The organism is Kitasatospora sp. NPDC001309, from assembly GCF_042896295.1.
In the GTDB taxonomy this organism is placed as follows: Bacteria; Actinomycetota; Actinomycetes; order Streptomycetales; family Streptomycetaceae; genus Kitasatospora.
Window position 1 is genome coordinate 1 of sequence record NZ_JBIAXC010000030.1, and the last position, 55290, is coordinate 55290.

Consider the following 55290-nt stretch of genomic DNA (forward strand, 5'->3'; position numbering starts at 1 on the left):
CGACCCCCGGCCCTACGTCTGGACCAAAACCGCTGACCAGATCCTCGAATCCCTCGCTGGATACATCCGACGGATCAAGGACTCAGGACACTAGAGGGATGTTCGGGTCTGGATCGTCGGGGGAGCTGATCTGGGGCGGACGGGTGCTTCGCTTGTGGAAGCAGAGTCACCTAAATCGCTTTGTTGAAAAATCCACTCCGGGATTGCCGTGCGAGGTCCCTCGCCGCTGGCGTATTTGCTACCGAGAGGCAGCCCCGACGTGTGGAATGCCCCGCGTCGGGGCCGCCTCTTGATTCTGTCGAACTACCAGTTTCTGCTGCCTAGTTGTTCAGATCGAACACTGCCGTGACCGGTGCGTGGTCGGACCAGCGCTCGGCGTGGGTGGCGGCGCGTTCGACGTAGGCCTCGACGCACTTCTTAGCGAGGATTCCAGTAGCGATAATTAGGTCAATCCTCCAGCCGGAGTCGTTGTCGAAGGCGCGGCCGCGGTAGGACCACCAGGAGTAGGGGCCGGTGCGGTCGGGGTGGAGGGCGCGGACGACGTCGACGTAGCCGGCCTCGTCGTAGACGCGGGAGAGCCAGGCGCGTTCCTCGGGGAGGAAGCCGGCGGACTTCTGGTTGGCCTTCCAGTTCTTGAGGTCCTCGGGGCGGTGGGCGATGTTCCAGTCGCCGCAGACCACGACCTCGCGGCCGTCGGCGGCGGCGCGGGCGCGCAGGGCGGTGAGGTGGACGAGGAACTCCGCCATGAAGCGTTCCTTCTCCTCCTGGCGTTCGGTGCCGACCTCGCCGGAGGGCAGGTAGAGGCTGGCGACGGTGAGGCCCGGGAGGTCGATTTCCACGTACCTGCCCGAATTGTCGAACTCCTCCGAGCCGAATCCGATCACGCTGCGCTGCGGCTCCTTGCGGGAGAGGATCGCGACGCCGGCCCGGCCCTTGGCGACCGACGGGGCCCAGATCGCGTGCCAGCCGTCCAGGTCGCGCAGTTCGACGGGCAGTTGCCCGGGTTCGGAGCGCACCTCCTGGAGGCAGATCACGTCCGCCTCCGTTCCGGCGAGCCACTCGACGAAGCCCTTCTTGGCCGCCGCACGGATTCCGTTCACGTTCACACTCGTCACCACGATCACCCGGGCAGCCTACCCATTGGGCGCCCACGCACCGAAGCGTGACGCGCTGCCGCGGGCCGGTCGGGGGCGGTCGCGGACCGGTCCGGGCAGGCTGTCGTGAACGTGGCATGAATGTTCGCGACGGTCCCATCAAGCCCTGCCATTGGTCTTGACCATCTCCGGAGGGAGCACCTAGGGTCACTTACTGCAAGGACCTTTAATAAAGAAGGACGGATAAAGGCCCGCTCTCCCACCTGCCGCAACAGCGGGCAGCGGGCCCGGGATCCGCCCTCCTTGTCGTACGGCGGACAAGACCAGGTGGAGGACACGGTGGGGACGACAGGACAGCTTTCGGCGGTGCCGGAACCGAAGTACTGGCACCTGCGCACGGTGCTGCTCCGGGCCATCGACTCGGAGTTCTCCACCGGCCAGGTCCTCCCGAACGAGCGCGAGCTCGCCGCCCGCTTCGGCGTGGCCCGTGCCACCCTGCGCCAGGCCCTCGACCAGCTGGAGCTGGAGGGCCGCCTGGTCCGCCGCCGGGGTATCGGCACGCTGATCGCCGCCCCACGGGTCGGCGTCCCGGTGAACCGGCAGGAGGAGGGCTGGCCCGGTGTCGGCCGCAGCCAGTCCTGGCGCACGGTGGACTGCACCACCGCCCCCGCCCCGGCGCAGCTGGCCAAGAACCTCGGCATCGCCGAGGGTGCCACCGTGCACACCGTCCGCCGGGTCCGCCTGGTCGAGGGCCGCGCGATGGCCACCGAGTCGCTGCACGTCCCCACCTCCGCCCTGCCGCACCTGCCCGGCTTCCGCGCCGAGAGCGACCGCGCCCGTTCGGTGCTGCGCCAGCTGGAGCGGCTCGAGGTCGACGGCGAGTCCCGGGCCGTGGAGCTCGGTGTCGCCGAGGCCGACGAGGCCGCGCTGCTGGAGCGCCCGCCGGGCACCCCGGTGCTGGTCATGACCACCCAGTACGCCGCCGCCGGCCGCCTGGTGGCCCTCGCCGTCGCCACCTACCGTGCGGACACCTGCAAGCTGACCTTCGGCGAGACCGGCCTGGTCGAGGTCACCCCGGTCGGCGCGACCCCCGAGGTCCGCACCGCCTCCTGAACCACTCTCCGACAACCCTCAGACCGCGACCCGGCCGCCGAACTGGCGCCCGGGTCGCGGCCGTTGGGGCTGATTGGGCCTAGGGCGTGTCTCCTTGATGTCCCGAAGGCACGGGGTGCTTGCTGGCCTCGGCTTCCGGCCGAGGCTACGGGCAACTCCCGCCATCAGTGCGGGCTGAATGCGCTTGCGGAACGGTCATTCGCAGACGCTCAACCGAGAATGGCCGCCCGGACCGGCAGGTCGGCTGTGAACCGGGCTAGTCTCGCTCGCGCACCTCGGCGGCCGCTACGCCAGCTCCAGAGGCAGATCCCTCTCAGGGCGCTCAAACAACGAGTACACCAGCGATAATGCGAACAGGCCCGGTCCCCGAGTACCCCCCACGTCGTCTCGGGCAGATGCCCCCGCGGATCGACTGGCAACAGGTCCACCCGGCCGTCCGGCCACCCGCGAAGCCCAGCGGGACTGATCCATCTCGGAGCCGGTCAGCCGAACGCCCCCTGGGCCAGCCCGGGAAACCGGCCACCCCGCCCTTTTGTCGCGGCTCGGTCAACCTGTCCGGACACGATCCGGCGCTCGCAGAACTCTCAAAGCTCGCACATCTGATCGTCTCTGCTGGCCAGGTATCGTCGCGGGCGTCGCACCCGATCGCTGCGGGCAGCCTGTCGGCCGGTCATAGTCCTGCCCGGGGCAGGCCCCGATCGTGTCGGTCCCCGGGGCCGGCCCCTCGCGCGGTGGCCTTCGGCGGCGTGGCTGCAGGCTACGAGAAGATGACCGAGCGGATCCTGAAGAGGGGGCCAAGCTTCTTGCCCGGGTTCATCACGTAGTAGACGTCGCCGTTGCAGTCGGTGTCCAGGAAGACCGTGGCGGTGGCGTTGGTGAAGTTCCGCGGGGAGGTGGCCGGTTCGAGGTCGGTGGCCCCGTCCAGGTTGAGGCACACGCCGCTCACGGGGTCGGGCAGTAGTCCCTCCTGGCCGCCCAGCAGGCCGTACTTGTAGAGGAAGTCACCGGTGGCGGCGTTGGCGGAGCCGGGGACGGCGAGGAGGAGGGTGAGGGCGCCGAGGGCGGCGACACCGGCGTTGCGAAGGCGCATGGGAACGTCCTGTCCGGAAGGGGGCTCGCTGCCCGGGCCCGGGCAGCGAACAAACAATTCCCCTGGCGCATCCGCCCAACCAGCATGCCACCCGTTCGGCTCAATGAACGGCATGACTCGAATATCTGATTCAACTCCTCTGCATGACCGAGCATCAGCAACCGCTCTCAGCCACGGCATCCCAGACCCACCCGCTGGACAAGTCACAAGGCGAACCCCGGCCGCGAGGAGCACCGGGCTGGCTCCAGGTCACCTGCGGAGCCATATCAGCACGGCGGCGACGTGGAGCGCGGCCTGGTAGACAACGCCGAGTTTGTCAGTTCGCATCGCCAGGCCGCGCCACTGCTTCAAGCGGGCGATGCACCGTTCGACCGTGTTCCGTCCCCTGTAGGCCTCGCGGTCGAAACCTGGTGGGCGGCCTCCCTGCGAGCCGCGCCGCAGCCGGTGGCGGACCTGGTCCACCGGCTGTGGGACAACCGCCCGAATGTGCCGTTCACGCAGGTGGGAGCGGATCGCGCGAGCAGAGTAGGCGCGATCCGCGATCACGGTGTCAGGTCTGGTCCGAGGGCGTCCCCCGCCGAGGCGCGGCACCCGGATCGCGGCCATGACGGCTGTGAACGCCGGGGCATCGCCAGCCTGCCCCGCCGTCACCACCATGGCGAGCGGCCGGGCCTGGGCATCGCTGGCCAGATGGACCTTCGTGCTCAGCCCGCCGCGTGAACGTCCGAGCGCGTGGTCGGCCGGCTCGCCACGGCCGTGATCCCCTTTGCGTGCGCCAGCCGCGTGTTGGTGGGCCCGGCAGACGGTGGAGTCCACCGAGACGGTCCAGCTGATCTCGTCTTCAGCATCCGCGGCGGCCAGCACGGTGTGAAAGATCCGCTGCCACGTGCCGTCGAGCGCCCAACGCAGCAGCCTCTTGTGCGCGGTCTGGAAGGGACCGAGCTCCTCCGGTAGGTCCCTCCAAGGCGAACCAGTCCTGTACTTCCAGGCGATGGCCTAAAGGACACGGCGGTGATCGGCCCACCGACGGCCACGAACCGGATCGGCCGGCATCAACGGCTCGATCCGGCCCCACATCGCATCGCTAACTACCAACCGAGCGGACACATCCGATCAACAGCTCAGCCCATCAACGAGACACGCTCTAGGCCGATCACCGGCGGGCCGACGGTGACGAGCGGGGAGGCGGGGTGGATGAACCCGGCGCTGGAGTCGTGGGCGAGGGGTGAGCACTACGCCGGCCCCTGAGCGCCGACCCTCATGCCCGTAACGCGGCCGTCAGACCCGGGGCGGGTCCACCGCGAAGAGCTGGTCCTCGACGTGGTCGAGGGCGACCCGCAGGGCGCCCATCGAGACGACCTCCGAGCCGAGGGCGGCCAGGGCCACCTCGGGGGCGCGGAGGGTGAATTGGGCGAGGCGTTCGCGCAGGGGTTCCAGGACGCCGTCGAGGCCCGCGGCCCAGCCGCCGATCACGACCAGCTGGGGGTCGATGGCGAGGACCAGGGCGGCGACGCCCTGGACCAGTCTGGTGAGGAAGCGGTCCATGGCGACCTTGGCGACCTCGTCGCCCTCGCGGGCGAGCCGCAGGACGCGGGCGACGGCGGCCTCGTCCAGGGGGTTGAGGGGCTTGCCGGTGGTGGAGAGGAGCTTCTCGGGGGTGACCTCCTGGCCGAGCAGGTGGAGGGCGCCGATCTCGCCGGCGGCGCCGCCGTAGCCGCGGTGGAGCTTGCCGTTGATGAGGGAGCCGGCGCCGGGGCTGAGGCCGGCCATCACGAAGACCACGTCGTCGGCGCCGACGGCGGCGCCCTGCCAGTGTTCGGCGATGGCGGCGAGGTTGGCGTCGTTCTCGATCAGGACGGGGCAGCGGAAGGAGCGCCGGAGCCGGGCGCCGAGGTCGAGGCCGGTCCAGCCGGGCATGGCGGTGCCGAGTTGGACGGTGCCCTCGCGGTCGACGATGCCGGGGGTGCCGATGCCGACGGACCACAGGTTGTCGCGCGAGATGCCCGCCTTGCGGAGGACCTCGGCGACGGCGGTGCGGACGGCGGTGAGCCGTTCCTCGGCGTCGAGGGTCTCGTCGACGGGCTTGAAGTGACTGCCCGCCACTTCGCCGGTGAGGTCGGCGAGGATGACCCGGATGTCGTGGACGCCGATCTCGATGCCGAGGATGTGTCCGGCCTCGGCCCGGAAGCGGAACCAGCGGGCGGGGCGGCCGCGGCGGCCGGTGCCGGACTGGCCGTCCTCCCGGGGTTGTTCGACCTCGGCGACCAGGCCGGTGTCGACGAGGCCCTCGATGACGCCCTCGACGGTGGGCCGGGAGAGCCCGGTCTCGCCGACGAGTTGGGTGAGGGTCACGGAGTGGCCGGTCCGCAGCGCCCGTAGCGTGACCGCGGCGTTGATCCGCCGCAGCAGCGAGGAGTCTCCTCCGGTGAGCCGATCCGCCAATGCGATGCCCTTCGCCGTTCGCGCGACTGCCCTGGCGCGCGGTGTCGAGTCCGCGGAGCCCACCGAACGGCCCGCGGGGGTCTGCCCCCCGGAACACGGAACACGGAACGCGGAACGGGCGGCGCACGGCCGCCCGTACGGAGGCCCGGAGGACAAGCCGGAGCCTACCGGGGGAGCGCCCCGGGCGGCGAGGATTCCCGCAGCTCACCTGGGCTTCGGTATCGAAATGGTACGGATCGGGTGGCGGTACGTGACCCGTGCTTCACCGGTCGGCCACGGACGGTCCGTGCCCGGGTCCGTGTCCGGGTCACTGCCTCGGTCCCCGCCCCGGGCGCCGGCCCCGTACGGACCAGCGGGAGCGCACGGACAGCAGCGAGCCGACGCTCAGCCAGGAGCAGGCCGAGAACGCGCTGACCACGGACCCGGCCGAGCCGATGGACAGCACGCTGCCGACGGAGCCGATGGAGAGCACGGACCCGACGGATCCGATCGACAGCAGCGAGCCGATGGAACCGATGGAGCCGATCGAGCCGAGGGAGGCCCGGGAGCGGATCGAGCGCACGGAGGCGGAAACGGACACCGAAGCGGGAGCGGAAACCGAAGCGGAGACGGAAGCGGCCATGCGCCCGATCGTAACGGCGCCCGCGTCAGTCGACCCGGGCGACGAACAGTCCCTGCCCGAGCAGCCCCATCGGGTGCCCGGCCTCCGGGAGGGTGAGGACGGTGGGGCAGCCGGCGGCGGTGAGGGCGGACTGCCAGTGCTCGGCCGGGTGGGCGGTGAGGCCGCGCGGGTCGCCGGTGATCAGCAGGTCGAGCTGTTCGGCGACGGGGGCGAGCAGCAGCAGCCGGCCGCCGGGGGCGAGCAGGTCGACGAGGGCCGGGACCTCCTCCTCGGGCCGTCCGGCGGCGGAGGCGACGACGATGTCGTAGCGCCCGCCGTCGGGGGCGAGGTGGTGGTCGGCGTTCTGCCGGGGGCGGGCGGCGAGGGCGCGGGCGACGGCGGTCTCGGTGCCGTCGCGGTCGAGTTCGAGGACGCGCAGCGGCCGCGGCCCGTGGTGGGCCTCGGCGGTGGCGCGGACGAGGGCGCCGAGGGCGGTGCCGAGGTAGCCGCGGGCGGCGGCCCAGCGGACGGGGGCGGCGGCGGGGCGGGGGGCCTCGTCGCCGGTGAGGAGGCCGGGCAGGCGCAGGGCGCCGCGTCTGACCCGGTCGAGGACGGCGGCGCTGCCGAGGCCGTCGGCCCAGGTGTCGGCGGCGGGCCGCCAGGCCTCCCGGACCGCGGCGGGGCCGAGTTCGGGGGCGCCGTGGTAGAGCGGGCCCTGGGCGCCGCCGTCCCGGTGGGCGATCAGGCCGTGTCGGGCGAGGGCGTCGAGCCAGCGGCCGACCCGGGGGCGCTGGGCGGGGGTGACGAGGGCGGTGGCGAGGAGTTCGGCCTCGGAGCGCGCCGGGGCCTGGGCGGCGTCGGGACCCGGCCCCGGGTCGGTCCCCGGGACGGTCCCCGGCGCGGGTTCGGTGAGGATCCCGGTCTGCTGGAGGGTGTGCAGCAGGGTGGTGAGCACGGCCCGGTCGAGGTGGGCGCCGAAGGTGCTGACCTGCTCGGCGGTGACGCCGATGCTGTGCTTCCAGGCGGCGGCCGTGGCGGTCCGGGCGTCGGCGCGCAGGCGGCGGTCGGCGGCCTCGGCCTGGCTGTGCGGGGCGCGGACGTGGGCGAGGACGGCCCCGAGGGCGTCGACGGCGGCGTAGACGTCGTCCTGCCGGGGTTCGGGGCCGACGTGGAGGACGAGCCGGAGCGCGCCGAGGTCGTGGTCGGCGAGGCCGGGGTGCCGGCTGAGCTGCCAGAGCAGGGCGGAGGGCAGGCTGAGGTGGGTGGTGCCGCCGGCGGCGAGGGCGGTGAGCTGCTCCTCGGGGGGCAGGGCCGGGTCGGGGCAGTGCACGGTGCCGCCGGCCAGCAGGGTGGCGAGGGCGAGTTCGACGGCGAGGTCGGTGACCGGGTGCAGCACGGTGTGCCGGATGGGCGCCGGGCCGAGGACGCCGGCCCAGTGCCGGAGCCGTTCCTCGGCGGCGCGGGCGGTGGAGGGCGGCAGGGCGGCGTGCGCGGCGACGCGTTCGGCGAGGGCCCGGGGCAGGCCGCCGGGCGGGGATACGCCGAGCAGCAGGCCGATGCCGCTGATCGCGCGTCCGTCGGCGACGACGGCGGGCCGGTCGCCGAGCTCGCGCAGCGCGCTGACCAGCGCAGGGGTCGAGGCCAAGGTGATCACTCCGGGGTGCGGGGGAGAAGCCGCACCACTGAACCATGGGTGCGGCCCGATGGGTGGGGCCCCCGGGTAATAGTTCCGTAATGATTTTCATATCAGCCAATCAAGCGACGGGGGTGAACCCGGTACGAACGCACCGGAACTGCACATTCCGGGAGCGCCGTGCGATCCCTTGACAGGTGGTTCGGGTGCTGGATTACTTGGCCTGGGCTTGTCCTGACCGAACGATCGGTAGGGCTCCCAGTCCCGTCCGACCTGCGAAGGAGCGACGATGACCGGCCGTGCGTCCGACCCCGACCGACGCCTGGGGGAGCCGATTCCGCCAGCGCTCCTGGATGCCGGCGAGCGGATGGGCGTCGACGAACTGCGCGCCCACCAGCTCGACCGGCTCCGGGTCACCCTGCGGCACGCCTACGAGCACGTCGAGCTCTACCGCCGCAAGTTCGACGCCGCCGGGGTCCACCCCGAGGACTGCCGAACCCTCGACGACCTCGCCCGCTTCCCGTTCACCACCAAGGCCGACCTGCGCGAGGGCTACCCCTTCGGGATGTTCGCCGTCCCGATGGAGCAGGTCCGCCGGATCCACGCCTCCAGCGGCACCACCGGACGCCCGACCGTGGTCGGCTACACCGAGAACGACCTCTCCGTGTGGGCCGACGTGGTGGCCCGCTCGATCCGCGCGGCCGGCGGCCGGCCCGGGCACAAGGTGCACATCGCGTACGGCTACGGGCTGTTCACCGGCGGACTGGGCGCGCACTACGGCGCCGAGCGGGCCGGCTGCACCGTCATCCCGGCCTCCGGCGGGATGACCGCCCGGCAGGTCCAGCTGATCCAGGACTTCCGCCCCGAGATCATCATGGTCACCCCGTCCTACCTGCTCACCCTGCTGGACGAGTTCGACCGGCAGGGCTTGGACCCGCGCGGCAGCTCGCTGCGGGTGGGCATCTTCGGGGCCGAGCCCTGGACGGAGGAGATGCGGCGCGAGATCGAGGAGCGGCTCGACCTGCACGCCGTCGACATCTACGGCATCTCCGAGGTGATGGGCCCCGGGATCGCCCAGGAGTGCGTGGAGACCAAGGACGGCCTGCACATCTGGGAGGACCACTTCCTCCCGGAGGTGGTGGACCCGCTCGGCGACGAGGTGCTCCCGCAGGGGGAGAGCGGCGAACTGGTCCTCACCTCGCTCACCAAGGAGGCGCTGCCGATCGTCCGCTACCGCACCCGCGACCTCACCCGGCTGCTGCCCGGCACCGCACGGCCGGCCTTCCGGCGGATGGAGCGGGTCACCGGGCGCAGCGACGACATGATCATCCTGCGCGGGGTGAACCTCTTCCCGACCCAGATCGAGGAGATCCTGCTGCGCACCCCGGGCGTCGCCCCGCACTTCCAGCTGCGGCTGACCAGGCAGGGGCGGCTGGACCACCTGACCGTCCGGGTGGAGGCCCGCCCGGAGGCGGCGGCCGGGCTGCGGGAGGCGGCGCGGGCGGAGATCGTCCGGGCGGTCAAGGACGGCGTGGGCGTGACGGTCTCGGTCGAGGTGGTGGACCCGTACACGCTGGAGCGCTCGGTCGGGAAGATCAAGCGGGTGGTCGACGAGCGGGGGTGAAGGGCCGCGGCGTCCTGCGGGGGCGGGGGCCTGCGGGGGGCAGGGGTCTGCGGGGAGGCCGGAGGCGCACGGCTGTCCGGGGGGTGATGCCGTGCGCCTCCGACGTCTACAGCAATGTAGACGCTCAGTGGGCGGAGAGTCCAGCCGCCGCCCGACGGTGCGCCCGCGCGGCGAGCGCCAGCGACACCGCCATCAGCACCGCCAGGGCGAGGCTGACCGGGCCGGTGCCCAGGCCGATGCCGCCGCGGTCGGCGCCCACGCCCAGCCAGTCCGCGAAGGAGGCGCCCAGCGGACGGGTCAGCACGTACGCCCACCAGAAACCGGCCACCGGGCCCACCCAGCCGGACCGGGCCGCCACCGCCGGGATCGCGATCAGCAGCGCGAAGCCCAGCCCGGCCACCAGGTAGCCGAGGTGCAGGGTGGCCGCCGTCAGGTCGCCCAGCGCGGTGCCCAGGGCGAAGGTCACCAGCACGGCCGACCAGTAGAACAGCTCCCGGCGCAGCCCGGTCACCCGGTCGATCGCCAGCGAGCCCTCCACCCGGTGCCAGAGCAGGAACAGCACCGCCAGCGCCACCGCCAGCGAGCCGGCCGACAGCGCGTACGGGACGCCGAGCGCGACGTGCGCCACGTCGGCGACCATCGTGCCGAACACGCTGACCAGGACGACCACCGCCCAGTACAGCCCGGGCACGCAGCGCCGGGTCCGCAGCTGCACCAGCAGGGCCACGGCGAGCAGCAGCCCGGCGGCGGCCACCGCCAGGACCGGGTCGAAGGTCTTGGCGAGGAAGTCGGAGAGCGTCTCGCCCATGCCGGTGGTCAGCACCTTCACCAGCCAGAACCAGCCGTCCACGGCGGGCACCTTGTTGGCGTCGGAGCGCGGGGGCCGGCCCGGGGCGGGGCGGTCGGGGGCGGGGCGGGTCGTCGAGGTGTGGGCCATGTCAGCCCTCGGCGCCGTCGGCGGTGTTGCCGGTGGCGCCGGCGTTCCCGGCGGCGGCGTTCCCGACGGTGGTGTTGGAGGTCAGCTCACCGCTGGTGCCGTCCACCGTCACCAGGTGGCGCACGCCGTCCTGGCCGACGACCGACACGGCCCAGGCGGCCCCGCCGCCCTGCTCGGTGATCCGGCGCAGCGACTCGGCGCGGCCGCCCGGCACGGCGGCCTGGGCCTTGTCCAGGGCGGTGGAGGCGCCGACCGAGGGCAGCGGGGCGGGCGCCTGGCCCTGCGCCCGGCCCTGGCCCTGCTGCTGGCCCTCGCCGCCGCGCTGCTGCCCGTGCCGGTGTCCCTGCTCCTGCCCGCGGCCGCGCTCCTGCTCCTGCCCGCGTCCGGCGCCGTGCCCGCCGCCGTGCCCGCCGCCGTGCCCGTCCCCGCGTCCGGCGCCGTCCTCGGCCGAGGCCGCCTCGCGGTGCCCGCGGCCACCCTCTCCGTGTCCTTCGTGGGCCGCCACCGCGACGGCCAGCCCGCCCGCGCCGAGCAGCGCCACCGTCACCACCCCGGCGGCCAGCCGGCGCTCCTTGCCGCCCGCCCAGGCGCGCAGCCGCTGCGCGCGACGGCGCCGGGGCGACAGCGGCGGCAGTTCGGGGACCTCCGGCTCCTCACCGGACGACGGGGTGAAGGACGACTGGGGATCGGTCATCGGGCGTGCTCCTTGCCTGGGAAGTGCGGCGCTGCGCTCCGCGCCCGGCGATCATGGCGGACCGCACCTGAACCCACGCTTAAGCCGCCGCAAGATCACTCACGGCCGCCTGGCACCCTGAACGGATGCACATACTCGTCGTGGAGGACGAACAGCGGATGGCCACCGCGCTGCGGCGCGGCCTGGAGGCCGACGGCCACACCGTGGACACCGCCCACAACGGCCCCGAGGGCCTCGCCCTCGCCGAGCGCCACCCCTACGACGTGATCGTCCTCGACATCATGCTGCCCGGCCTCAACGGCTACCGGGTCTGCGCCCGGCTGCGCGAGGCCGGCTGCCGGGCCGGGATCCTGATGCTCACCGCCAAGGACGGCGAGTGGGACGAGGCCGAGGCCCTGGACACCGGCGCCGACGACTACCTCGCCAAACCGTTCTCCTTCGTCGTCCTGCTCGCCCGGCTGCGCGCACTGCACCGCCGGATCGACCAGCAGCGCCCCCGGCTGCACACCCTCGGCGACCTGGTCCTGGACGCCAACGCCCGCACCTGCACCCGGGCCGGCACCCCGACCCACCTGACCGCCCGGGAGTTCGCGATCCTGGAGCACCTGGCCGCCCGGGCCGGCACGGTGGTCTCCAAGCGCGAGATCCTCGACCAGGTCTGGGACGCCCACCACGACGCCGACCCGAGCATCGTCGAGGTGCACGTCCACGCCCTGCGGCGCAAGATCGACGCGCCCTTCGGCCGGGCCGCCCTGCAGACCATGCGCGGCGCCGGCTACCGGCTCGACCCGGCCGGCGGCTGAGGTGCGCCGCTCCCGCCGCCCCGGACCGCGGCAGGTCCCCTCCGTGCTCCGACGGTTGCGCCGACTGCCGTCCGTGCTCAGCCGGTTGCGCCGTCTGCCCTCCGTGCTCCGCCGGTTCGTCCCGAGGACGGTGCGCGCCCGGGCCACCGCGGCCGCCGGTACGGTGCTGGCCGCGGCCCTCGTCCTGGCCGGGGCCGGACTGCTCGCCGCCGTCCGCGCCGACCTGGTCGCCTCCGCCACCTCCGCCACCCGGCAGCAGGCCGACTCGGTCGCCCAACTCGCCGCCCAGGGGCGGCTGGCACCCGTCCTGCACGCCGCCCACGGCACCGACTTCCTCCAGGTCGTCGACGCCCGCGGCAGCGTCCTCGCAGCCAGCCCCAGCCTGGCCGGCCGCCCGGCGCTGTCCGTCGCCGGGCGTACCGGCTCGCACACCACCGACGACGTCGACCCGCTGTACGAGCACCACCGCCAGCGGCTCGCCGCCGTCACCGCCGACACCCCGACCGGCCCGGTCACCGTGTACGCGGGCGCCTCGCTGCGCGCCGCCGACGAGGCCATGGACATCACCCAGGCCGGTCTGGCCGTCGCCTGCCCGCTGCTGCTGCTCACCGGGGTGGTGGTCACCTGGAAGGTCACCGGGCAGGCGCTGCGGCCGGTGGAGGCGATCCGCGCCGAGGTCGACGCCATCACCGGCCAGGACCTGCACCGCCGCGTCCCCGAACCGGGCACCGCCGACGAGATCGCCCGGCTCGCCGCCACCATGAACGCGATGCTCGACCGGCTGGAGGCCTCCGGCCGACGCCAGCGCGAGTTCATCGCCGACGCCTCGCACGAACTGCGCAGCCCGCTCGCCGTGCTGCGCACCCAGCTGGAGGTCGCCGACACCCACCCGGACCCGGCGGTCCGCGCCGAGCTGGTGCACGGCGCGCTGGAGGACACCGACCGGCTGCAGAACCTCGCCACCGACCTGCTGCTGCTCGCCCGCCTCGACGCCGGCGGCACCGACGACCTGCCGCGCCGGCGGACCGACCTCACCGAGCTGGTCGCCACCACCGTGCTGGCCCGCCCGCCCGGCCCGCACCGCCGCACCACCGACCTCGCCCCCGGGGTCGCCGTCGACGGCATCCCGCTCTGGCTGGGCAGGCTGCTCACCAACCTGCTGGACAATGCCGAGCGGCACGCCGCCACCACCGTGCACGTCCGGCTGGCCGCCGACCCCGGGCGCGGCCTCGCCCTGCTGGACGTCGAGGACGACGGGCCCGGCATCCCGCCCGCCGACCGGGAGCGGGTCTTCGAACGCTTCACCCGCCTCGACGACGCCCGCTCCCGCGACCACGGCGGCAGCGGCCTGGGCCTGCCGATCGCCCGCGACATCGCCCGCCACCACCGGGGCACCCTCACCGTCACCCCGACCGAGGCCGGTGCCCGGCTCACCGCCGCGCTGCCGCTGGCGGGGGAGTAGCGACCGCACCGGGCGCCGACGAGCTGCGACCCGACGGGCGGCGGTCCGACGAGCTGCGGTCCGCTGAGCCGCGGCCCGACGACCGCGGGCACGCCCGTTTGGCGCACCTGGGTCGTGGAGGCGCTGATGGCTTCCCAGACTCGGAGGGCAGGGGGGCGGATTCAATCGGAGAGGCTTCCCGATGAGCATCAGGCTCCGCCGCGTCCTCGCGGTGACCGCAGTGGTTTCCCTCGGCCTCGGCGCGGCGTCCTGCGGCAGCGCCAAGCAGTCCTCGTCGGGCGGCGGATCGTCGGGCTCGGCCGCCGCGAGCGGCGGCGGGACGGCCGCGGTCGGTGCGGTGCGGATCGGCCTGCTGCTGCCGGAGACCAAGACCACCCGCTACGAGCAGTTCGACCGCCCGCTGATCGAGAAGAAGATCAAGGAACTGGCGCCGGACGCGCAGATCGACTACTACAACGCCAACCAGGACGCGACCCTCCAGCAGACCCAGGTGGACACCGCCCTCACCAAGGGCGACAAGGTGCTGATCCTGGACGCGGTGGACGCCAAGTCGATCCAGTCCTCCGTGCAGAAGGCCCACGACGCGGGCGTCAAGGTGCTGGCCTACGACCGGCTCGCCCAGGGTCCGGCCGACGCGTACGTGTCCTTCGACAACCACAAGGTCGGCGAGCTCCAGGGCCAGGCCCTGGTCGCGGCGGTCGGCGGCAAGGCGAACGCGGGCGAGATCTTCATGATCAACGGCTCGCCGACCGACCCCAACGCGGCCGACTTCAAGGCCGGCGCGCACAGCGCGATCGACGGCAAGCTCAAGATCGGCAAGGAGTACGACACCCCCCAGTGGGACCCGAACACCGCCAACCAGGAGGCCGCCGCCGCGATCACCGCGATCGGCGGGCCGAACGTGGTCGGCGCCTACTCGGCCAACGACGGCATGGCCGCGGGTGTCGCGACCGCGCTCAAGGCGGCCGGCCTGAGCGTCCCGCTCACCGGCCAGGACGCCCAACTCGACGGCATCCAGCGGATCGTGGCCGGGACCCAGACCATGACGATCTACAAGCCGTTCAAGCCGGAGACCGACATCGCCGGGCAGATGGCCGTCGCCCTGGCCTCCGGCAAGGCGCTGGACGCCAGCCTGGTCCCGACCACCGTGACCAACGGCAGCGGCAACAAGGTGCCCGCCAACCTGATCACCCCGGTCGTCGTCACCAAGGACAACATCAAGACCACCGTGGTCCAGGACGGCCTGTACACCGTCGCCCAGATCTGCACCCCGGACTACGCCGACGCCTGCAAGAGCGCCGGCCTCCAGTAGCGGGCGGCCAGTAGTAGGCGGCCAGGAGTAGGCGGCCCGGAATCCGAACCGCCCCGCCTCCACCGAGGAGGCGGGGCAAGGGAGTTGGTCACTGTGCCAGGTGAGACCGTACTGGCCCTGCGCGGGGTCTCCAAACGGTTCGGCGCCGTCCAGGCGCTCACCGACATCGAACTCGAGGTGCACACCGGCGAGGTGCTGGCCCTGGTCGGCGACAACGGCGCCGGGAAGTCCACCCTGGTCAAGTCGATCGCCGGGGTGCACCAGCCCGACGACGGCGCCATCGAGTGGCAGGGCCGACCGGTGAGTATCCACCGGCCGCAGGACGCCCAGCAGTTGGGCATCGCCACGGTCTACCAGGACCTCGCGCTGTGCGACAACCTCGACGTGGTCGGGAACCTCTTCCTCGGCCGCGAGATCCGGCGCTTCGGCATCCTCGACGAGGTCGCCATGGAGAAGCGCTCCCGGACGCTGCTGGACACCCTCTCCATCCGCATCCCCAGCGTGCGGATCCCGGTCGCCTCGCTCTCCGGCGGCCAGCGCCAGGTCGTCGCCATCGCCCGGGCCCTGATCGGCTCGCCCAAGGTCGTGATGCTGGACGAGCCGACCGCCGCCCTCGGCGTCGAGCAGACCGCCCAGGTCCTCGACCTGGTCGAGCGGCTGCGCGAGCAGGACCACGGCGTCATCCTGATCAGCCACAACATGGCGGACGTGATGGCCGTCGCGGACACCGTCGCGGTGCTGCGCCTCGGCCGCAACAACGGCGTCTTCGACCGGCGCGGCACCAACCAGGAAGAGATCATCTCGGCCATCACCGGCGCCACGGACAACGCCGTGACCCGCCGCAGGGCCCGCGGCCAGGAGGGGTCCCAGTGAGCGACCACACCCCCGGGAACACCCCCGGCGGCGAACCCGAACGCCACCGCCCCCCGCTGCCCGAGGACGCCATGCCCACCGGCGGCGTCAACGCGCCCGTCCCGGTCGCCCCGGAGGCCACCCCCGCGGTCGACCCCCGGCTGATCGTCCGCCAGGAGGGCGTCAAGGGCTACCTGGGCGAGTTCCGCCGCCGGATGAGCAGCGGCGAACTGGGCTCGCTGCCCGTCGTGCTGGCCCTGATCGTGATCTGGGCGGTGTTCGGCAGCCTCAACAGCTCCTTCCTGTCCGCGCAGAACCTCTCCAACCTGTCCCAGCAGATCGTCGGCACCGGGATGATCGCGATCGGCGTGGTCTTCGTGCTGCTGCTCGGCGAGATCGACCTCTCGGTCGGCTCGGTCAGCGGCCTGTGCGCGGCGATCTTCGCCGTCCTGAACGTCACCAACGGCGTCAACCAGTGGGTCGCCCTGATCACCGCGATCGTCGGCGGGGCGATCGTCGGCACGGTCCACGGCTTCTTCTTCGCCAAGATCGGCGTCCCGGCCTTCGTCGTCACCCTGGCCGGCAACCTCGGCTGGAACGGCCTGATGCTCCAGGTGCTCGGCGCCAGCGGCACCGTCAACCTCTCCGGCAAGGACATCGTCTCCCGGCTCTACAGCACCATCTACGGCCAGCAGATCGCCGCGTACGGCGCGGCGGCCGTCGGCGTGCTGTTGTTCCTCTTCGCCTCGCTGGTCGACGCCCGGCGACGGCAGGCCGCGGGCGTGCCGTCCCGGCCGGTCACCGACATCGTGCTGCGGACGGTGCTGCTGGCGGTGATCGCCTTCCTCGCCGCGTACACCCTCAACCAGTACAAGGGGCTGCCGCTGGCCCTGCTGATCTTCCTGATCTTCATCGTGGTGCTGGACTTCGTGCTGCGCCGCACCACGTACGGCCGCCAGGTGTTCGCGCTCGGCGGCAACATCGAGGGCGCCCGCCGGGCCGGCATCAACGTCTCGTGGATCCGGATCAGCGTCTTCGCCATCTGCTCCACGATGGCCGGGATCGGCGGCCTGTTCCTGGCCGCGCAGATCCAGTCCGCCAGCCAGACCTCCGGTGGCGGCAACCTGCTGATGAACGCCATCGCGGCGGCCGTCATCGGCGGCACCAGCCTGTTCGGCGGGCGCGGCAAGACCTGGTCGGCGCTGCTGGGCGCGCTGGTGATCGGCTCGATCCAGTCCGGGATGAACATCCAGGGCCTGAGCAACGCCATCCAGTTCATGATCACCGGCGCGGTGCTGCTGGCCGCCGTCGTGGTCGACTCGCTGGCCCGGCGTACCCAGCGGGCCGCCGGGCGGGCGTGAGCGGGTGTGAGCGGGCGTGAGCGGGGTCCGGCGGGCCCTATGCTGCGGGCATGCCGAGTGAGCTGCGAGTTCATCGACCGGACACCGATCAGGCCTTCATCCTGCGGGAGACCGAGCTGACGCCCGTCCCCTTCGTGCCCGAGATCCGCCTGCACATGGCGCAGGACGCCATCGCGCTGTGGGAGACCACCGAGAGCGAACGCGGCCGCGCCGGACTGCCGCCGCCGTTCTGGGCCTTCGCCTGGGCCGGCGGGGTCGCGGTCGCGCGCTACGTGCTGGACCACCCCGAACTGGTCGACGGCCGGGCGGTGCTGGACATCGCGGCCGGCTCCGGACTGGTCGGCGTGGCGGCCGCGCTGCGCGGCGCGACGCAGGTGCGGGCCGCCGAGATCGACGCCTACGCGGTCGCCGCCATCGGCCTGAACAGCGAGGCCAACGGCGTACGGGTGGACGGCGCGCTGGTCGACCTGGTGGACGGGGACGGCGCCCCGGCCGAGGTGGTACTGGCCGGCGACGTGTTCTACGAACGCGAGATGGCCGCCCGCTTCCTGCCCTTCCTGGAACGGGCCGCCGCCCGCGGCGCCACCGTCATCGTCGGCGACCCGGGCCGGGCCTACCTGCCCCGGGACCGGTTCACCGCCGTGGCCGCCTACCAGGTGCCGGTGGTGGCGGACCTGGAGGACGCCTCGGTCAAGACCACCACCGTGTGGCGCCTCGGCTGACCGCCGGCCGTTCCCACCAGGGGGCCGTCCACGCCCCGGAATTCCGGGCGGCCCGGCCGGACCCCCTGCTAGACAGACCGGCATGACCGAACAGAACGGCACCGCCGAACAGATCGTGCTGCGCCCCGCCCGGCCCGAGGAGATCCCCGCCCTGCTCGCCCTCTGGGCCCGGGCCGCCAAGGGCACCAGCATCACCGACGACGAGGCGGGCGTCGCCGCCCTGCTCGCCCGGGACCCGCAGTGCCTGATCGTCGCCACCGCGGCCGACGACCCGGCCACCCCGCTCGGCACCGTCATCGCCGGCTGGGACGGCTGGCGGTGCCACCTGTACCGCCTCGCCGTCGACCCCGACCACCGCCGCCGGGGCATCGGCGCCGCCCTGCTGGCCGCCGCCGAGGAGCGCTTCGCCGCACTCGGCGGCCGCCGCGCCGACGCGATGGTGCTGGACGACAACGCCCTCGGCCACCGCACCTGGCAGGCCGCCGGCTACCACCCCGAACCGCAGTGGACCCGCTGGGTCAAGCCCCTTGCGGGCGCTGAGAACTAGGGCTCGCCGACCACCACCCCCCCCGGGGCGGGGCCGCCACCAGGAGGGGCCGGGCCTACGAGGCGCCTGTGCGGGTGGCGAGTTCCCGCACGCCGGGCACGGTGACCGGCGCATAGAGGAGGTCCGCCGTCAACGCCCGCAGGGCCGGTCGGCGCACCTCCTCCGGGGCGACCCGCTCGGTGAACTGCAACGCGGCGACGGTCCGGCGGTGGTCGCCGAGGTGGTGCCACATGCGGGCACAGTCCGTACCGAATCGGGCCTGGCGCTCGGCAGTCGGCAGCCGCTCCGGGGCGATCCGCGCCGCGTACTGCACGCCCTCGTCGGGAGTGCCCAGGGCGGAGTGCACGCCGATCCAGTACCGGTCCGCCTGCGCTCTGGTCGCGTCGACCGTGAACAGGGTGGTTCGCGGAGCCCCGGAGCGGGCCAGGCGGCCGGCGCGCCGCATCGTGATCGCCAGAACCCGGGCTGCTTCTCCCCGGACCACCGGGTCACCACTGGCCTGCGCTGCCGCGAGCGCCCGATCCGCTGCAGGCCAGGCGACCTCGGCGTGCCCCTCCGACGCGAGGCCTACGGCGTGAAGCGGCAGGCGCTACACCTGTGCGATCAGCGCGAGCGGCTGCTCGACCGCCCGACCGTCCAGACCACCCACCTCACCACCCCGACGCACGGTAGCCTGCCGGAGAGCGGCCAGGGCACCGAGATGACGGCGTGCCCGATCTGCGGGTCGGGGAACACCTACCAGACCATGGAAGGCCGTTGGGGCTGCACCGCGTGCGGTTCCAGCTGGGGCTGAGACAGCCAGGAGGGCTGCATGTCGATCTGCGCGCAGTGTCGCACCGCCGAGGCGGCGATCGAGGACCGAGACGTGCAGCCACCGCAGCCCTGGTGCCTCGCGTGCGCCACAGCCCTCGTGCGAGCAGGCGACCCGGTGATCAACTACCGCTCGCTCGGTGACCCGGACCAATACGGACCCGTCCTCGTCGGCGGCAGCACCGCGGTACTGCGCTTCCGCTGACCAACACAGCGAGTAGCCCCTGCTCGGCCTCGGTCGAGCAGGGGCTGCTCGCCGTGTTCGGAGGTGTCACAGATCTGTCACTCCGCCTATTGAAGTGACCGCAGTGCGGCCCCGGCGTGCTGCCGGGGCCGCACTGCGGTGGTCGGTCGCAGGTCGTCAGCCGCGCAGGGCGGCCAGCCAGGCTTCGACCTCGGTGGAGGCGCGGGGGAGGTCGGCGGAGAGGTTCTCGTTGCCGTCCTCGGTGACCAGGATGTCGTCCTCGATCCGGACGCCGATGCCCCGGTACTCCTCCGGGACGGTCAGGTCGTTCTGCTGGAAGTAGAGGCCCGGTTCGACGGTGAGCACCATGCCCGGCAGCAGCGTGCCGTCGACGTGCTCCTCGGTGCGGGAGTGGGCGCAGTCGTGGACGTCGAGGCCGAGCATGTGGCCCGTCCCGGCGAGGGTGAAGCGGCGGTGCAGGCCCAGCTCGTACACCTTGTCGGCGGTGAGGTCGCCGAACAGGTCCCAGGCGGTGAGGTGTTCGGCCAGTTCGCGCTGGGCGGCGCGGTGAAAGTCGCGGAAGTCCGCGCCCGGCTTCACGGCGGCGATGCCGGCCTCCTGGGCGGCGTGCACCGCGTCGTAGACCTTGCGCTGGATGTCGGTGAAGCGGCCGGAGACCGGCAGGGTGCGGGTCACGTCGGCGGTGTAGAGCTCGTCGGTCTCCACGCCCGCGTCGAGCAGCAGCAGGTCGCCGGGGCGGGCCTGGCCGTTGTTGCGCACCCAGTGCAGGGTGGTGGCGTGCGGGCCGGCGGCGGCGATGGTGCTGTAGCCGACGTCGTTGCCCTCCAGGCGGGCGCGGACGAAGAAGGTGCCCTCGATCAGGCGTTCCGGCGTCGCGGCGTCCGTGCCCAGGACGCGCACCACGTCCTCGAAGCCGCGGGCCGTTGCCTGGCAGGCGTGGCGCAGCTGGGCGATCTCGAACTCGTCCTTGACCAGCCGCAGGCCGGAGAGGAAGACCTCGAACTCGGCGTCCCGCTCGGGGTTCGCGCGCCCGCCGACGGCTGCCTCGACCCCGGCGTCGTGCCGGCGCAGCACCCGGGCCGGGGCGGTGGTGGCGGCCAGGTCGGCGCGTGCGGTGCGGACGTCCCGGCAGGGCAGACCGAACAGCTTCTCGCTCTCGGTGAGGCTGTTGCGGCGGCCGTCCCACAGTTCGCCGTGGCCGTCGAGCCAGAACTCGCCGTTCTCGATGTCGGAGCGGTTGCGCAGGTAGAGCACGGCGTGGTGGCCGCTGGCGCCGGTGGGCTCCAGGACCAGGACGGCGTCCTGGGACTGGTCGCCGGTCAGGTAGACGTAGTCGGAGGAGGGGCGGAACGGGTAGTCGGTGTCGTTGGCCCGCACCTTGGGGTTGCCGGACGGGACCACCAGCAGTTCACCGGGGAAGGCGGCGGACAGCGCGGCCCGGCGGCGCTCGGTGTGGGCGGCCTGGGGGATCGCTTCGAGGGCGTGGCGCTCGGTGTTGGCCCAGCCGCGCTTCATGCTCTCGGCGAGTTCCTCGGTCACCCCGCGCGTGAGGCCGTTCTTGCGGTACTTGATGGTCTCGGTGGCTTCGGTGGCGTCAGTGGGCTCGGTCACAGCGGATTCTCCAGAGGGGGCGGGGAGATGCGGCGCCTCGTCGCGCCGACCTGCCTGGCACATGGGTACGTAACAAGCGTTGTGTACCGTATATCGAACGGCGTCCGAAGAGAAGGGGCCGGTACCGAATCCGGTAACCGGCCACGGCCGTTCGCACACATCGCCTACCATCCCGGCGGGGGGAGGGACCGGTGTGCGGGAGCACGCCCGGGCCGCTCGCCCCTGCGGCGGCCCGGACCCGGTGCCGACCGCTCCGACGACCGGGAGTTGACTCGGTGACACTCACAAGACGCACCGGCCGGGGCCTGACGGCCGCGGCGGTGCTGGTCGGACTGGCCGTGGCACCGGCGGGCTTCGCCGCCGTACCCGCCGCCGCCCTCACCTCCGTACCCGCCTCCGTGCCCGCCGCCGCACCCGCTGCCGTACCTGCCGCCGCACCCGCCGCGGCGCCTCCGGTGCCGGTGAACCTCACGGCCGCGGGCCCGTTCGCCGACTCGTTCCGGCAGAGCCCGGCGCTCAACACCGCGCCGCTGCGCGGGTTGAACGTCGGCCTGGACCAGCGCCAGCAGGGCAGCGCCCGGACGGTCTCCTGGACGAGGACCTCCGGCCGCTGGGACACCTCGGTGGCGCCGGACTCCTCGTACGTCCAGGTCAGCACCCCGGACCAGCCGAACCGGCTGGTGTTCACCACCGGGATCTCGGCGGTCATGCTGGGCGCTCCGGTGATCGCGGACACCGACGGGACGTACACCGTCTCCACGGTGGTGGATCCGGTGGTGGGGGACACCTCCAGCGGTGACTGGGCCTCGCTGGTGCTCGGCCGCAGCCACCGTGCCAACGGGTACGTCACCAGCGGCGACGTGGACCTGGGGCTGACGGTCACCTCGGCCGGGAAGCTGGCGCTGTTCCACGGCGGCGGAGGCGAAACCCCCTTCTGGCAGGGCTCGGTGGCGTCGGCCGACCGGTACGCGGTCTCGGTGAAGGTGTCGACCGGCGCGGACAGGGCGGTGACCCTGACGGTCAACGGCACCGCGTTCACCGTCACCGGCCCCGGGTCGGTCAACCGCTGGCCGAGCAGCGCGTTCCTCTACCTGGGGGCGTACCTGTCCGGCCCGGGCGAGCTGACGACCTTCGGCGACGGCAACGGCACGGGTGTGAACGCCAGCCGGATCGACGCCGCCGCGACGGCCGGGGCGAAGCCCTTCGTGGACACCTTCGACGGCGCTCCGGCGGGCGGCGACGACGGGCTGAACGACGACCTGAGCGCCCGCCAGCCGACCCTGGTCTCGGCCAACTACACGGCGGTGTCCGGCACCAAGGGCCTGGCCGCGACGCCCCCGGCGGGCTCGGTGCGGGTCAACAGTCCCGCCGCGCCCGACGCGCTGTCCTTCCCCCAGGGCACCGCCGCCGTCCGGTTGAACAAGCCCGCCACCGCGGACCTGTCCGGCTCCTACACGGTGCACGCCCGGTTGACCCCGGCCGTCGGCCGCACCAGCGGCACGGACGCCGCGACCCTGCTGGTCAGCAACGCCTCCGGCGCCACCGGCGCGGTGGACACCGACGACGTCGCCCTCGGCCTCAGGCTCCAGGCCGACGGCGCGCTCACGCTCTACCAGGGCGGTACGCCGCTGCCGTTGCTGAGCGCCGCCGTCCCGGCCGGCTCCGGCACCCACGACGTCGCGCTCACCCTCGCGGGCGGCGCCGCCCGGCAGGCCGTCGTCACCGTGGACGGCACCACCGTCTTCGCCGGTCAGACCCCGGCCGCCCTGCCCCGGGACGGCTACCTCCACCTCGGCGCGCAGCGCAGTACCCCCGGCACCGTCACCACGGCCGACGACCTGCGGGTCAGCATGCTCGGCGGGCTGGACTACTACGGCTACTTCGACGTCATGGACCCGGACCAGTACAACAACAGCGTCGACCACAGCGCCGAGCTGTTCCCCTGGACCACCATGAACAACTTCATCGGCCAGGACCTCACCGATCCGCGCTACGCCGGCTTCCTGGACTACTGCCGCCCCGCCTCCTGCGTCATCGACGTCAGCAAGCAGGTCGCGGTGCCCTCGACCTGGCCGGTGAGCAAGCCAAACCCGGACGCCCCGGCGGCGCTGGCCGGGCTGGCCGCCCGGATCGGCGCCAACCTGGACAAGCTCTCGGCGATCTACACCCTGGACGAGCCGTACTACCACGGCTTCGACGCCGGCCAGGTGCAGACCCAGGTCAACCAGGTCCGGGACGCCTTCCCCGGCAAGATGCTGGCGTACACCACGGACCCGTTCCACCTGACCTCGCCGGTGCCGAGCGGCGTCGACCTGGTCGGCTTCGACGACTACTGCCCCGGCCGCGGCACCCTGGAACAGGAACTGGCCACTCTGCAGGGCGCCCTGGCCTCGCCCGACCAGCACCTGGTGATGTTCCCGGAGTCGTTCAGCAAGGGCATGGGCTCCTGCGGGACGGCCCCGGACGCGCAGATCGCGGCCAACAACGCCGACTACCGCGCCATCGCCGCCCAGCACCCCCGGGTCGTCTACCTCCAGAACTTCCGCTGGCTCAACTCCCAGCAGGGCGCCGAATGGCCGCTCACCACCCAGCGCCAGCGCGCCATCGGCACGGCGGTGATCAACGCCACGCCGACCCCGGCCGCCTCCGGCGTCGGCGTCTACCGGCCCGGCGACCGCAGCGTCAGCGAGAACAGCCACAACGACGTCTTCCTCGGCGGCTCCGGCACCTCCGCGCTGTTCACCGACGCGGACGACGTCCCGCTGACCGGCCACTGGAACGGCCCCGGCACCGACACCATCGGCGTCTACCACCGGGCGACGTCCACCTTCGTCCTGTCCAAGGCGGACGGCAGCACCAGCACGTACCGGTACGGCAACACCGGCGACCTCCCGGTGGTCGGCGACTGGAGCGGCACCGGCCGCACCACCATCGGCGTCTACCGGCCCGGCGACCAGACCTTCTACCTCAGCGACGACAACGCGAACCCCGCCTACTCGCTCAAGTTCGGCAACCCCGGGTGGACCCCGCTGGTCGGCAACTGGAGCGGCAGCGGCCGCACCACCATCGGCGCCTACGATCCCACCACCCGGACGTTCTACCTGCGTGACACCAACACGCCGGGCGGGCAGGCCGACCACACCTTCCAGTACGGCAACACCGGCGACATCCCGATCAAGGGCGACTGGGACGGAACCGGCACCGACACCGTCGGCGTCTACCGGCCCGGTGACCGCAGCTTCTACGGTTCGTCCAAGGAGGGCACCCTGACCGTCTACGGCACCCGCTTCGGCAACTGGGGCGACCAGCCGCTGGTCGGCAACTGGGGCTGAGCGTTTGTAGGCTGAACGGCGGGCCCGGCCGGACCACCACCGGCCGGGCCCGTACGGAGCAGCGCGACGAGGGAAGGGTGCCGGTGTGAGTGGAAGGGCCGGAGGGTACTGGGCGTTCGGCTGCGCGGAGTGCTACGGGGAGGACCCGGAGGCGGTCTGGGCGCGCCAGCGGGAGGGCTTCGCGTACGAGGCGGCCGTGGTGGCCGACCCGCACTTCTCGGTGTCCATCCGCCGCTGCCTGTCCTGCGCGCAGCGGTTCGGCTGGATCCGCACCGAGTTCACCGACTGGTCGGGCGGTGACGACGCCTCCTACCTGACGGTCGTACCGCTCACCGGCCAGGAGTCCACCGCCCTGGCCGTCGGCACCCTGGCCCCGCTCGACCTCGGTCCGCTCGGCGAGGGCCGCCGCCACCTGCACCACGACCGGCCGAGCAGCGGCCCGGCGCGACTGCACTGGGCCACCGGGGCGTTCCCGGTCGAGGAAGGCCACTGAGCGGTGGCCGGCGAGCGGAGGCTGCTGAGAGCGGGCCGCCGAGGCGCTGAACACCACTGAGGCGTCAGGGCGGGGATTCCCTGACGCCTCCGGTGCGGCCCGGTGCCGGGCTCAATGATCACGAGGGGCGGTAGACGGACTGCCAACGTCCGCCCGGGGGCCGCGGGGGCGGGGTGTTGACCGGCTGTCTACCGGGTGCTGCGAACGTGCGGGCGCTTGAGTCCAGCAGTCCCACGTGAGCGAGGAGCAGGAAGTGTTACGAAGCATGGTGGCCCGCCGGGCCCGTGCCGCGGTTGCCGGTGCGGTGGTCCTGGCGGGGGTGTCCGGGCTGTTCGCCGTGGCGGCGGGGGATCCCGTACGGCACGGCTCGCCGGCCGCACCGCCGTCGGCCTGCGGGGGGTCGGCGGACGTGCAGTGCCTGGCGAACAAGGTCGCCTGGAACGGGACGGGGTTGATCATCTGGCAGAGGTGACCGCTCCGTCGGGGGCGGCCGATCCGTCTACGGTGACGGACCCGTCGGCGGTGGCCAGCGCCGTCAGCAGCGACCGGGCGTCGGCGGACTCCGGGGCGCCCAGGCCGCTGAGCAGTCGGTGCGCCTGCGCCGCGTGAGTACGGGCGGTGCGGTGGTCGCCGCGGGCGGCCACCGCATGGGCCAACACCAGGTGGGCGAGAGCGCGTTCGCGCTGTCGCCCACCTCGCGTTGCGAGCCGCAGGGCCCGGGTCGCCTCGTCGACGGCCTCCTCGACCCGCCCGAGCAGGCGCAGTACCTCGGCCAGCCGGCTCCGGGCCGCCGACTCGCGGTCCTGGTCCCCGGCGTGGCCCGCGCGGTCCACGCAGGTGCGTAACTGATCGGCGGAGTCGTCGAGTTGGCCCAGCTCCTGGTGGGCCAGGCCGAGGACGTAGTGCACGTAGGCGGTCATCGCCGCGTCGGCGCCGCCCGGTTCGGACAGCAGTCGGCGGCAGGTGTCCGCGGCCTCCTCGGCGTGGCCGCTGCGGACCCGGGACAGCGCGGCGTTCGCGGTGCTTGCCACCGCGCCGGAACGGTGGCCGAGGCGGTGGGCGAGGGCTGCCGCCGCGTCGAAGGCGGTGATCGCCTCCTCGTGCCGCGCCTGGGCCTGGGCGATCAGGCCCAGGTCGTTGAGGGCCTGCCGGAGCACGGCCGGGTCGTCCGCCTCCCGGCAGGCCCGGGCGGCCTCGCGGGCCTGCTCGGCGGCCTCGTCGAGGCGGGCCCGGCCGAGCAGGACGGTGCCGAGCAGGAACCGGGCGCGGCCCTCGGCGGCGCGGTCGCGGCCGTCCTCGGAGGCGGCGACGAGGAGGCGGGCCGCCTCCTCCGCCCGCCCGGCGAAGGCGCCCAGGCCCAGCGGGCTCAGGGCCACCAGCAGGTCGACGGCGGAGCGCACCGCGGTGGCATCCGGGGCGCCCGAGGCGACGGCGGCGGCCAGTGCGACGGCACCGGGGGTCTCCGCCCGGGCCCAGCGGCGGGCGTCCGGCAGGTCCGTGAAGACCGGGCGGGGAGCCGGTCCGCCGAAGACGTCGGCGACCGGGTCGCCGGGGACGGCGAGGGCGAAGGCCGTCCGGGCGCGGGTGAGCAGCAGGGCCAGCAGGCGGTGGTGGGCGGTGGTGCGTTCGGCCTCGTCGAGGCGCAGGGACGTCCGGCGGGCGAAGGCCCGTACCAGGTCGTGGAAGCGGTAGCGGCCGGGGCCGACCGACTCCAGCAGGGCCTGGTCGACCAGCGCCTCGGCGAGGTGCTCCGCCTCGTGCTCGGGCAGGTCGAGGACGGCGGCGGCCGAGGCCAGGGCGATGTCCGGCTCCACCCAGGCGAATCGGCGGAAGGCGGTGGCCAGGGGCGGGGGGAGGAGACGGTAGCTGAGCGCGAAGACCTGCTCGGCGAGCCCCTCCCGGTCCTCGGCCAGGCGTCGGAGGAGGTCGGCGATCGGCTGGTCCGGGGAGGCGGCGAGCCGGGCGGCGGCGATCCGCAGGGCCAGCGGGAGGCGGCCGCAGGCCTCGACCAGGTGCTCGGCGTCGGAGTGCTGGGCGGACCGCCGGGCGGCCCCGATGACCGAGTCGAGGAGGCCGATCGCCTCCTGGGGGCTGAACACGTCCAAGGCGATCCGCAGGACGGACGGGATGCCGGGCAGCGCGGTGCGGCTGGTGACGAGGACGGCGCAGTCGGAGGAGCCGGGGAGGAGGGGTTGGAGCTGGGCGTCGTCCCGGGCGTTGTCGAGGAGGATGAGCAGCCGCTTGCCGGTGGTGACGGTGCGGAAGAGCGCGGAGCGGCCGGGGAGGTCCTGGGGCACGGCGGACGGGCGGATGCCCAGAGTGGTCAGGAAGTCGGCGAGGACGTCGGAGGCGCTGGCGGGGACGAGGTCGGCACCCCGCAGGTCGGCGTGGAGACGGCCGTCGGGGAAGTCCGGGCGCAGGGCATGGGCGGCGCGTACGGCGAGGGCGGTCTTGCCGACGCCGGCCATGCCGGTGACGGTCACCAGGCGCAGGCCGGTGGCGGTGGTGGTGGTGCTGGTGGTGGTGCGGTCGGTCAGGGCGCGGGCGATGGCGGCGACGTGGGTTCGTCGGCCCGTGAAGTGGGCCGGATCGTTGGGGAGTTGATCCGGGTCCAACAACTGGCGGAGGGCGGTGACGTCCGGCCCGGGCTCGATCCCGAGGTGTTCGGCCAGGCGGGAGTGAAGGGAGGCGTAGACGGTCCGGGCCTCGGCGGTGCGGCCGCTGCGGTGGAGGCTGCGGATGAGGAGGGCCTGGAGGCGTTCACGGAAGGGGTGTTCGGCGGCGAGCGCTTCCAACTCCGGGAGGTGATCGGGGGAGTGGTCGAGCGCGAAACACTCCTCCTGGAGCGTGAGGCGCAGCTCGGCGAGGCGCTGGCGTTCGCGTTCCATGAGGGGGCCGGGCAGGTCGGCGAGCGGCTCGCCGCGCCAGAGCGAGAGAGCGTCGGAGAGGTGTTCCCGGGCCCGGTGCGGGTGGCTCCCGGCGAGTTCGTGGAGCTGCCTGACGCGCCAGAGGTCGATGCGGTCCGGATCGACCGCGATCCGGTAGCCGCCGGACTGGGAGAGCAGGAGGGAAGGCTTCTCGCGTACGGGCTCAAGGAGCTTGCGCAGCTGGGAGATGTAGGAGCGGAGGGCGACGACGGGAGATCCCGGTGGTTCGTCGCCCCATAAGTCGTCGACCAGTTGGTCGGTCGCGATGACGGCGTTCGGCCGCAGGAGGAGCGACACCAGCACCGCCCGCTGCCGAGGCGCCCCCAGCTCGATGGCCATCCCGGCGCGCTGCACCCGCAGCGCGCCGAGTAAGGCGAAGCCGACCGGTTGCAATGTGCTTCCTATGCTCGGCGAATGGAGGTCGGTCAGATTATGCCGAACTCCCCAGCAGAAGTGGCGGAGATGAAGGCGGTGAAGGCCTCAGGACTGACAGTGAGATGGACACCTGGAGTCTTGGTGTCGCCGATGAGGATGAGGTCGTGAGAGGTGAGAAAGTTGGTGGCTACCTGAACGCAGTCGCCTTCGCCCTGAGGGTCGCTGTAAGTCGACTTGAACCAGCGGGCGGTTGAGGGGTCAGGGGCCGAAGTGTGCGGGGTCATTCTGCGTGGTCCTCCGATGCTCTATGCAGCCACGCCATCGACTCATCGGGCGTAAGGGCCTCTGCTCGGAGCGTATCGTAGATCAGTGCCATATCGGTCACCTGGTGCGGTGCCTCGATGAGTTGACCGGACTTCACTCCTTCCAGATAGGCGACCCGAGGGGCGTCATCGAAGTGGAGCAGCGTGAGCGAGCCGCCCATCGCGCCGTGTGGTCGATCAATTGGCAGGATCTGCACCATGGCGTTCTTGCCCTGGGCGATGTTGATCACGTGCCTGATCTGCTCGCGGGTGACATCCGGGCAGCCGACGACACGGCGGATAGCAGCCTCGTCCAGGACGACCCACATGAACGGAGGCGCGGGGTTGTGGAGGATTTGCTGCCGAGCCTGACGTCGATTCCAGTGTGCTCGGATTTCCTCCTCGGACGCACGAGGTCGGCCTAGCCGTAGGAAGGCGCAGCCGTAGCTCTCAATTTGCCACAAACCTGGAATCGACAGGGAGTATTTCAGGTGAGTATTCGCGAGCGGTTCCAGTGTCATGTAGCGGCGTGACCAGTCCGGAAACGAGTCACTGCTCACGAGCGGGTAGAACCGGGTGAAGAACCCGCCGGCGGAGGGAAGCGCGGTGTCGAGGAGGGGCGGGAGGTCCGGTGGCGGAGTCCGGTGCGCAGCTTCGATGTTGGCCAGGTGTGACTTGCTGTAGCGGACTTGTTCGCCCAGATCGGCGATGGACATGCCTGCGCAGGATCGATGATGGCGGATCTCCGACCCGAAGTAGTGCCGGGGGGACTGGCCAGGGGTGAGGTCGCGAGGCTGCGCGGGCATCTGGGGGCCTCCGGATGTCTTCAAGAGGGGTGGGGACATGCCGCTTCTTCACAAGCCTAACCCCGAGGCGTGACGCTTGAACCACAAACGGTGACAGCCAAATCCGGCGAACGCCCCAGTGGAGCAGTAAATATGACGAATAATCAATCAGGAGAAAACCTTCTCCTCCAGCGGAGCTTTCCGCCCTGCCGGTGTCCCCGGTGCGGTGATTCCATCCCGGAGGCCGGCTTGGCCGACCACGTCATCGCCCCGGCGGCGCCGCCCGTGCGACGGGTGGCGCCGCCGGTCGAGCCCTACCGCCCCTCCGCCATCGGCGAGCGGGTCTTCGACGTCCGCTCCGGATGCTGGGCCGCCTTCATGGGGTGGCAGCACGGGAGCGCCTTCCTCCGGCCCCTCGGCGGGGGCATCGAGTGGGAATCCGAAGCGCGTTGGATCACGAACACCGAACTGTGAGATGCCCCATGAGCAGCATGATCGACAAGATCACGGCCGAGGACCGTCGCAGCGCGGCCGACATTCTCGACGACCTCCAGGCCGTCCTGCACGCCGCCGAGGTGAAACTCCCGTCCCTCGGCATCGACTGGCGCCTCGTCAAGGAAACCGGCGTCCTCCTGATCGACCTCGGCGCGGCCCGGCCGGACGTCATCGAGCGCCTGGTCGTCGTCCTCCGCAGGGGTATGCGACCGTAGCCGCCGCCGGTGCCATCGCCGTCGGGAGCTTCCTCCTCGCGGGCCTCGTCCTCCTGGCGATCCCCGCCACCATGTCCTCGACGGCCGACGCCCTGGTGTTCGCCCTCACCTTCCTCGCCGCCTCCACCGGTGGATTCTCCATCGCCGCAAGATGGTTGAGGGTGCACACCTAGCAACGGTGCGGGCTTCGAGCGCCGCTCGAAGCCCGCACCGAACGTCGGACGCCTGGGGCCGCCTTTCACCTCATGGGACGACGGAATTCAGACGGGGCCGAACTCGCCGGACTTGATGCCGGAGATGAAGGACTCCCAGGCGTCCGTCCCGAAGGCGAGCTGCGGGCCGTCGGGGTCCTTGCTGTCGCGTACGGGGAGGACGGCCAGGAGGCCGGGAGCGACCTCGACGCACTGCCCGCCGCCGGTGCTGTACGAGGACTTCATCCAGGAGCGGGGCTTTACGGTCGTGGTGGGAATCATGGCGTGCAACTCCTTGCGGCCGTTGCGGAGATGGGCGAGCGAGTCCACGCGTGAGAGCGCCTGGACCTGCGACCCATCGTAAGTCCATTGCGAGTTCGAGCGCTGCTCGAAGCTCGCGCTCAACACCTTGACCGTTCAGGGGGGTTGGCGGATCCTCGGGGGCATGACTGTGCCTCCGCAGCCGTCGTATGCTCCTCGGTCGCGTCCCGGTGGGTCCCGGGCCAATGCTGTGGCGGTGTTGCTGCTCGCGGGTGGGGCCGTGGGCTCGCTGGCGCTGCCGTGGGCCTCCTACAGTGGGGAGAGCGGTGACCTGTCGTGGTCCGGCTTCGACCTGCTGAACAGCCCGCGGTGGGTGGGGGAGTTGACCGACGGCGCCGACATCTGGATGGGCGCCTTGCAGTGGCTCGGCCTGGTGCTGGTCGGCCTGTCCGTGCTGCGCCTGCTCGCGCGGGAAGTCCGGTTGGCGGGGCTGTCGTTGCTGCTGGCGGCGGGGGTGGCCGGGGCCGCCGTCGGCTCGCTGGTGCAGTTCCACAAGGTGCTCCAGGACGGTGGGGGCTTCGCCCCGTCCATGCAGGCGGGCCCGGTCGTCGCCGCGGTCGCCGCCGTCCTGTGCTTCCTGGTCGCCTGCTTCGGCCCCGCCACCCAGCGCCGCTGACCCGGGCTCGGGCCCGGGCCCGAGCCCGCCCGGCGATCGGTCACGCGCCCGGCGCGTCCTCCGCTGCGAGGAGGGCCAGCAGGCCGGGGAAGCGTTGCTCGATGTCGGTCCGGCGGAGGGTGGCCATCCGGCTGTTGCCCCGGTCGACCTGGCGGACGAGGCCGGCCTCGCGGAGGGTCCGGAAGTGGTGAGTGACCGTGGCCTTGCTGACCGGCAGCTCGAAGGAACTGCAGGTGCGGGCCCCGCCGTCGGGTCCGGCGGCCAGTTCCCGCACCACGCGGCGGCGTAGCGGGTCGGCCAGCGCGCTCAGCACCTTGCCGAGCTCGATCTCCTCCGGTGCGGGGTGTCCCTCGTCGTCGGGCATCGCGACCACCTCCAGGTACGGCTTGCATCGTACCTTGCTGCGGCCCTACCGTACGGGAGGTACGACGAACGTCATACCTGTGGATCGGAGACCCCTGTGGACCAGCCCTTCACCCTCGTCGGCACCGCCCGCCCCAAGCCCGAGCGCGCGGAGGACCTGCGCCGGCTCCTGCTCTCCTTCGTCGAGCCGACCCGTCGGGAACCCGGCTGCCTCGAGTACCACTTCCACGAGGACCGGGACGAGTCGGGCGTGTTCGTCTTCTACGAGGCCTGGCGCAGTAAGGAGGACCTCGACGCCCACCTCGCCCTCCCGCACCTCCGGGACTTCTGGGAACACCGAATGGACTACCTGGAGCGGGACCTGGAGATCCGCTACCTCGCCATGCACAGCCCGTACGAGGAACGTTCCGCCCTCGCCCGATGAACGGGGGCGCCGCCGCTCGGCGGGGTCACGGCCCCGACCGCTCCTCAGACGCCGTTGAGGGCGTAGTTGCGGAAGGTCGCCAGCAGCGGCAGCACCTCGGTCTTGTTGGGGTCCTCCGTCACGGCCCGCATCGCGTCGATGACGGTGTGGGCGATGACCTTGGTGATGGTGAGGTCGTCGGCGGGGGTGAGGGTGCCCCAGGCCTTGAGGGTCTGGGTGAGCAGGGCGCTCATCCGGGCGCCGATGTTGGCGCTGACGGCGTCCGAGAGTTCGGCGATCTCCTCGTCGCTCATGCTGGAGCGCAGCCCGAAGGCCAGGGCCATCAGCGTGTCCATCGCGTGCTCGCCGTACGCGGCGACCAGCGCCGGCAGCGACCGCTCCCCGGCCGTGCCCGACGCGAGGGCGACCAGCGCCTCGTCGTCGTCCTTCCAGGCCGCCTCCAGGGCGGCCAAGGCCCGGAGGGCCTCGTCCATGCTCAGCCCGTCTGTCATGCGGGCAACGCTATTGAGCATCCGGTGCCCGGATCTGCAATTCGGGCACCAGGATCACTCCATCGGGCGAAGTCAGGGCCGTTCCGGCCGATGGACGTGTGCGAAGTGCTCCGCGTTCCAGCGGCCGCCCAGCTCGGGGGCCAGGGAGGCGGCGGCGAGGGCCGCGAAGTCCGCGGCCGTACCGGCCCGCTCGGGCAGGGCGCCGAGCAGCGGGGCGCCGGCCGAGCGGGGCAGGTCGGCGAGGTTGCAGCGTTCGGCGAGGCCGGGCTCGGCGGGCCAGGAGCCGATGACGACGCCGGCGAGCGGGAGTGCGCGGGCGGCCAGGGCCTCGGCCGTGAGCGAGACGATGTTGAGGGTGCCCAGGCCGGCGGAGGCGATCAGCAGCACCTCAGCGTCCAGGCCCGCCGCCCGGACGGCCCGGGCCTGGTCAGCGAGCGTGCGGCCTTCGTCGTCGTAGCGGACGAGCAGGCCGCCCGCGCCCTCGACCAGCACCAGGTCGTGGGTGGCGGCGAGGTCGGTGACCTCGGCGACCACCTCGGCGGGGGAGAGGTAGGGCATCCCGGCCCGCCGGGCGGCGGTGTCGGGGGCCAGCGGCTCGGGGTAGCGCGCCAGCTCACGGATCGTCAGTTCGCCCGCCAGGCGCCGCACTTCGGCGGCGTCGCCCGGCTCGCCCGGCGCGACGCCGGTCTGTCCGGGCTTGAGTACGGCGACCTTCCGGCCACCGCGCAGGGCGGCCGAAGCGAGGGCCGCGGTGGCGACGGTCTTGCCGACGTCCGTGTTGGTGCCGGTCACGAACAGGATGCGCGCGGTCATCCGGCCACCGCCGCGGCGGTCACGGCGGCAGCGATGCGTGCCACGTCCTCGTCCTCCGTCACATAGGGGGGCATGGTGTAGATCAGGTCCCGGAAGGGGCGCAGCCAGACGCCCGCCCGGGCGGCGGCCTCGGTGGCCGCCGGGACGTCCACCGGGTGGTCCAACTGCACGACGCCGATGGCCCCTTGGACCCGTACGTCGCGTACGCCCGGCACCTGGGCCGCCGCCGCGAGGCCGTCCCGCAGCCCGCCCTCGATGCGCTTGACCTCGACCGCCCAGTCCTGCCCGAGCAGCAGGTCCAGCGAGGCGTTGGCGGCCGCGCAGGCCAGCGGGTTGCCCATGAAGGTCGGGCCGTGGGCGAGGACGGGCATCTCGCCGCGGCTGATGCCGTCGGCGATCTCGCCGGTGCACAGGGCGGCGGCCAGCGTGAGGTAGCCGCCGGTGAGCGCCTTGCCGAGGCACATCACGTCCGGGGAGACGCCCGCGTGGTCGGCGGCGAACAGGGTGCCGCTGCGGCCGAAGCCGGTGGCGATCTCGTCGAAGACCAGCAGGACGCCGTACCGGTCGCAGAGTTCGCGCAGCATCCGCAGGTAGGCGGGGGAGTGGAACTGCATGCCGCCCGCGCCCTGGACCACGGGTTCGACGATGACGGCGGCCAGCTCGTCGGCGTGACGGGCCATCAACTCCTCAAACTCCGCCGCGTATCCGGGGTCGAGCGGGGCGTCGAAGCCGGCCGGCGGCTGGGGGGCGAAGAGCTGCCCGGGCAGCACCCCGCCCCACAGGTGGTGCATCCCGCCGTCGGGGTCGCAGACCGACATGGGGTGGAAGGTGTCGCCGTGGTAGCCGCCGCGCCAGGTCAGCAGTCGGCGCTTCCCGGGCCGGCCGGTGGACTGCCAGTACTGGAGGCACATCTTCATCGCGACCTCGACCGCGACCGAGCCGGAGTCGGCGAGGAAGACGTGCTGGAGCGGCTCCGGGGTGATCTCGACCAGGCGGGCGGCCAGCCGGACGGCGGGCTCGTGGGTGAGCCCGCCGAACATCACATGGCTCATCCGCCCCAGCTGCTCGCGCACCGCCTCGTCCAGCACCGGGTGGCGGTAGCCGTGGATCGCCGCCCACCAGGAGGACATGCCGTCGACCAGTTCGCGCCGCCCGCCCGCGACGGGCTCCGCCAGGCGCAGGCGGACGCCCGCGGCGGATTCGACCACGTACGGGGTGGCCGTGCCGGGCATCGGCCCGTACGGGTGCCAGACGTGCGCCCGGTCGAGGGCGAGCAGCGTGTCCGCGGACAGCTGGGACATGGTGGGTCTCTCCGGAGGGTGCTGGAGGGTCAGGCGGGTCGGGCGGGTCAGGCGTTGGGCGCGAGTTCGGTGCCGGCGCCGCGGCGGCGGACCTTGACCAGGTCGTCGCGCAGCTCGCCGTTCGCGCTGTTCGCGCCGTCCGCGCCCTCCGAGGCCGGGGCCGGGGCCGAGGCGCTCCCGGCGAGGGGCGCGTGCTCGTGCCCGCCGCAGGGCCCGCAGCCGCCGCCGCTGCCGCAGGCCGAGGCCGCGGTGCCGCAACCGGAGCCGGTGGCAGCGGCGGCGGCCACGTCGGCGCGGTGGCGGGGCAGGGTGGCCTCGCCGGCGCCCTCGACCTCGAAGCCCGCGTCCTTGATCATGTCGAGGTCGGTCTGCCCGGCCTGGCCCTCGCTGGTCAGGTAGTCGCCGAGGAAGATCGAGTTGGCGATGTGCAGGCCGAGCGGCTGCATGGTGCGCAGGTGGACCTCGCGGCCGCCGGCGATCCGCACCTCGGTGTCGGGGTTGACGAAGCGGACCATCGCCAGGATGCGCAGGCAGCGCTGCGGGGTGAGGTTCCACTCCTTGGCGAGCGGGGTGCCCTCGAAGGGGATCAGGAAGTTGACCGGGACGGAGTCCGAGCCGAGCTCGCGCAGTGCGAACACCACGTCGACCAGGTCCTCGTCGGTCTCGCCCATGCCGGCGATCAGGCCGGAGCAGGCGGACAGGCCGGCGCCGTGCGCCTTCTGCACCGTGTCGACCCGGTCCGCGTAGGTGTGGGTCTTGGTGATGGCCCCGTAGGTGTTCTCGGAGGTGTTGAGGTTGTGGTTGTAGGCGTCGGCACCGGCCGCCTTGAGCCGCTCGGCCTGGTTGTCGGACAGCAGGCCGAGGCAGACGCAGATCTCGACCTCGGGGTCGGCGTCCTTGATGGCGGCCATGGTGTCGGTGACCCGGTCGATGTCACGGTCCGTCGGGCCGCGGCCGCTGGCGACCAGGCAGACCCGCTTGGCGCCGCCGGCCACCCCGGCGCGGGCGGCGTCGGCGGCCTGGTCCGGCTTGAGCCAGGTGTACTTGAGGATCTCGGCCTTGGACCCGAGCCGCTGCGAGCAGTAGGAGCAGTCCTCGGGGCAGAGCCCGCTCTTGAGGTTCACCAGGTAGTTGAGCTTGACCCGGCGGCCGAACCAGCGGCGGCGCACCTTGCCGGCCGCGGCGACCACGTCGAGCAGCTCGTCGTCGGTGGTGGCGAGGACGGCCAGGGCCTCCTCGCGGGTCGGGACTTCGCCGCGCAGGCCCTTGGCGGTGAGGGTATCGAGCAGATCCATGGGGCCGATCCTGCCTGCTGGCGCTCGAATGGCGCCAGAGCAAACCCACCAGAAGATCCCCGGAAGGATGTGCCGATTGCCACAGTGTCGAAGCTCACGGCGTCGGCGCTGGTCACGCGCTTGACGGCGGCGTCGGCGGACGGTTACCGGCGGGTAGGTCGGAGGCGGGGCGGGCGAAGATCGACAAGCGCCCGACCCAGTGACCAGGGCCACTCGGCGGATGCTTAGAATCTGCGCCATGACCACGCAGGGGGAGCGCACCCCGACTCCGGGAGAGGGCCAGGACGGCCGGGCAGGACAGCGGACCGGCGGGGGAGCCGGAGGGACCGGGGGTACCGCGGGCGCCACGGCGGCGGCCCGCAGGCGCGGCCCGCGGCTGACCGGCCGCCGGGCGGTCGGCTGGGTCGTCGTGATCGGTGTGGTCGTGGCCGGCGGCTGGGTCATCACCCGCCCCACGCCCGGCGACTACATACCCGGCCTGGGCCCGTCCAAGGCGGACTCCGCCCGCACGCCCCCCGTCGTCGGCTCCCCGCCGCCCACCACCGACCCCGAGGGCCTCAACGCCGACAACCTCTTCCCCACCCAGCGGACCGTCGACGCGATCGGCTACAAGGCCCGGCGCAACGGCATCCGGCAGGGCGAGAACTGCGGCGAGGTGCTCCAGGACCGCACCCAGGAGCTGCTCAAGGACAGCGGCTGCCAGGCCTATCTGACGGTCAGCTTCACCGGTGTCGACCGCCCGGTGCTCTCCAGCGTCACCCTGCTGCGCTTCGCCGACCCGTCCACCGCCGCCAAGGCCGCCGACGCCCTGCGCTCCAAGCCCGGCGCGGTCGCCTTCATCCTCGCCGACACCAACATCGCGCCCGCGCAGTCCGGCGGCGGCAAGCCCGGCAGCGAGGCCCGGATCGAGGCGGTCGGGCACTACGTGACCGTCACCAGCTCCCGCCCGGCCGGCACCATCGCCCCCGGCACTCCCGGTACCCCCGGCGCCACCGGCCCGACGCCGACCTCCACCGGCAGCGGCGAGCCGAACCTGGACGAGGCCACCCGCGCGCTGTCCTACGCGGCGGGGCAGCCGTTCGTCTGGATGTAGCGCGGCGGTGTGACGAACGGCCGGGGGCCCGGCACGCGGATCGCGTGCCGGGCCCCCGGCCGTTCAGGAGGCGGAGGTCAGCCGCCGAGCCGGTCCACCGCCGTCACCCGCACGACCGCCCGGCCCTCCTCGTCCGAGCCGTACAGGTCGACCTCGGCGCTGATGCCCCAGTCGTGGTCGCCCTCCGGGTCGTCGAAGATCTGCCGGACCCTCCAGGCGGAGTCCTCCTCCTCGATGATCAGCATCTTCGGGCCGCGCGCGTTCGGGCCGGTGCCCAGGTCGTCGTACTCGTCCCAGTACCCGTCCATGGCGTCCGCCCAGCGGTCCGCGTCCCAGCCGTACTCGCCGTCCAGCTCGCCGAGCGCGCCCCAGTGCTCCAGGGCGCACAGCTCCACCCGGCGGAACAGCTCGTTGCGCACCAGCACCCGGAACGCCCGGGCGTTCGCCGTCACCGGCGCCGGCTTGTCGTCCAGGGCGACCTCGGCGGTGGCCGCCTCGGTCGGGTTGGCCAGCTGCTCCCACTCGTCCAGCAGGCTGGAGTCGACCTGGCGGACCAGCTCGCCGAGCCAGGCGATGACGTCCTTGAGGTCGTCCGTCTTCACGTCCTCGGGGACGGTCTGCTCCAGCGCCTTGTACGCACCGGCCAGGTAGCGCAGCACGATGCCCTCGGTGCGGGCGAGTTCGTAGAAGCCGACGTAGTCCGAGAAGGTCATCGCCCGCTCGTACAGGTCGCGCACCACGGACTTCGGCTGGAGCTGGTGGTCGCCGATCCACGGGTGCGCCCGACGGTACACCTCGTACGCGTGGGTGAGCAGCTCCTCCAGCGGCTTCGGGTAGGTGATCTCCTGGAGCCGCTCCATCCGCTCCTCGTACTCGATGCCGTCCCGCTTCATCTCGCCGACGGCCTCGCCGCGCGCCTTGTTCTGCTGGGCGGCGAGGATCTGGCGCGGGTCGTCGAGGGTCGCCTCGACCACCGAGATGACGTCCATCGCGTAGGCGGGGGAGGTCGGGTCGAGCAGTTCGAAGGAGGCCAGCGCGAAGGTGGACAGCGGCTGGTTGAGCGCGAAGTTCTCCTGGAGGTCCAGGGTCAGGCGGACGATCCGGCCCTCCGCGTCCGGCTCCGGCAGGCGCTCGACCACGCCGCCCTCCAGCAGCGAGCGGTAGATCGCGATCGCGGTGCGGATGTGGCGGCGCTGGGCCGCCTTGTCCTCGTGGTTGTCGGTGAGCAGCTTGCGCATCGCCTCGAAGGCGTTGCCCGGGCGGCCGATCACCGACAGCAGCATCGCGTGGCTCACCTTGAACCGGGAGACCAGCGGCTCCGGGTCGGCGCCGATCAGCTTGTCGAAGGTCTCCTCGGTCCAGCCGACGAAGCCCTCGGGCGCCTTCTTCCGCACCACCTTGCGCTTCTTCTTCGGGTCGTCCCCGGCCTTGGCGATCGCCTTGTCGTTCTCGATCACGTGCTCCGGCGCCTGGGCCACGACCTGGCCCACGGTGTCGAAGCCGGCCCGGCCCGCGCGCCCGGCGATCTGGTGGAACTCGCGGGCGCGCAGGATGCGCACGCGCTGGCCGTCGTACTTGGACAGCGCGGTGAACAGCACCGTGCGGATCGGCACGTTGACGCCCACACCGAGCGTGTCCGTCCCGCAGATCACCTTCAACAGGCCTGCCTGGGCGAGGCGTTCGACCAGCCGGCGGTACTTCGGCAGCATGCCCGCGTGGTGCACGCCGATGCCGTGGCGGACGAAACGCGACAGGTTGCGGCCGAACTTGGTGGTGAAGCGGAAGCCGCCGATCAGGTCGGCGATGGCCTCCTTCTCCGCCTTCGAGCACATGTTGATGCTCATCAGCGACTGGGCCCGCTCCACCGCTTCCTTCTGGGTGAAGTGCACGACGTAGACCGGCGCCTGGCCGGTCTGCAGCAGCTCCTCCAGGGTGTCGTGCATGCTGGTGCGCCGGTACTCGTAGAACAGCGGCACCGGGCGGGTCGCGTTGCGCACCACCGTGGTCGGACGGCCCGTACGGCGGGTCAGGTCCTCCTCGAAGCGGCGCACGTCGCCCAGCGTCGCCGACATCAGCAGGAACTGCGCCTGCGGCAGCTCCAGCAGCGGGATCTGCCAGGCCCAGCCGCGGTCCGGCTCGGCGTAGAAGTGGAACTCGTCCATGACGACCTGGCCGATGTCCGCCCGGGTACCGTCGCGCAGCGCGATCTGCGCCAGCACCTCGGCCGTGCAGCAGATGATCGGCGCGGTCGGGTTGACGCTCGCGTCACCCGTCATCATGCCGACCTGCTCGGTGCCGAACATCTTCACCAGGTCGAAGAACTTCTCCGACACCAGCGCCTTGATCGGCGCCGTGTAGAAGGTCCGCTGCCCCTCCGCCAGCGCCGCGAAGTGCGCACCCGCCGCCACCAGGCTCTTTCCCGAGCCGGTCGGCGTCGCCAGGATGACGTTGTTCCCGGAGACCAGCTCGATCAGCGCCTCCTCCTGCGCCGGGTACAGCGTGATCCCGCGCTCCTCCGCCCAGGCCGCGAAGGTCTCGTACAGCGCATCGGGAGTGGCGGGCTTCGGCATCAGATCAAGGAGGGTCACCGGGCTATCTTGCCTGCTGGCCGCCACCCCCGGCAAAGCCCGGGATCACTCGACGGGAACGGTGGGGGCGGTGGCGGCGAGCCGAGGGGTGTTGGTGCACCTGTACGAGCCCGCGGCGGCCCGCGCGATCTTCAGCGCGACATCGGCGTACGTCTGCCGGATCCTGGCACGGGGCGAGGTGGAGACCCAGGGCTCGCCGTCGACGGAGACCTGCACGTACGCCGGGGCGGCGTCGCCCTTACGAAGCTCCGCCGGCAGCTGGTAACCGTCGCACCGGAGGTACAACCGCACCTGGGGAGACTTGTCACCGCCCGCGTCGGCCACCCAGCCGACTGCGTCGGGGCCGAAGTCCAGTGGCACGGTGCGACCGGCCTCCCCGGTGTCCCTCTGCCGGTCGGCGTCGATCCCGTCGTACGCGGGAGAGACGGTTGCCGACAGAAGGCTGTCGGCCGTCGTGTGCTGCCCGGCCCACCAGACTTCGCACTTGCCGTACCGGTCGCCGTTGACCGGGTCCGACGGGGTTGCCATCCGGTCCTGGTGGGCGCCCTCGTAGCCACGGCCGTCCGGGCCCGCGAGCACCCTGAGCTCGTCCTTGGTCACCAGGTTCCAACAGGCGCTCTGTGGCAGGTCCACCTCCTGCCACGGTTTCCAGGCCCACAGCCCGCCGCCCACAGCCGCCGCCACCGCGAGGGCGACGGCGGCGTGCCAGGGGCGGGCCCGGGACCGGCGCCGGGGGGAGTCGTCCGGGGACGGCGGGACGATGTGGGCGACGTCAACCATGTCTCAACGCTCTCGGTCGTGGCCTGGGGTCGGCGTCCGGGGGCCTAGTTCTTCTTAGGGAAGGCGGTGCCGAAGGAGTCCCTGCCGCTGCCGTAGCCGGTGTTCTCCTCTTGCGCGGCCCGGCGGGCCACGTCGTTGATGTAGTTCGGGTCGGCGCCCGTTGTGCGGCCGGCGTCGCGCACCGCGTTGACGATCGCCTGCTGGGCGTTGGCCTCGGCCTGCTGCTTGGCATCCACGGCCTCGTCGCTCGCGGCATTGTGGGTGTCCACCTTGTACCCGGCGGCGACGTTGTCCATGATCTGGTTGGCCACGTTGTCGATGCCCTCGCCGATCAGGGGTGCCCGCTCCTTCAAGGCGTCGCCGGCGAACGACCAGAGCTGGCCGGCGAGCTCCCGCTTGGTGTCGATGGCGGCGTTGTACGCGGCATCACTGGCGGCGTGCTTGGTGTATACCTCGTCGACCATGGCGCTCGTGATGAGGCCGTTGACCTGACCTGCCGGCTTGGCGATGTTCTCGACCGCCACGGCCAGGTCCTTGTGCAGCTCGGGGTGGGCCAGCACGTCCTGGATCTGGGCCGTGGTGTAGGCCTGCTGCCCGGCAGCGATCGAGGCATAGGCGTCCGGGTCCCGGCCGAGTGTGCCGAGGAGGCGCTCGACCTCGCCCGTCCTGAACAGGTGGGAGGCGGAGCCCGGTCCTTCCAGGGCGCCCTGGATGTCGCCGATGTAGTTGGCGGTCATGTTGCCGAGGCTGCCGTTGAGGTTCGAGAACAGTCCGCCGTGGAGGAGGTCCGGACCGTCTCCGGTGCCGAACCTGGTCACGACCTGTTGCATGACGGCGTTCATGTCGCTGGTGTGCGGAGGGAACTTGCCGTGCACGTCGTCGTACGCGCGGCCCGTGGTCGCGGCCTCCAGGGCGTGCCCCAGGGAGGTGACATCGAAGGGTTCGGCGGTGCCCGGGTTCGGCCGGGGCGGGTACTGCTGGTCGAGCAGGAGTGACCGGGAGCCGTTGTCGGTGAGCATCTTGAGGTAGGTGTTCTCGCCGCCGTGGCTCTTGACCGTGCCGTCGGGGTTGTACGTCGTCGGAGTGTCATGGAAGAACTTGGTAGCCGCCTCCGGGCTGTGTCCGAGAGCGTCCAGGACGGCGGACATCGGGTTGATGCCCCGAATGTTGCCGTCCTTGTCGGGTACGCCGATGAACTTGAGCTCGGTGAAAGGGTACGAGGCCTTCGTCGCGGCGTCCCAGCGCATCGGGTTCTCGTTGGTCAACTGGGTGACGTGCGCGGCGACCGGGTCGAGGAAGTGCGCGTCGTACTTCCCGCTGCGCAGCAGATTGGCCATGATCTGGTAGCCGTACGGGCTGTGCGCGGGGTCGGCGCCGGGCGGGACGGGTATCTGCTTGGCGCCCGCGGCCCGGAACCTGGTCTCCCAGTCGTCCGAGACGTGCGGCAGGTTCTTGGTGTCGGTCGCGGTGGCCAGGGTGAGGCCGAGGTCCTGCTGGATGCCCTTGATCGCGGCGGAGCGGGCCGGGCTGTTGGCGTAGTCCCCGCTCTGTGCCATGGCGCCGTACTTGGCCATGAAGGTCGCCGGGTCCTGGTTTCCGTAGAAGGACGTGGCGAACCGTGGGTCGTTGTTGTGGTGGTCCAGGATGCTCTGGAGGTGCTTGAGTTCGGCGTCGCTGGCCTTGTTGCCGAGGCTGAGGATGTAGGTGGCCGCCTTGGCTTCCTCCTCCGGTATGCCGCCGACCGGGTTGGCATTGAAGGTGGTGCCGTCGCTGCCGGTGTCGTCGCCCAGGGCTCTGGCGGCGTCGAGGTCGGCCTCGGTGGCGCGGTCGATCGCGTCGCCGATGGCCTTGGCCGCGGAATCGGCCTTGGCCTTCCAGCTCTTGCCGTACTCCGGGTCCCGCTTGTCCACCTCGGTCGTGGGCGCGGGCCAGCTCACCCCGCCCTCGGCGCTGACGGTGAGACCGGCGGTGGTGGCGTTGTGCACCGCGTTGGTGAGGTCCTGCTTGGCGGCCGTGATCTCGGCGTGGGCGTCCCGAAGGGTCTTGGCCAGTGCCGAGGCCTCCTCGAAGGCGGCGTGGATCTGGTCGCGGGCCCAGGTGAGTTTGGCGTTGGCGAGGCCGGCGGCGTCACCGTGCCAGCCGGATTGGGTGACGGTCCCGATGACCTCGTTCTGCATCCGCCGGGTGAGGTCCCACGTGCGGACCAGGGTCTCGAAGTCGCCGGCGGCGGCGTCGAGGCTGGTGAGGTCGACCTGTTGGAGCTGGCTGAATGTCACCATGATGGTGTTGCTTCCCCCGCTTGCGCTGTGGCTAGTTCTGGGCCTGCGGCTTGGCGAAACTGGCGTGGATGTCGCTCTCGGTCTTGTCGTACGTCTGAGCGGTGGTCTGCAGGTTCGTGCCGATGTCGCCCAGCGCACCCTTCAGGGAGTCGGCCTGGCTCGACCACGTCCCCCATGAACCGGTGAGCGCGCCGCCGAGGGACCACCCTTTCAGCGCGCCGGCCGCGGCGGTGACGTGGTCGCCGGGTTGGGTGCACTCGGACTTGACGGAGTCCCGTAGCGCGAAGGCGTTCTGGGCGGCCTGGTGAAGCACTCCGGTGTTGACCGTCACGGCTGCGCCGCCGCCTGCCGGGTTCAGGGAGACGGGGGCGGCGTTGCCGCCTGCCAGGTCCGGAAACTGCTTCTTGGCTTCTTCGGTCAGATTGCCCTTGTCGTCGAAGAGCCAAGGATTCATTCGACGCTCGAACTCGAGGTCTGTCACGTGCCCACCCCCCAGGTGCAGATCGGCATGGAGCGTACCCGAAAGTTTTGCCGTTCCGGTGGGAGGTGTCGAAAGTAGGAGCTGATGCGGGGCGCCCAAGGAAACGAATAGTGTTCCTCTGATTGACAGCAGATGAACAGGGAGTGGACGGCGACAAGAAAACCCGGCTGAGCTGTGCCGAGTCGCACATTGCCCCGCTCTCGCCGCCCGTGCCAGAGTGCCGGGCATGGCCCACCCCCTCGCCTCCCAGCCCCGCCCCGCCGCCGGGCCCGCCCCCGCACACGTCTTCGACTGGCTCGACGAGGCCGCCGCACTGCGCGCCGACGCCGGACTGACCCGCACGCTGCGCAGCCGGCGCGCCGAGGACGCGGTCCTGGACCTCGCGGGCAACGACTACCTCGGGCTGACCAGGCACCCGGCGGTGACCGGCGCCGCGGCGGAGGCGGCGCTGCGCTGGGGCGGGGGGTCGACCGGATCCCGGCTGGTCACCGGGACGACCGCGCTGCACACCGAACTGGAGCAGGAACTCGCCGAGTTCTGCGGCGTCGAGGCCGCGCTGGTGTTCTCCTCCGGGTACACGGCCAACCTCGCCGCACTGACCGCGCTGACCGACCCGGACACCCTGATCGTCTCCGACGCCTACAACCACGCCTCCCTGATCGACGGCTGCCGGCTGGCCCGCGCCGACGTCCACCGCGCCCCGCACAGCGACCCGGCCGCGGTGGCCGAGGTGCTGGCCGGGCGGCAGCAGCGGCGGGCCCTCGTGGTCAGCGACTCGGTGTTCTCGGTGGACGGCGACGCGGCACCGCTGCGCGCACTCTCCGAGGCCACCCGGGCCGGCGGGGCCGCGCTGCTGGTGGACGACGCCCACGGGCTGGGCGTGCTCGGCCCCGGCGGGCGCGGCGCACTGGCCGCCGCCGGGCTGGCCGGGCAGCCGGACACCGTCGCCACCGTCACCCTGTCGAAGTCGCTCGGCTCCCAGGGCGGCGCCGTCCTCGGCCCGCGCCGGGTCGTCCGGCACCTGACCGAGACGGCCCGCACCTTCATCTTCGACACCGGCCTCGCCCCGGCCGCCGCCGGCGCCGCCCTCGCCGCGCTGCGCCTGCTGCGCGCCGAACCGCAGCGCGCCGACCGCGCCCGCGAGGTCGCCCGCACGCTCTCCGCCCGCCTCACCGCCGCCGGCCTGCACGCCTGCGAACCCGACGCGGCCGTGGTCTCGGTCCGCGCCCCGGGCCCGGAGGCCGCCGTCGCCTGGGCCGCCGACTGCCTCCGCGCGGGCCTCGCCGTGGGCTGCTTCCGCCCCCCGTCCGTCCCGGACGGCATCTCCCGCCTCCGCCTGACCGCCCGCGGGGACCTCACGGACCAGCAGATCGCCGACGCCGTCCGCACCATCGCCGACCTGGCCCCGGCGGGCGCCCGGAGGGCGTAGATGGCCGAGTCGCTGGTCTGGGACGACGTGGCGAACATGTTCGACCCGAGCGACGGGGGGACGCTGCCGGACGTGATGGTGGACAGCACCACGGCGGCCGACTGGCAGCTGCTGCTCGACCTCGTCCGGGAACGGGGCTGGGCGTACGAGTACGACGAGGGCGACGCCGTCCGGCCGCTTCCGGCGGCCGCGGCGGTGCTGGCGCGCCCGGACGACGCGGAGTGCCCGAGCCTGGTGGTGCGGCCGACCGCGGAGGTGTGCGCGATCTTCCGGTTCTACGCCGCCGAGGCGATCGACTTCGACGTCTCGCTCCTGGAGCTCCAGGGGCAGGAGCGCCTGGACGTCCTCTGCGCCTTCCTGACCGCGATCGGGCAGCGGCTGGGCAAGCCGGTGGTGATGTACGCCGAGGGTGGCTACCCGAACTGCCCGATGATCGGGTACGACCCCGAGGCCGACCGTGTCGTCCTGCTGCGCGCGGAGCACAGGGATGGCTGAGCCGCTGCGCTGGGCGGACCACGCCGGGTGGCTGCTCGATCCGGCCGCCGACGGCTGGCTGCCCGGCGAGGGCATCGCCGACACCACAGCGGCGGACTGGCAGGCGCTGCTGGACCTGGTGGTGGAGCGGGGCTGGGAGCGACGGTTCCTCGTGGGCTGCTTCGAGACGGCGCTGCCACGGGCCGAGGAGGTGCTGACCTGGCCGCGGGGCGGGGCCGCGCGGCCGGTGCTGAGCGTGCGGCCGGGCCCCGGGGTGGGGGCGGTGTTCCGGTTCGGCGGTGCGGAGCGGATCGACCTGGACGTCGACGTCGCACAACTCCGCGACCAGGAAGGGCTGGACGTGCTGTGCGGCTTCCTGGCCACGGTCGGGCGGCGGCTGGGCAGATCGGTACCGACGTACGCGGCGGGCACCGGCCCGTTCCTCGGGTACGACCGGGCGGCCGACCGGGTCCTGGTGCGCTGACCCCGGGACCGCGCGCTACGGCTGCCCGAGCACCAGCAGGGCCTCCGCGCCGGCCGGGCGGTAGCCGGCGGCCTGGAAGGCGCGGACGCTGGGGGCGTTGCCGGGGGCCTGCTGGGCCCAGACGACCTCGCCCTCCGGCAGCAGGTGGCGGGCGGCGGTGGCGAGGGCGCGGCCGAGGCCCCGGCCCTGGGCATGCGGGTCGACCTCGACGGCGGACTCCCAGCGGCCGGCCACGCCCCGGCCCAGGATGAGCACGCCGCCGTCGGCCTCGTACACCCGGACGTCCTCGCGGTAGCGCAACGCCCGGACCACGCGCGGGTGTTCGCGGTCCTCGACCGGGCGGAGCGGCAGCGGCGGACCGCCCGGGAGGCGGTCGGCGACGGAGAGCAGGTCGATGTTGTTGACGGTCCGTCCGGTGCGCTCGGCGAAGGCGGTGAGGAAGGGCGGGCAGAGCGGTGCGGACAGCGGGTCGCCCGGGGCGGCGGCGAGCGCGGCGCGCACCCAGTCCGGGTCCTGGTCGGTGAACACCACGGCGTGCGCGGCGAAGGCGATCACCCCGGCCTCGCGCGGCGAGGGCTGCGGCACCACCGTCACCGAGCCGTCCGGCGGCGGGAACACCCCGCCCGCCGCGTCCGCCAGGATCTCCGCCAGCCCCCGCGTCCCCATCACGCATCCCGTCCCGTCGTGGTCGATGATCGTCAGCCCCGTCAGCCTAGTCGCGCCGCCAGACCAACAGGTAGCGCCAGAAGAGCAGTTGCCGCAGCGCGTACCCCGGCAGCTCCCGGGCGGCGTACGCCCGCACCTCGGCGAGCGTGGTCCGCGGCCACATCACCGGGGCCGGGACGACCGCGGGCGGGGCGCCGCGTTCGCGCAGGTGGACGGCGAGGCGGCAGAGCGCGTTCACCGGGACGGCGGCCAGGCTGACCAGCCGGTCCCGGACGGTGGCCTCGCGGTAGCAGCCGAGCACCACCAGGACCCCGCCGGGCGCGAGCGCCTCGCGCAGCCGGGCCAGGGTGTCCAGCGGGAGGTGGTGGAGGCTGGCCAGGCAGGAGATGACGTCGTAGTGGCCGGGCGGCAGGTGGAGTTCGGCGAGGTCGCTCCGCCGGTAGTGGATGCCGGCGGGCCCGCCGGCGGCGCGGGCGGCCGCCAGCACGGCCTTGTTTTGGTCGACGGCGTCCACCTCCAGGCCCCGGCGGGCCGGCGCCCGGGCGAAGCGGCCGGTGCCGCAGCCGACGTCCAGGGCGCGGCGGGCGCCGGGCGGCACGCGGCGCAGCAGCGGCCGGTGGTAGTGGTCGTTGTGGTCGAAGGGCATCCGGTCAGACTAGACGGGCCCGTGACGGCCCCTGGGCGCGTCAGGCCGGCTTCCTGCGGGCCCGGCTCGGCTGCACCCGGGGCGGTTCGCCGGCGGCCTTGGGGTGGTCGGGCGGGTAGGGGAGTTCGCCGAGGCCCTCGTCGTGCAGCTGCTTGTCGTAGAGCTCCAGCAGGGCTTCCAGCCGGTACGCGTGGTCCGCCATCTCCGCGTTGGGGTCGCCGAGTTCGGCGAAGCGGGCGGGGACGGTCCGCAGGTCGAAGTCCTCGGGGGAGGCGTCGTCGAGTTCGTCCCAGTGCAGCGGGGCGGAGGCGGTGGCGCGGGGGCGGGCGCGCAGCGAGTAGGCGGAGGCGATGGTGCGGTCGCGGGCCATCTGGTTGTAGTCGACGAAGATGCGTTCGCCGCGTTCCTCCTTCCACCAGGCGGTGGTGACCTTTCCGGGCATCCGCTGTTCCAGCACCCGGCCGAGGGCGATCACGGCGTGCCGCCCGTCGGTGAAGGTCCACTCGGGCACCAGCGGGACGTAGACGTGCAGGCCGCGCCCGCCGGAGGACTTGGGCCAGCCGCGCAGCCCGTGCTCCGCGAGCAGGGCGCGCAGTTCGTGGGCGGCGCGGACGGCGTCGTGGAAGTCGGTGCCGGGCTGCGGGTCGAGGTCGATGCGCAGTTCGTCGATGTGGTCGGTGTCGCCGCGCCGGACCGGCCAGGGGTGGAAGGTGAGGCAGCCCAGGTTGGCGGCCCACAGCACGGCGGCCGGTTCGGTGGGGCAGATCTCGTCGGCGGAGCGGCCGCTGGGGAACTCGATCCGGGCGGTGGGCAGCCAGTCCGGCAGGCCCTTGGGGGCGCGTTTCTGGTAGAAGAACTCGCCGTCGACCCCGTCGGGGAAGCGCTGGAGGGTGGTGGGCCGGTCGCGCAGCCCGTGCAGCACCCCGTCGGCGACGGCCAGGTAGTACTGGGCGACGTCCAACTTGGTGAAGCCGCGCTCGGGGTAGTACACCTTGTCCGGATTGGACAGCCGGATGGTGCGCCCGGCGACTTCCAGTTCGACGGCTGTGCCCATGCCTCTCACGCTAAGGGCGCCGTGCCCGGCGCGCGCCCCGGGGCGAACCGCGCCAGGCTGGGACGCATGGACCTGCCCGTGATGCCGCCGGTGGCCCCGATGCTCGCCAAGTCGGTGGCGGGGATCCCGCCGGGGATGCAGTACGAGGCCAAGTGGGACGGCTTCCGCAGCATCGTGTTCCGCGACGGCGACGAGGTGGAGCTGGGCAGCCGCACCGGCAAGCCGCTGACCAGGTACTTCCCCGAGCTGGTGGAGGCCTTCCGGCGGGAGCTGCCGCCGCGCTGCGTGCTGGACGGCGAGGTGGTGATCGCCCGGGACGGGCGGCTGCGCTTCGAGGAGCTGCTGGAGCGGATTCACCCGGCGGCGAGCCGGGTGAAGCTGCTCGCCGAGCGGACGCCCGCCTCCTTCGTGGCCTTCGACCTGCTCGCCCTCGGCGACGATTCGCTGCTGGACGAGCCGCTGTCGGTGCGCCGCCCGGCCCTGGAGGCGGCGCTCGCCGGGGCCGCCGACCCGGTGTTCACCGCCCCGGCCTCGACCGATGCCGAGCTGGCGCGGACCTGGTTCGCCGAGTACGAGGGCGCCGGGTTGGACGGCGTGGTGGCCAAGCCGCTGGACCAGCCGTACCGGCCGGGCGAGCGGACCATGTACAAGATCAAGCACGAGCGCACCGCCGACTGCGTGGTGGCCGGCTACCGCGAGCACAAGAGCGGCCCGGTGGTCGGCTCGCTGCTGCTGGGCATCCACGACGACGCGGGCCGGTTGCAGCACGTCGGCGTGTGCGCCGCCTTCTCCATGGCGCGCCGGCGCGAACTGGTCGAGGAGCTGGCCCCGCTGAGGATGGACGACCTCGCCCAACACCCTTGGGGCGCCTGGGCGGAGGAGTCCGCGCACGCGGAGGGCCGGCTGCCGGGGGCGGTCAGCCGCTGGACCGGCGGCAAGGACCTGTCCTGGATCGCGCTGCGCCCCGAGCGGGTGGTCGAGGTGGCCTACGACCACATGGAGGGCAGCCGCTTCCGGCACACCGCCCAGTTCCGCCGCTGGCGGCCGGACCGCACGCCGGAGAGCTGCACCTACGCGCAGTTGGAGGAGCCGGTCTCGTACGACCTCGGCAAGGTCCTGGGAATCTGACGGTCGGTCAGGAGCGCGGGAGGCCCGACCCGTTCGCGCCGGGTCGGGCCTCCTGCTCTGTCCGCGCGCTGCGGTCAGGCCCGCACGGTGGTGGGGGCGTTGCCCGGGAGCGAGGGCGCGCCGCTGCCGGAGCTGCCGGCCGAGGGGGAGCCGGACACCGGGCCGGACGCGCCGCCTGAGGCCGGGGCCGACGGTGCGGAGGTCTCCGCCGGGAGCGCGTAGACGTTGTTCGGCGAGATGATCTTGGTGATCGCGTTCGCGAACAGCGTGGACGGCTCCTGGCCCTGGGAGATCACATCGGTGTTGAGCAGCAGCACCAGGGTGGCCTGGGCGTCCGGCATGTACACCGCGACGCTCTCGTAACCGGGCATCGAGCCGTTGTGCCCGATCCAGCCGTTGTTGTCGAACAGCCCGAAGCCGTAGGTGACGCCGGGGTCGCCGGTGGGCAGGGTCTTCAACCGCTCGGTCTGGCTGGCCGGGCTGATGATGGCGCCGGTGGCCATGGTCTTGGCCCAGCTCTCCAGGTCGGCGAGCTGGGTGATGACGGCCCCGGCCGTCCAGGCCCAGGACGGGTTCCAGTTGGTGGCGTCCTGGATGTCCCCGTTGGGCGTCTGGTCGGTGTAGCCGTGGGCGTGCGGGTCGGGGAGCGTCCCGTCGGTGGGGAAGCTCGTCTTGGCCAGCGAGGCGGGCGTGAACACCTGGGCCTGGAGGAAGTCGCCCGCGCTCTGCCCGCCGACCTTCTCGATCAGCTTGCCCAGGATGATGTAGTTGCTGTTGTTGTACTGGAACCGCTGCCCGGGCGGGAACACGGCGGGGTGCTTGTAGCCGTAGGCGAGCAGCTGGTCCGGGGTGAACACGTGGTTCGGGTCGCCGATCAGGGTGTTCACGAAGTCCGGGTCGGAGCTGTACGGGAACAGGCCGCTGCGCATCTCGCCGAGCTGGCGCACGGTGATCCCGTCGCCGCCGGGGACGCCGTCCACGTACTTGGAGATCGGGTCGTCCAGCGCCACCTTGCCCTGGTCCACCAGGCGCAGCACGGCGGTCGCGGTGAAGGTCTTGCTCTCGCTGCCGATGCGGCTGAACAGCCCGGGGTCCATCGGCGTGTTGGCGGTCTTGTCGGAGACGCCGAAGGACTTCTGGTACGTGCCGCCCGGCGTGATGATCCCGACCGAGATGCCGGGCACCGAGTTCTGCTTGAGCACGGACTGGATCGCGGCGTCCAGCTTGGCGCCGACGGCCGGGGTCAGCTGCACCACCGCGTTCGAGGAGGCGCTCCCCGAGGGGGAGTTGCCAGGGGACGGGCTGAGCGCGGCCGGTTCGGCGGTGACCGCAGGCTCGGCGGCCTGCCGGGCGGGCGTCGACTCTCCGGAGCAGGCGGTGGCGGCCAGCAGGCCGGCCAGTGCGAGGGCGGCTCCTGCGGCCAGCCGGGCGGAGCGGGGAGCGGCCGGGCGGGGCCGTCGGGTGTTGGTCATGGAGTGGGGCGCCTCTCTGCGGCGAAGGGCCCCGGAGCGCTGCTCCACGGGGCCGTGGGGGAGCGTCGCCACCGTAAGCACCGCCCTCGAACACCCGCGCGCCGGTGGCGGCCGGGCTGGCCCGAACGGACCCAACCCCACCCGACTGGCCCGCTCCGGCTGGCGGATCGTTGTCAAGTACCCCGCCGGTACGGCCGGTTGGTGTCGTCGCGGGTGCCGCGCGCTCGGCCGGACGGGTGAGCACCGGCACGCCGCACCCGCCCCTGGGCCCAGCTCGGGCACGATCGTTTAGCCCAGCTGTGGCCGCCCTTAAGAATTCCTCGATGGACCGCACCCCCTCCCACCAGGCAGATTTCTGCTTGCCGGAGCGTGCCCGTCAGGAGCGGCCGAACCGAGCCACCGGCCTGCCCGACCCTCGAAGGCCGTCCCCGATCAGCACGTCAGGAGCCGTCTCCCGTGAAGGCACTCGTCAAGCAGCATGCCGAGCCCGGCCTCTGGATGATCGACGTCCCGAAGCCCGAGATCGGCCCGGGCGAGGTGCTGATCAAGGTGCTGCGCACCGGCATCTGCGGCACCGACCTGCACATCCGCAAGTGGGACGGCTGGGCGCAGCAGACGATCAAGACCCCGCTGGTGCTCGGCCACGAGTTCGTCGGCGAGGTCGCCGAGCTCGGCGCCGGCGTCGCGGACATCGCGATCGGCGACCTGGTCAGCGGTGAGGGCCACCTGGTCTGCGGCAAGTGCCGCAACTGCCTGGCCGGCCGCCGCCACCTGTGCCGCAACACCGTCGGCCTGGGCGTGAACCGGGACGGCGCCTTCGCCGAGTACGTGGCGCTGCCCGCCTCCAACGTCTGGGTGCACCGGGTGCCGGTGGACCTCGACGTGGCCGCGATCTTCGACCCCTTCGGCAACGCCGTGCACACCGCGCTGTCCTTCCCGCTGGTCGGCGAGGACGTGCTGGTCACCGGCGCCGGCCCGATCGGCATCATGGCGGCCGCCGTCGCCAAGCACGCCGGCGCCCGCAACGTGATGATCACCGACGTCTCCCCGTACCGCCTCGACCTGGCCCGCCGGGTCGGCGTGACGCTGGCGCTCAACGTCGCCGAGCACACCATCGAGGAGGGCCAGCAGAAGCTGGGCCTGCGCGAGGGCTTCGACGTCGGCCTGGAGATGTCCGGCCGCCCCGAGGCGATGCAGTCGATGATCGCCAACATGACCCACGGCGGCAAGATCGCCATGCTGGGCCTGCCGGCCGAGGCCTTCCCGGTGGACTGGGCCTCGATCGTCACCTCGATGATCACCATCAAGGGCATCTACGGCCGCGAGATGTTCGAGACCTGGTACGCGATGTCGGTGCTGCTGGAGGGCGGCCTGGACCTCAGCCCGGTGATCACCGGCCGCTACGCCGCCACCGAGTTCGAGGCCGCCTTCGACGACGCCGCGAGCGGCAACTGCGGCAAGATCATCCTCGACTGGACCGCCTGAGCACCGTCTGAGCCCTGCCCGAGCCCGCCGATCCGCCGCCCCGCCGCTACGACTAGGAGTCTGCCCGTGTTCGACAACGTGCGCGCCGACATCGCCACCACCCTCGACGAGATCCGCGAGGCCGGCCTGTTCAAGCCGGAGCGGGTGATCGGCAGCCCGCAGAGCGCCGAGGTCACCGTCACCTCCGGCGGCCGCCCCGGCGAGGTGCTCAACTTCTGCGCCAACAACTACCTCGGCCTGGCCGACCACCCCGAGGTGCTCGCCGCGGCCAAGGACGCGCTGGACCGCTGGGGCTACGGCATGGCCTCGGTGCGCTTCATCTGCGGCACCCAGGACGTGCACAAGGAGCTGGAGGAGCGCCTCTCGGCCTTCCTCGGCCAGGAGGACACCATCCTCTACTCCTCGTGCTTCGACGCCAACGGCGGCGTCTTCGAGACCCTGCTGGACGACCGCGACGCCGTCATCTCCGACGCGCTCAACCACGCCAGCATCATCGACGGCATCCGGCTCAGCAAGGCCCGCCGCCACCGCTACGCCAACCGCGACCTGGCCGACCTGGAGCAGCAGCTCAAGGAGACCCAGGACGCCCGCCGCCGCCTGATCGTCACCGACGGCGTCTTCTCGATGGACGGCTACGTCGCCCCGCTGCGCGAGATCTGCGACCTGGCCGACCGCTACGACGCCATGGTCATGGTCGACGACTCGCACGCCGTCGGCTTCGTCGGCGCCGGCGGCCGGGGCACCCCCGAACTGCACGGCGTGATGGACCGGGTGGACATCATCACCGGCACCCTGGGCAAGGCGCTCGGGGGCGCCTCCGGCGGCTACGTCGCCGCCCGCCGGGAGATCGTCGCCCTGCTGCGCCAGCGCTCCCGCCCGTACCTGTTCTCCAACTCGCTGGCCCCGGTGATCGCGGCCGCCTCGTTGAAGGTGCTCGACCTGGTCGAGCAGTCCAACGAGCTGCGCGAGCGGCTGGCGGCCAACACCGCGCTGTTCCGCTCGAAGATGACCGAGGCCGGGTTCGAGATCCTGCCGGGCGACCACCCGATCGCCCCGGTGATGATCGGCGACGCGGCGAAGGCCGGCCGCCTGGCCGAACTCCTGCTGGAGCGCGGCGTGTACGTGATCGGCTTCTCGTACCCGGTGGTCCCGCACGGCGCCGCCCGGATCCGGGTGCAGCTCTCCGCGGCCCACTCCACCGAGGACGTCGAGCGCGCCGTCGCCGCCTTCGTGGACGCCCGCGCCGCGCTGGAGGGCTGACCCCCGCGCGGGGCCCGATCCCGACGAAGGGCCCGACCCCCACGAGGGGTTGAGTCCCACGAGGGGTTGACCCCACAAGCCGCCCGCGGGGCCGAGCCGCTCGGAACCGGCCCGTCCCCGCGGGCTCACCACCGCGCTGCGGTGGTGGTGAATCGATTCGCCACCGCCGCGCGGCCCGAAGACCAACTGCCCCACCCTCCCGCCTCGGGGGTGGGACACCGGCTCGCACCGGTGTCCCACCCCCGTTCGCGGTTCCGCCGCCAGGTCACGTTACCGGCCAGTAATTTGGCTGATCACCACCTCCTCCGGGGTCGGCTGTGATCACTAGGCTCGTCGTGATCACATCAAGTGGACCGAGGGAGCAGCGCGTGATGGCACGACCCCACCGAACCGGCGGACACCGGGCGGCGAGCGCCGCCCTGGCCCTGGCCCTGGCCCTGGCGCTCGGGCTCGGGGCCGGTGCGGTGGCCCAACCCGCGATGGCCCAACCCGCGCCGGCCGCACCCGCGTTCGGGTCCGCCGCCGCGTCCGCGCTCGGCGGCTTCCGGCTGGCGGACATCACCGCCCGGGACGGCGTCGTGCTCAAGGCCGACGTCTTCACCCCGCCCGCCGGAACCCCGGGCGCCGACGCCCGTGGCCGCTACCCGGTGGTGGTGCAGCCCGCGAGCTGGGGGCAGAACGACCTGGAGTACGTCGCCCAGGGGCACCGGTTCGCCGCCGCCGGGTACGTCGTCGTGACGTACACCGTGCGCGGGTTCTGGGGTTCGGGCGGGGAGGTGGACGTCGCCGGGCCCAAGGACGTCGCCGACATCTCGACGGTGATCGACTGGGCCCTCGCGCAGACCCCGGCGGACCCGGACCGGGTCGGCATGATCGGCCTGTCGCTCGGCGGCGGCCTCACCCTCCTCGGCGCCGCGTTCGACCCGCGGATCAAGGCCGTCGCCTCGCTCAGCGGCTGGGCCGACCTGACCGACGCGCTGTACAGCGGACAGACCCGGCACACCGCCGCCGCCACCCGGCTGGCCCGGATCGAGGGCCTGACCGGGCGCAAGAGCCCGGAGTTCGCGGCCGCCCTGGACGACCTGTTCGGCGACCACGACCTCCCCGACGTGATCGCCTGGGCGAAGCTCCGCTCGCCCGCGGCCTACCTGGACCGGATCAACGCCAACGGTGCCGCCGTCTACCTCGCCAACGGCTGGAGCGACAGCTTCTTCAACCCCGGCCAGATGACCGACTTCTACCGGCGGCTGACCGTCCCCAAGCGCCTCGAACTGCGGCCCGGCGACCACGCCAGCCAGGAGTTCACCGGCCTGCTCGGCTTCTCCAACGCCACCTGGGACGACGCCCGCGGCTGGCTCGACCAGCACCTCAAGGGCGTGGCGGGCGCGGGCCTGCCGCCGGGCGTCGGCCTGGAGGTCCGCCCGACCGGCACCCACGAGGCGTACCCGGACTGGGAGTCGGTCGCCTCCCGCACCGAGCGGCTGGACCTGGCCGGCACCGCCACCGTCCGCGGCGACCGGTCCTCCGGCGCGAGCGGCGGCACCGTGCTGCTCTCCGGCCTGGTCGACCAGTGGCTGCACCAGCCGCCGACCGTCCTGGTCCCGCTGCTGGACCGCGAGGCCGCCGCCGTGCGGCAGTCGGAGCCGTACGAGCGGGGCCTGTCCGTGCGCGGGGCCGTCCGGGTGCACACCACCGTGACCGGCTCCGCCCCGCAGGGCACCGCCGTCGCGTACCTCTACGACGTGGACGCGCTCGGCGTCGGGCGGCTGATCGCGCACGCCCCGCAGAGCTGGTCCGGCCGTACGGCGGGGCAGTCCTTCCCGCTGGACGTCACGCTGTTCCCCACCGCGTACGACCTCCCGGCCGGCCACCGGCTCGCGCTGGTGCTCGGCACCCGGGACGGCCTGTACGGCGGCGAGACGCCGTCGGACGGCACGGTGGCCTTCGGTCCGGCGGAGGTCTCGCTACCCGTCCGCTGAGGCCGGCGCCGCCCCGCCCTCCCGCAGTCGGAGGGCGGGGCGGCGCCCGGTCGGACAGGCCCCCCCGGGCGGTCGGTCCGGGAACGAGCCAAGCGCCGGACGGCCCCTGGGTCAACAGCTGAGATGAATCCGGACGGAAAATACGTCAACAGACGTAATCGGACGGCGGGCCTTGCGGACAGGGTGGAGAGGCCGGGCGCGGTTCAGAGGCGGCGGCGGAACACGTCCGTGACGGTGTTGGTGTCGCCCGGCACCAGGTTGCCGTCCTCGGCGTCGAACAGCACCGTGCCGCCCTCGGCGTCCACGTACGGGTTCTGCGCGGCGGCGGTGCTCTGGGAGC

General features: G+C 72.7%; 53 protein-coding genes and 1 pseudogene (1 of these 54 only partly in view). 26 read left to right on the top strand and 28 right to left on the bottom strand.

All coding sequences use genetic code 11. From position 1 onward, the window contains the following. Positions 1-320 precede the first annotated feature (320 nt). Positions 321-1115, bottom strand: a complete 795-nt coding sequence (locus ACFY2K_RS27085; protein WP_387714914.1) for an exodeoxyribonuclease III — start codon at positions 1113-1115, stop codon at positions 321-323. Positions 1116-1433: 318 nt separating this feature from the next. Between ACFY2K_RS27085 and ACFY2K_RS27090 the strand changes: the two genes are divergently transcribed. Then, positions 1434-2207 (top strand): GntR family transcriptional regulator, encoded by a 774-nt coding sequence (locus ACFY2K_RS27090; RefSeq protein ID WP_375886354.1) that lies wholly within the window; start codon positions 1434-1436, stop codon positions 2205-2207. A gap of 757 nt (positions 2208-2964) precedes the next feature. On the opposite strand, the gene ACFY2K_RS27095 is transcribed toward ACFY2K_RS27090, so the two are convergent. The 5 genes and pseudogenes from ACFY2K_RS27095 to ACFY2K_RS27115 form a co-directional block, all read right to left on the bottom strand. Next, positions 2965-3297 carry a hypothetical protein gene (locus ACFY2K_RS27095; RefSeq protein ID WP_380521343.1) on the bottom strand — a complete coding sequence of 111 codons (333 nt, stop codon included), beginning with the start codon at positions 3295-3297 and terminating at the stop codon, positions 2965-2967. 249 nt (positions 3298-3546) lie between these two features. Further along, positions 3547-4404, bottom strand: a pseudogene (locus tag ACFY2K_RS27100) (IS5 family transposase). A gap of 171 nt (positions 4405-4575) precedes the next feature. Continuing rightward, positions 4576-5739 (bottom strand): ROK family protein, encoded by a 1164-nt coding sequence (locus ACFY2K_RS27105; RefSeq protein ID WP_375886360.1) that lies wholly within the window; start codon positions 5737-5739, stop codon positions 4576-4578. A 307-nt stretch (positions 5740-6046) separates the two neighbouring features. Continuing rightward, complete coding sequence (locus ACFY2K_RS27110) at positions 6047-6361, bottom strand: hypothetical protein (protein ID WP_380529905.1); 315 nt, start codon at positions 6359-6361, stop codon at positions 6047-6049. A gap of 25 nt (positions 6362-6386) precedes the next feature. Then, complete coding sequence (locus tag ACFY2K_RS27115; RefSeq protein WP_380529903.1) at positions 6387-7985, bottom strand: hypothetical protein; 1599 nt, start codon at positions 7983-7985, stop codon at positions 6387-6389. A gap of 277 nt (positions 7986-8262) precedes the next feature. On the opposite strand from ACFY2K_RS27115, the gene paaK reads away from it, so the two are divergent. Then, positions 8263-9597: a phenylacetate--CoA ligase PaaK gene (gene paaK / locus ACFY2K_RS27120; protein WP_380593715.1), complete on the top strand. Its 1335-nt coding sequence runs from the start codon at positions 8263-8265 to the stop codon at positions 9595-9597. A 124-nt stretch (positions 9598-9721) separates the two neighbouring features. On the opposite strand, the gene ACFY2K_RS27125 is transcribed toward paaK, so the two are convergent. Both ACFY2K_RS27125 and ACFY2K_RS27130 read right to left on the bottom strand, forming a co-directional pair. After that, entirely contained in the window at positions 9722-10534 is an 813-nt protein-coding gene (locus ACFY2K_RS27125; protein ID WP_375886370.1) for a hypothetical protein, read from the bottom strand. A 1-nt stretch (position 10535) separates the two neighbouring features. Continuing rightward, entirely contained in the window at positions 10536-11228 is a 693-nt protein-coding gene (locus ACFY2K_RS27130) for a PepSY domain-containing protein (RefSeq protein ID WP_387714778.1), read from the bottom strand. Positions 11229-11353: 125 nt separating this feature from the next. On the opposite strand from ACFY2K_RS27130, the gene ACFY2K_RS27135 reads away from it, so the two are divergent. The 7 genes from ACFY2K_RS27135 to ACFY2K_RS27165 all read left to right on the top strand — a co-directional run bounded on the left by ACFY2K_RS27135 (position 11354) and on the right by ACFY2K_RS27165 (position 18287). After that, the gene (locus ACFY2K_RS27135; RefSeq protein WP_375886375.1) at positions 11354-12031 is read left to right on the top strand and encodes a response regulator transcription factor; all 678 of its coding nucleotides are present in this window, start codon (positions 11354-11356) and stop codon (positions 12029-12031) included. Between the two features lie 43 nt (positions 12032-12074). After that, positions 12075-13493 (top strand): sensor histidine kinase, encoded by a 1419-nt coding sequence (locus tag ACFY2K_RS27140; protein WP_387714782.1) that lies wholly within the window; start codon positions 12075-12077, stop codon positions 13491-13493. A gap of 181 nt (positions 13494-13674) precedes the next feature. Then, a complete protein-coding gene (locus tag ACFY2K_RS27145) occupies positions 13675-14805 on the top strand; it encodes a sugar ABC transporter substrate-binding protein (RefSeq protein WP_375886380.1) in 1131 nt (376 codons plus the stop codon). Between the two features lie 93 nt (positions 14806-14898). Beyond that, positions 14899-15678 (top strand): ATP-binding cassette domain-containing protein, encoded by a 780-nt coding sequence (locus ACFY2K_RS27150; RefSeq protein ID WP_375886383.1) that lies wholly within the window; start codon positions 14899-14901, stop codon positions 15676-15678. A gap of 71 nt (positions 15679-15749) precedes the next feature. Then, positions 15750-17018 carry a sugar ABC transporter permease gene (locus tag ACFY2K_RS27155; RefSeq protein ID WP_380593723.1) on the top strand — a complete coding sequence of 423 codons (1269 nt, stop codon included), beginning with the start codon at positions 15750-15752 and terminating at the stop codon, positions 17016-17018. 50 nt (positions 17019-17068) lie between these two features. Beyond that, positions 17069-17740, top strand: coding sequence for a class I SAM-dependent methyltransferase (locus ACFY2K_RS27160; protein ID WP_387714786.1), 672 nt, complete (start codon positions 17069-17071; stop codon positions 17738-17740). Positions 17741-17822: 82 nt separating this feature from the next. Further along, positions 17823-18287, top strand: a complete 465-nt coding sequence (locus ACFY2K_RS27165; RefSeq protein WP_387714789.1) for a GNAT family N-acetyltransferase — start codon at positions 17823-17825, stop codon at positions 18285-18287. A gap of 55 nt (positions 18288-18342) precedes the next feature. On the opposite strand, the gene ACFY2K_RS27170 is transcribed toward ACFY2K_RS27165, so the two are convergent. Then, positions 18343-18732 (bottom strand): hypothetical protein, encoded by a 390-nt coding sequence (locus ACFY2K_RS27170; protein ID WP_387714792.1) that lies wholly within the window; start codon positions 18730-18732, stop codon positions 18343-18345. Positions 18733-18834: 102 nt separating this feature from the next. On the opposite strand from ACFY2K_RS27170, the gene ACFY2K_RS27175 reads away from it, so the two are divergent. Continuing rightward, a complete protein-coding gene (locus tag ACFY2K_RS27175) occupies positions 18835-19080 on the top strand; it encodes a hypothetical protein (protein WP_380640929.1) in 246 nt (81 codons plus the stop codon). A gap of 18 nt (positions 19081-19098) precedes the next feature. Next, positions 19099-19302, top strand: coding sequence for a hypothetical protein (locus ACFY2K_RS27180; protein ID WP_380529888.1), 204 nt, complete (start codon positions 19099-19101; stop codon positions 19300-19302). A 156-nt stretch (positions 19303-19458) separates the two neighbouring features. Here the strand turns inward: ACFY2K_RS27180 and ACFY2K_RS27185 are convergent, their stop codons facing one another. Then, the gene (locus ACFY2K_RS27185) at positions 19459-20976 is read right to left on the bottom strand and encodes an aminopeptidase P family protein (protein ID WP_387714797.1); all 1518 of its coding nucleotides are present in this window, start codon (positions 20974-20976) and stop codon (positions 19459-19461) included. Positions 20977-21188: 212 nt separating this feature from the next. On the opposite strand from ACFY2K_RS27185, the gene ACFY2K_RS27190 reads away from it, so the two are divergent. The 3 genes from ACFY2K_RS27190 to ACFY2K_RS27200 all read left to right on the top strand — a co-directional run bounded on the left by ACFY2K_RS27190 (position 21189) and on the right by ACFY2K_RS27200 (position 25210). Beyond that, on the top strand, positions 21189-24245 hold the full coding sequence (locus ACFY2K_RS27190; RefSeq protein ID WP_387714800.1) for a hypothetical protein: 3057 nt from the start codon (positions 21189-21191) through the stop codon (positions 24243-24245). Positions 24246-24330: 85 nt separating this feature from the next. Continuing rightward, complete coding sequence (locus ACFY2K_RS27195) at positions 24331-24738, top strand: hypothetical protein (protein ID WP_375886400.1); 408 nt, start codon at positions 24331-24333, stop codon at positions 24736-24738. 253 nt (positions 24739-24991) lie between these two features. Further along, positions 24992-25210, top strand: a complete 219-nt coding sequence (locus ACFY2K_RS27200; RefSeq protein ID WP_380529883.1) for a hypothetical protein — start codon at positions 24992-24994, stop codon at positions 25208-25210. Here the strand turns inward: ACFY2K_RS27200 and ACFY2K_RS27205 are convergent. The 3 genes from ACFY2K_RS27205 to ACFY2K_RS27215 are packed head-to-tail and all read right to left on the bottom strand — an operon-like array spanning position 25194 to position 29187. Continuing rightward, on the bottom strand, positions 25194-28058 hold the full coding sequence (locus ACFY2K_RS27205) for a BTAD domain-containing putative transcriptional regulator (protein WP_387714804.1): 2865 nt from the start codon (positions 28056-28058) through the stop codon (positions 25194-25196). The genes ACFY2K_RS27200 and ACFY2K_RS27205 overlap by 17 nt on opposite strands. Before the next feature lie 32 nt (positions 28059-28090). Next, entirely contained in the window at positions 28091-28324 is a 234-nt protein-coding gene (locus ACFY2K_RS27210; RefSeq protein ID WP_380591734.1) for a DUF397 domain-containing protein, read from the bottom strand. Further along, positions 28321-29187 carry a helix-turn-helix domain-containing protein gene (locus tag ACFY2K_RS27215; RefSeq protein ID WP_387714807.1) on the bottom strand — a complete coding sequence of 289 codons (867 nt, stop codon included), beginning with the start codon at positions 29185-29187 and terminating at the stop codon, positions 28321-28323. The genes ACFY2K_RS27210 and ACFY2K_RS27215 overlap by 4 nt, the downstream gene beginning before the upstream one ends. Positions 29188-29376: 189 nt before the next feature. On the opposite strand from ACFY2K_RS27215, the gene ACFY2K_RS27220 reads away from it, so the two are divergent. Both ACFY2K_RS27220 and ACFY2K_RS27225 read left to right on the top strand, forming a co-directional pair. Further along, positions 29377-29601: a hypothetical protein gene (locus ACFY2K_RS27220; RefSeq protein ID WP_380591730.1), complete on the top strand. Its 225-nt coding sequence runs from the start codon at positions 29377-29379 to the stop codon at positions 29599-29601. An 8-nt stretch (positions 29602-29609) separates the two neighbouring features. Further along, positions 29610-29837, top strand: a complete 228-nt coding sequence (locus ACFY2K_RS27225) for a hypothetical protein (protein ID WP_375886410.1) — start codon at positions 29610-29612, stop codon at positions 29835-29837. A gap of 260 nt (positions 29838-30097) precedes the next feature. Here ACFY2K_RS27225 and ACFY2K_RS27230 read toward each other — a convergent pair whose 3' ends face one another. Continuing rightward, positions 30098-30310 (bottom strand): DUF397 domain-containing protein, encoded by a 213-nt coding sequence (locus tag ACFY2K_RS27230; protein ID WP_380591728.1) that lies wholly within the window; start codon positions 30308-30310, stop codon positions 30098-30100. Positions 30311-30545: 235 nt separating this feature from the next. On the opposite strand from ACFY2K_RS27230, the gene ACFY2K_RS27235 reads away from it, so the two are divergent. Further along, positions 30546-30965 (top strand): hypothetical protein, encoded by a 420-nt coding sequence (locus ACFY2K_RS27235; RefSeq protein ID WP_380524454.1) that lies wholly within the window; start codon positions 30546-30548, stop codon positions 30963-30965. A gap of 40 nt (positions 30966-31005) precedes the next feature. Here ACFY2K_RS27235 and ACFY2K_RS27240 read toward each other — a convergent pair whose 3' ends face one another. Then, entirely contained in the window at positions 31006-31329 is a 324-nt protein-coding gene (locus ACFY2K_RS27240) for an ArsR/SmtB family transcription factor (protein ID WP_380524453.1), read from the bottom strand. Positions 31330-31425: 96 nt separating this feature from the next. On the opposite strand from ACFY2K_RS27240, the gene ACFY2K_RS27245 reads away from it, so the two are divergent. Then, the gene (locus tag ACFY2K_RS27245; RefSeq protein WP_387714812.1) at positions 31426-31752 is read left to right on the top strand and encodes a putative quinol monooxygenase; all 327 of its coding nucleotides are present in this window, start codon (positions 31426-31428) and stop codon (positions 31750-31752) included. Positions 31753-31796: 44 nt separating this feature from the next. Here ACFY2K_RS27245 and ACFY2K_RS27250 read toward each other — a convergent pair whose 3' ends face one another. From ACFY2K_RS27250 to bioB, 4 genes are all read right to left on the bottom strand, one after another. Beyond that, positions 31797-32243: a hypothetical protein gene (locus ACFY2K_RS27250; protein ID WP_375886428.1), complete on the bottom strand. Its 447-nt coding sequence runs from the start codon at positions 32241-32243 to the stop codon at positions 31797-31799. A gap of 72 nt (positions 32244-32315) precedes the next feature. Further along, entirely contained in the window at positions 32316-33056 is a 741-nt protein-coding gene (gene bioD, locus ACFY2K_RS27255) for a dethiobiotin synthase (RefSeq protein ID WP_380640923.1), read from the bottom strand. Continuing rightward, the gene (locus tag ACFY2K_RS27260; RefSeq protein ID WP_380524450.1) at positions 33053-34357 is read right to left on the bottom strand and encodes an adenosylmethionine--8-amino-7-oxononanoate transaminase; all 1305 of its coding nucleotides are present in this window, start codon (positions 34355-34357) and stop codon (positions 33053-33055) included. Before ACFY2K_RS27260 ends, bioD begins: the two co-directional genes overlap by 4 nt. Before the next feature lie 47 nt (positions 34358-34404). Continuing rightward, positions 34405-35652 carry a biotin synthase BioB gene (bioB, locus tag ACFY2K_RS27265; protein WP_387714817.1) on the bottom strand — a complete coding sequence of 416 codons (1248 nt, stop codon included), beginning with the start codon at positions 35650-35652 and terminating at the stop codon, positions 34405-34407. 238 nt (positions 35653-35890) lie between these two features. Here bioB and ACFY2K_RS27270 point away from each other — a divergent pair, with 238 nt between their 5' ends. Next, positions 35891-36745, top strand: a complete 855-nt coding sequence (locus tag ACFY2K_RS27270) for a hypothetical protein (RefSeq protein WP_387714820.1) — start codon at positions 35891-35893, stop codon at positions 36743-36745. Positions 36746-36822: 77 nt separating this feature from the next. Here ACFY2K_RS27270 and ACFY2K_RS27275 read toward each other — a convergent pair whose 3' ends face one another. From ACFY2K_RS27275 to ACFY2K_RS27290, 4 genes are all read right to left on the bottom strand, one after another. Further along, positions 36823-39315, bottom strand: a complete 2493-nt coding sequence (locus tag ACFY2K_RS27275; protein WP_387714916.1) for a DEAD/DEAH box helicase — start codon at positions 39313-39315, stop codon at positions 36823-36825. Positions 39316-39378: 63 nt separating this feature from the next. Beyond that, positions 39379-40113, bottom strand: coding sequence for a hypothetical protein (locus ACFY2K_RS27280; protein WP_387714823.1), 735 nt, complete (start codon positions 40111-40113; stop codon positions 39379-39381). A gap of 44 nt (positions 40114-40157) precedes the next feature. Beyond that, positions 40158-42392, bottom strand: a complete 2235-nt coding sequence (locus tag ACFY2K_RS27285; protein WP_380524446.1) for a hypothetical protein — start codon at positions 42390-42392, stop codon at positions 40158-40160. Positions 42393-42423: 31 nt separating this feature from the next. Beyond that, positions 42424-42873: a hypothetical protein gene (locus ACFY2K_RS27290; RefSeq protein WP_380591712.1), complete on the bottom strand. Its 450-nt coding sequence runs from the start codon at positions 42871-42873 to the stop codon at positions 42424-42426. A 226-nt stretch (positions 42874-43099) separates the two neighbouring features. On the opposite strand from ACFY2K_RS27290, the gene ACFY2K_RS27295 reads away from it, so the two are divergent. Genes ACFY2K_RS27295 through ACFY2K_RS27305 form a run of 3 tightly spaced genes read left to right on the top strand, consistent with a single transcriptional unit; the run spans position 43100 to position 45260 of the window. Then, the gene (locus tag ACFY2K_RS27295; protein ID WP_380524444.1) at positions 43100-44302 is read left to right on the top strand and encodes an 8-amino-7-oxononanoate synthase; all 1203 of its coding nucleotides are present in this window, start codon (positions 43100-43102) and stop codon (positions 44300-44302) included. Continuing rightward, positions 44303-44797, top strand: coding sequence for a hypothetical protein (locus ACFY2K_RS27300; RefSeq protein ID WP_380524443.1), 495 nt, complete (start codon positions 44303-44305; stop codon positions 44795-44797). Further along, a complete protein-coding gene (locus ACFY2K_RS27305) occupies positions 44790-45260 on the top strand; it encodes a hypothetical protein (protein ID WP_387714828.1) in 471 nt (156 codons plus the stop codon). The genes ACFY2K_RS27300 and ACFY2K_RS27305 overlap by 8 nt, the downstream gene beginning before the upstream one ends. Positions 45261-45275: 15 nt before the next feature. Here ACFY2K_RS27305 and ACFY2K_RS27310 read toward each other — a convergent pair whose 3' ends face one another. Genes ACFY2K_RS27310 through ligD form a run of 3 tightly spaced genes read right to left on the bottom strand, consistent with a single transcriptional unit; the run spans position 45276 to position 47626 of the window. Next, positions 45276-45926, bottom strand: a complete 651-nt coding sequence (locus tag ACFY2K_RS27310) for a GNAT family N-acetyltransferase (protein ID WP_375886457.1) — start codon at positions 45924-45926, stop codon at positions 45276-45278. Between the two features lie 46 nt (positions 45927-45972). After that, positions 45973-46572 (bottom strand): class I SAM-dependent methyltransferase, encoded by a 600-nt coding sequence (locus tag ACFY2K_RS27315; protein ID WP_387714832.1) that lies wholly within the window; start codon positions 46570-46572, stop codon positions 45973-45975. A 40-nt stretch (positions 46573-46612) separates the two neighbouring features. Then, on the bottom strand, positions 46613-47626 hold the full coding sequence (ligD, locus tag ACFY2K_RS27320) for a non-homologous end-joining DNA ligase (RefSeq protein WP_387714834.1): 1014 nt from the start codon (positions 47624-47626) through the stop codon (positions 46613-46615). Positions 47627-47692: 66 nt separating this feature from the next. Here ligD and ACFY2K_RS27325 point away from each other — a divergent pair, with 66 nt between their 5' ends. Further along, complete coding sequence (locus ACFY2K_RS27325; protein ID WP_380640915.1) at positions 47693-48754, top strand: ATP-dependent DNA ligase; 1062 nt, start codon at positions 47693-47695, stop codon at positions 48752-48754. Positions 48755-48828: 74 nt separating this feature from the next. Here the strand turns inward: ACFY2K_RS27325 and ACFY2K_RS27330 are convergent, their stop codons facing one another. Further along, on the bottom strand, positions 48829-50226 hold the full coding sequence (locus tag ACFY2K_RS27330; RefSeq protein ID WP_387714838.1) for a serine hydrolase domain-containing protein: 1398 nt from the start codon (positions 50224-50226) through the stop codon (positions 48829-48831). Between the two features lie 456 nt (positions 50227-50682). Here ACFY2K_RS27330 and tdh point away from each other — a divergent pair, with 456 nt between their 5' ends. The 3 genes from tdh (at position 50683) to ACFY2K_RS27345 (ending at position 54950) form a co-directional block, all read left to right on the top strand. Continuing rightward, positions 50683-51711, top strand: a complete 1029-nt coding sequence (gene tdh / locus ACFY2K_RS27335) for an L-threonine 3-dehydrogenase (protein ID WP_380409431.1) — start codon at positions 50683-50685, stop codon at positions 51709-51711. 66 nt (positions 51712-51777) lie between these two features. Continuing rightward, positions 51778-52971, top strand: coding sequence for a glycine C-acetyltransferase (locus ACFY2K_RS27340; RefSeq protein WP_375886472.1), 1194 nt, complete (start codon positions 51778-51780; stop codon positions 52969-52971). A gap of 371 nt (positions 52972-53342) precedes the next feature. After that, positions 53343-54950, top strand: a complete 1608-nt coding sequence (locus ACFY2K_RS27345; protein WP_380524436.1) for a CocE/NonD family hydrolase — start codon at positions 53343-53345, stop codon at positions 54948-54950. Between the two features lie 203 nt (positions 54951-55153). Here the strand turns inward: ACFY2K_RS27345 and ACFY2K_RS27350 are convergent, their stop codons facing one another. Further along, a protein-coding gene (locus ACFY2K_RS27350; RefSeq protein WP_380524435.1) for a TolB family protein crosses the window boundary here: on the bottom strand, positions 55154-55290 show its 3' portion. Its footprint extends 1252 nt past the window's final position; the window shows 137 of its 1389 coding nt (coding positions 1253-1389); its start codon lies beyond the right edge, outside the window — the gene reads right to left on this strand; it ends in the stop codon at positions 55154-55156.

Excerpts from the sequence above, each read along its gene's own strand:
- ACFY2K_RS27095 (WP_380521343.1), bottom strand. The coding sequence starts at position 3,297 with ATGCGCCTTCGCAACGCCGGTGTCGCCGCCCTCGGCGCCCTCACCCTC.
- ACFY2K_RS27110 (WP_380529905.1), bottom strand. The coding sequence starts at position 6,361 with ATGGCCGCTTCCGTCTCCGCTTCGGTTTCCGCTCCCGCTTCGGTGTCC.
- paaK (WP_380593715.1), top strand. The coding sequence starts at position 8,263 with ATGACCGGCCGTGCGTCCGACCCCGACCGACGCCTGGGGGAGCCGATT.
- ACFY2K_RS27125 (WP_375886370.1), bottom strand. The coding sequence starts at position 10,534 with ATGGCCCACACCTCGACGACCCGCCCCGCCCCCGACCGCCCCGCCCCG.
- ACFY2K_RS27130 (WP_387714778.1), bottom strand. The coding sequence starts at position 11,228 with ATGACCGATCCCCAGTCGTCCTTCACCCCGTCGTCCGGTGAGGAGCCG.
- ACFY2K_RS27135 (WP_375886375.1), top strand. The coding sequence starts at position 11,354 with ATGCACATACTCGTCGTGGAGGACGAACAGCGGATGGCCACCGCGCTG.
- ACFY2K_RS27145 (WP_375886380.1), top strand. The coding sequence starts at position 13,675 with ATGAGCATCAGGCTCCGCCGCGTCCTCGCGGTGACCGCAGTGGTTTCC.
- ACFY2K_RS27155 (WP_380593723.1), top strand. The coding sequence starts at position 15,750 with ATGCCCACCGGCGGCGTCAACGCGCCCGTCCCGGTCGCCCCGGAGGCC.
- ACFY2K_RS27160 (WP_387714786.1), top strand. The coding sequence starts at position 17,069 with ATGCCGAGTGAGCTGCGAGTTCATCGACCGGACACCGATCAGGCCTTC.
- ACFY2K_RS27165 (WP_387714789.1), top strand. The coding sequence starts at position 17,823 with ATGACCGAACAGAACGGCACCGCCGAACAGATCGTGCTGCGCCCCGCC.
- ACFY2K_RS27170 (WP_387714792.1), bottom strand. The coding sequence starts at position 18,732 with ATGCGGCGCGCCGGCCGCCTGGCCCGCTCCGGGGCTCCGCGAACCACC.
- ACFY2K_RS27180 (WP_380529888.1), top strand. The coding sequence starts at position 19,099 with ATGTCGATCTGCGCGCAGTGTCGCACCGCCGAGGCGGCGATCGAGGAC.
- ACFY2K_RS27185 (WP_387714797.1), bottom strand. The coding sequence starts at position 20,976 with ATGTGCCAGGCAGGTCGGCGCGACGAGGCGCCGCATCTCCCCGCCCCC.
- ACFY2K_RS27210 (WP_380591734.1), bottom strand. The coding sequence starts at position 28,324 with ATGACCCCGCACACTTCGGCCCCTGACCCCTCAACCGCCCGCTGGTTC.
- ACFY2K_RS27215 (WP_387714807.1), bottom strand. The coding sequence starts at position 29,187 with ATGTCCCCACCCCTCTTGAAGACATCCGGAGGCCCCCAGATGCCCGCG.
- ACFY2K_RS27225 (WP_375886410.1), top strand. The coding sequence starts at position 29,610 with ATGAGCAGCATGATCGACAAGATCACGGCCGAGGACCGTCGCAGCGCG.
- ACFY2K_RS27230 (WP_380591728.1), bottom strand. The coding sequence starts at position 30,310 with ATGATTCCCACCACGACCGTAAAGCCCCGCTCCTGGATGAAGTCCTCG.
- ACFY2K_RS27240 (WP_380524453.1), bottom strand. The coding sequence starts at position 31,329 with ATGCCCGACGACGAGGGACACCCCGCACCGGAGGAGATCGAGCTCGGC.
- ACFY2K_RS27250 (WP_375886428.1), bottom strand. The coding sequence starts at position 32,243 with ATGACAGACGGGCTGAGCATGGACGAGGCCCTCCGGGCCTTGGCCGCC.
- bioD (WP_380640923.1), bottom strand. The coding sequence starts at position 33,056 with ATGACCGCGCGCATCCTGTTCGTGACCGGCACCAACACGGACGTCGGC.
- ACFY2K_RS27260 (WP_380524450.1), bottom strand. The coding sequence starts at position 34,357 with ATGTCCCAGCTGTCCGCGGACACGCTGCTCGCCCTCGACCGGGCGCAC.
- bioB (WP_387714817.1), bottom strand. The coding sequence starts at position 35,652 with ATGGATCTGCTCGATACCCTCACCGCCAAGGGCCTGCGCGGCGAAGTC.
- ACFY2K_RS27270 (WP_387714820.1), top strand. The coding sequence starts at position 35,891 with ATGACCACGCAGGGGGAGCGCACCCCGACTCCGGGAGAGGGCCAGGAC.
- ACFY2K_RS27275 (WP_387714916.1), bottom strand. The coding sequence starts at position 39,315 with ATGCCGAAGCCCGCCACTCCCGATGCGCTGTACGAGACCTTCGCGGCC.
- ACFY2K_RS27280 (WP_387714823.1), bottom strand. The coding sequence starts at position 40,113 with ATGGTTGACGTCGCCCACATCGTCCCGCCGTCCCCGGACGACTCCCCC.
- ACFY2K_RS27285 (WP_380524446.1), bottom strand. The coding sequence starts at position 42,392 with ATGGTGACATTCAGCCAGCTCCAACAGGTCGACCTCACCAGCCTCGAC.
- ACFY2K_RS27295 (WP_380524444.1), top strand. The coding sequence starts at position 43,100 with ATGGCCCACCCCCTCGCCTCCCAGCCCCGCCCCGCCGCCGGGCCCGCC.
- ACFY2K_RS27300 (WP_380524443.1), top strand. The coding sequence starts at position 44,303 with ATGGCCGAGTCGCTGGTCTGGGACGACGTGGCGAACATGTTCGACCCG.
- ACFY2K_RS27305 (WP_387714828.1), top strand. The coding sequence starts at position 44,790 with ATGGCTGAGCCGCTGCGCTGGGCGGACCACGCCGGGTGGCTGCTCGAT.
- ACFY2K_RS27310 (WP_375886457.1), bottom strand. The coding sequence starts at position 45,926 with ATGGGGACGCGGGGGCTGGCGGAGATCCTGGCGGACGCGGCGGGCGGG.
- ACFY2K_RS27315 (WP_387714832.1), bottom strand. The coding sequence starts at position 46,572 with ATGCCCTTCGACCACAACGACCACTACCACCGGCCGCTGCTGCGCCGC.
- ligD (WP_387714834.1), bottom strand. The coding sequence starts at position 47,626 with ATGGGCACAGCCGTCGAACTGGAAGTCGCCGGGCGCACCATCCGGCTG.
- ACFY2K_RS27325 (WP_380640915.1), top strand. The coding sequence starts at position 47,693 with ATGGACCTGCCCGTGATGCCGCCGGTGGCCCCGATGCTCGCCAAGTCG.
- ACFY2K_RS27330 (WP_387714838.1), bottom strand. The coding sequence starts at position 50,226 with ATGACCAACACCCGACGGCCCCGCCCGGCCGCTCCCCGCTCCGCCCGG.
- ACFY2K_RS27345 (WP_380524436.1), top strand. The coding sequence starts at position 53,343 with ATGGCACGACCCCACCGAACCGGCGGACACCGGGCGGCGAGCGCCGCC.